Annotated in this window: 43 protein-coding genes and 1 pseudogene (1 of these 44 running past the window's edge); 20 read left to right on the top strand and 24 right to left on the bottom strand. The window is 42.5% G+C overall.

Annotated elements, in window-relative coordinates:
* The 3 genes from AC2SLM_RS08405 to AC2SLM_RS08395 all read left to right on the top strand — a co-directional run.
* Window positions 1-91, top strand: the 3' portion of a protein-coding gene (locus tag AC2SLM_RS08405; protein WP_486553194.1) for a chymotrypsin family serine protease. 1,241 nt of this gene lie to the left of the window's left edge; only the last 91 of its 1,332 coding nucleotides appear in the window; its start codon lies beyond the left edge, outside the window; its stop codon occupies window positions 89-91.
* Between the two features lie 201 nt (window positions 92-292).
* Entirely contained in the window at window positions 293-778 is a 486-nt protein-coding gene (locus AC2SLM_RS08400; RefSeq protein WP_486553192.1) for a hypothetical protein, read from the top strand.
* A gap of 155 nt (window positions 779-933) precedes the next feature.
* Window positions 934-1,302 carry a hypothetical protein gene (locus AC2SLM_RS08395; RefSeq protein ID WP_486553191.1) on the top strand — a complete coding sequence of 123 codons (369 nt, stop codon included), beginning with the start codon at window positions 934-936 and terminating at the stop codon, window positions 1,300-1,302.
* Between the two features lie 46 nt (window positions 1,303-1,348).
* On the opposite strand, the gene AC2SLM_RS08390 is transcribed toward AC2SLM_RS08395, so the two are convergent.
* Entirely contained in the window at window positions 1,349-1,972 is a 624-nt protein-coding gene (locus AC2SLM_RS08390; RefSeq protein ID WP_486553190.1) for a GmrSD restriction endonuclease domain-containing protein, read from the bottom strand.
* Here AC2SLM_RS08390 and AC2SLM_RS08385 point away from each other — a divergent pair.
* Complete coding sequence (locus AC2SLM_RS08385) at window positions 1,971-2,444, top strand: hypothetical protein (RefSeq protein ID WP_486553188.1); 474 nt, start codon at window positions 1,971-1,973, stop codon at window positions 2,442-2,444. The two genes, AC2SLM_RS08390 and AC2SLM_RS08385, sit on opposite strands and share 2 nt — an antisense overlap.
* Before the next feature lie 69 nt (window positions 2,445-2,513).
* Here the strand turns inward: AC2SLM_RS08385 and AC2SLM_RS08380 are convergent, their stop codons facing one another.
* The 4 genes from AC2SLM_RS08380 to AC2SLM_RS08365 are packed head-to-tail and all read right to left on the bottom strand — an operon-like array spanning window position 2,514 to window position 7,004.
* A complete protein-coding gene (locus tag AC2SLM_RS08380; protein ID WP_486553187.1) occupies window positions 2,514-3,539 on the bottom strand; it encodes a TniQ family protein in 1,026 nt (341 codons plus the stop codon).
* Entirely contained in the window at window positions 3,536-4,438 is a 903-nt protein-coding gene (locus tag AC2SLM_RS08375) for a TniB family NTP-binding protein (protein ID WP_486553185.1), read from the bottom strand. The genes AC2SLM_RS08380 and AC2SLM_RS08375 overlap by 4 nt, the downstream gene beginning before the upstream one ends.
* Before the next feature lie 3 nt (window positions 4,439-4,441).
* A complete protein-coding gene (locus AC2SLM_RS08370; RefSeq protein WP_486553183.1) occupies window positions 4,442-6,331 on the bottom strand; it encodes a transposase in 1,890 nt (629 codons plus the stop codon).
* A 4-nt stretch (window positions 6,332-6,335) separates the two neighbouring features.
* Window positions 6,336-7,004, bottom strand: a complete 669-nt coding sequence (locus AC2SLM_RS08365) for a TnsA endonuclease N-terminal domain-containing protein (RefSeq protein ID WP_486553181.1) — start codon at window positions 7,002-7,004, stop codon at window positions 6,336-6,338.
* A 78-nt stretch (window positions 7,005-7,082) separates the two neighbouring features.
* Between AC2SLM_RS08365 and AC2SLM_RS08360 the strand changes: the two are divergent.
* A pseudogene (locus tag AC2SLM_RS08360) lies at window positions 7,083-7,490 on the top strand (magnesium chelatase subunit ChlI family protein); the annotation flags it as partial.
* A 269-nt stretch (window positions 7,491-7,759) separates the two neighbouring features.
* Here AC2SLM_RS08360 and AC2SLM_RS08355 read toward each other — a convergent pair.
* Window positions 7,760-9,469 (bottom strand): formate--tetrahydrofolate ligase, encoded by a 1,710-nt coding sequence (locus AC2SLM_RS08355; protein ID WP_486553180.1) that lies wholly within the window; start codon window positions 9,467-9,469, stop codon window positions 7,760-7,762.
* Window positions 9,470-9,792: 323 nt separating this feature from the next.
* On the opposite strand from AC2SLM_RS08355, the gene AC2SLM_RS08350 reads away from it, so the two are divergent.
* On the top strand, window positions 9,793-10,587 hold the full coding sequence (locus AC2SLM_RS08350; RefSeq protein WP_486553178.1) for a hypothetical protein: 795 nt from the start codon (window positions 9,793-9,795) through the stop codon (window positions 10,585-10,587).
* A 138-nt stretch (window positions 10,588-10,725) separates the two neighbouring features.
* Here the strand turns inward: AC2SLM_RS08350 and AC2SLM_RS08345 are convergent, their stop codons facing one another.
* The 3 genes from AC2SLM_RS08345 to AC2SLM_RS08335 all read right to left on the bottom strand — a co-directional run bounded on the left by AC2SLM_RS08345 (window position 10,726) and on the right by AC2SLM_RS08335 (window position 16,210).
* The gene (locus AC2SLM_RS08345) at window positions 10,726-11,367 is read right to left on the bottom strand and encodes a YceI family protein (RefSeq protein WP_486553176.1); all 642 of its coding nucleotides are present in this window, start codon (window positions 11,365-11,367) and stop codon (window positions 10,726-10,728) included.
* A gap of 214 nt (window positions 11,368-11,581) precedes the next feature.
* The gene (locus AC2SLM_RS08340; RefSeq protein WP_486542635.1) at window positions 11,582-14,677 is read right to left on the bottom strand and encodes an efflux RND transporter permease subunit; all 3,096 of its coding nucleotides are present in this window, start codon (window positions 14,675-14,677) and stop codon (window positions 11,582-11,584) included.
* A 198-nt stretch (window positions 14,678-14,875) separates the two neighbouring features.
* Complete coding sequence (locus AC2SLM_RS08335) at window positions 14,876-16,210, bottom strand: efflux RND transporter periplasmic adaptor subunit (protein WP_486553175.1); 1,335 nt, start codon at window positions 16,208-16,210, stop codon at window positions 14,876-14,878.
* A gap of 505 nt (window positions 16,211-16,715) precedes the next feature.
* Here AC2SLM_RS08335 and AC2SLM_RS08330 point away from each other — a divergent pair.
* A complete protein-coding gene (locus AC2SLM_RS08330; protein WP_486553173.1) occupies window positions 16,716-17,405 on the top strand; it encodes a hypothetical protein in 690 nt (229 codons plus the stop codon).
* A gap of 125 nt (window positions 17,406-17,530) precedes the next feature.
* Here the strand turns inward: AC2SLM_RS08330 and AC2SLM_RS08325 are convergent, their stop codons facing one another.
* Window positions 17,531-18,256 (bottom strand): MOSC domain-containing protein, encoded by a 726-nt coding sequence (locus tag AC2SLM_RS08325; RefSeq protein WP_486553172.1) that lies wholly within the window; start codon window positions 18,254-18,256, stop codon window positions 17,531-17,533.
* Between the two features lie 165 nt (window positions 18,257-18,421).
* Window positions 18,422-19,570: an OmpW/AlkL family protein gene (locus tag AC2SLM_RS08320; protein ID WP_486553170.1), complete on the bottom strand. Its 1,149-nt coding sequence runs from the start codon at window positions 19,568-19,570 to the stop codon at window positions 18,422-18,424.
* A gap of 348 nt (window positions 19,571-19,918) precedes the next feature.
* On the opposite strand from AC2SLM_RS08320, the gene AC2SLM_RS08315 reads away from it, so the two are divergent.
* A complete protein-coding gene (locus tag AC2SLM_RS08315; protein ID WP_486553169.1) occupies window positions 19,919-21,367 on the top strand; it encodes an FAD-binding oxidoreductase in 1,449 nt (482 codons plus the stop codon).
* On the opposite strand, the gene AC2SLM_RS08310 is transcribed toward AC2SLM_RS08315, so the two are convergent.
* On the bottom strand, window positions 21,364-21,489 hold the full coding sequence (locus tag AC2SLM_RS08310) for a hypothetical protein (protein WP_486542623.1): 126 nt from the start codon (window positions 21,487-21,489) through the stop codon (window positions 21,364-21,366). The two genes, AC2SLM_RS08315 and AC2SLM_RS08310, sit on opposite strands and share 4 nt — an antisense overlap.
* An 80-nt stretch (window positions 21,490-21,569) precedes the next feature.
* Between AC2SLM_RS08310 and AC2SLM_RS08305 the strand changes: the two genes are divergently transcribed.
* Window positions 21,570-22,325, top strand: a complete 756-nt coding sequence (locus AC2SLM_RS08305) for a glycosyltransferase (protein WP_486553167.1) — start codon at window positions 21,570-21,572, stop codon at window positions 22,323-22,325.
* 22 nt (window positions 22,326-22,347) lie between these two features.
* On the opposite strand, the gene AC2SLM_RS08300 is transcribed toward AC2SLM_RS08305, so the two are convergent.
* The gene (locus AC2SLM_RS08300; RefSeq protein WP_486553165.1) at window positions 22,348-22,917 is read right to left on the bottom strand and encodes an O-acetyl-ADP-ribose deacetylase; all 570 of its coding nucleotides are present in this window, start codon (window positions 22,915-22,917) and stop codon (window positions 22,348-22,350) included.
* A 557-nt stretch (window positions 22,918-23,474) separates the two neighbouring features.
* On the opposite strand from AC2SLM_RS08300, the gene AC2SLM_RS08295 reads away from it, so the two are divergent.
* Window positions 23,475-24,389, top strand: coding sequence for a DJ-1/PfpI family protein (locus tag AC2SLM_RS08295; RefSeq protein WP_486553163.1), 915 nt, complete (start codon window positions 23,475-23,477; stop codon window positions 24,387-24,389).
* Window positions 24,390-24,720: 331 nt separating this feature from the next.
* On the opposite strand, the gene AC2SLM_RS08290 is transcribed toward AC2SLM_RS08295, so the two are convergent.
* Entirely contained in the window at window positions 24,721-25,740 is a 1,020-nt protein-coding gene (locus AC2SLM_RS08290; protein ID WP_486553161.1) for a hypothetical protein, read from the bottom strand.
* A gap of 291 nt (window positions 25,741-26,031) precedes the next feature.
* On the opposite strand from AC2SLM_RS08290, the gene AC2SLM_RS08285 reads away from it, so the two are divergent.
* Both AC2SLM_RS08285 and AC2SLM_RS08280 read left to right on the top strand, forming a co-directional pair.
* The gene (locus AC2SLM_RS08285; RefSeq protein ID WP_486553159.1) at window positions 26,032-26,565 is read left to right on the top strand and encodes a DUF2058 domain-containing protein; all 534 of its coding nucleotides are present in this window, start codon (window positions 26,032-26,034) and stop codon (window positions 26,563-26,565) included.
* Between the two features lie 197 nt (window positions 26,566-26,762).
* Window positions 26,763-26,921 carry a hypothetical protein gene (locus AC2SLM_RS08280; protein WP_486553157.1) on the top strand — a complete coding sequence of 53 codons (159 nt, stop codon included), beginning with the start codon at window positions 26,763-26,765 and terminating at the stop codon, window positions 26,919-26,921.
* 164 nt (window positions 26,922-27,085) lie between these two features.
* On the opposite strand, the gene AC2SLM_RS08275 is transcribed toward AC2SLM_RS08280, so the two are convergent.
* Both AC2SLM_RS08275 and recG read right to left on the bottom strand, forming a co-directional pair.
* A complete protein-coding gene (locus AC2SLM_RS08275) occupies window positions 27,086-28,462 on the bottom strand; it encodes a hypothetical protein (RefSeq protein ID WP_486553156.1) in 1,377 nt (458 codons plus the stop codon).
* Between the two features lie 472 nt (window positions 28,463-28,934).
* Entirely contained in the window at window positions 28,935-31,190 is a 2,256-nt protein-coding gene (gene recG / locus AC2SLM_RS08270) for an ATP-dependent DNA helicase RecG (protein WP_486553154.1), read from the bottom strand.
* A gap of 356 nt (window positions 31,191-31,546) precedes the next feature.
* Between recG and lnt the strand changes: the two genes are divergently transcribed.
* From lnt to AC2SLM_RS08245, 5 genes are all read left to right on the top strand, one after another.
* On the top strand, window positions 31,547-33,124 hold the full coding sequence (gene lnt, locus AC2SLM_RS08265; RefSeq protein WP_486542607.1) for an apolipoprotein N-acyltransferase: 1,578 nt from the start codon (window positions 31,547-31,549) through the stop codon (window positions 33,122-33,124).
* 286 nt (window positions 33,125-33,410) lie between these two features.
* On the top strand, window positions 33,411-33,854 hold the full coding sequence (locus AC2SLM_RS08260) for a hypothetical protein (protein WP_486553152.1): 444 nt from the start codon (window positions 33,411-33,413) through the stop codon (window positions 33,852-33,854).
* A 766-nt stretch (window positions 33,855-34,620) separates the two neighbouring features.
* Window positions 34,621-36,192: a peptide MFS transporter gene (locus AC2SLM_RS08255; protein ID WP_486553150.1), complete on the top strand. Its 1,572-nt coding sequence runs from the start codon at window positions 34,621-34,623 to the stop codon at window positions 36,190-36,192.
* 256 nt (window positions 36,193-36,448) lie between these two features.
* A complete protein-coding gene (locus AC2SLM_RS08250; protein WP_486553148.1) occupies window positions 36,449-38,272 on the top strand; it encodes an aminopeptidase P family protein in 1,824 nt (607 codons plus the stop codon).
* A 210-nt stretch (window positions 38,273-38,482) separates the two neighbouring features.
* A complete protein-coding gene (locus tag AC2SLM_RS08245; RefSeq protein WP_486553147.1) occupies window positions 38,483-39,262 on the top strand; it encodes a class I SAM-dependent methyltransferase in 780 nt (259 codons plus the stop codon).
* A gap of 108 nt (window positions 39,263-39,370) precedes the next feature.
* Here the strand turns inward: AC2SLM_RS08245 and AC2SLM_RS08240 are convergent, their stop codons facing one another.
* From AC2SLM_RS08240 to urtA, 8 genes are all read right to left on the bottom strand, one after another.
* On the bottom strand, window positions 39,371-39,952 hold the full coding sequence (locus AC2SLM_RS08240; RefSeq protein ID WP_486542590.1) for a dihydrofolate reductase: 582 nt from the start codon (window positions 39,950-39,952) through the stop codon (window positions 39,371-39,373).
* A gap of 120 nt (window positions 39,953-40,072) precedes the next feature.
* A complete protein-coding gene (locus AC2SLM_RS08235; RefSeq protein ID WP_486542587.1) occupies window positions 40,073-40,933 on the bottom strand; it encodes a thymidylate synthase in 861 nt (286 codons plus the stop codon).
* Between the two features lie 201 nt (window positions 40,934-41,134).
* A complete protein-coding gene (gene lgt / locus AC2SLM_RS08230; protein WP_486542585.1) occupies window positions 41,135-42,019 on the bottom strand; it encodes a prolipoprotein diacylglyceryl transferase in 885 nt (294 codons plus the stop codon).
* 182 nt (window positions 42,020-42,201) lie between these two features.
* Window positions 42,202-42,900 (bottom strand): urea ABC transporter ATP-binding subunit UrtE, encoded by a 699-nt coding sequence (gene urtE / locus AC2SLM_RS08225; protein WP_486542583.1) that lies wholly within the window; start codon window positions 42,898-42,900, stop codon window positions 42,202-42,204.
* A 78-nt stretch (window positions 42,901-42,978) separates the two neighbouring features.
* Entirely contained in the window at window positions 42,979-44,001 is a 1,023-nt protein-coding gene (gene urtD, locus AC2SLM_RS08220; RefSeq protein ID WP_486553145.1) for an urea ABC transporter ATP-binding protein UrtD, read from the bottom strand.
* Window positions 44,001-45,071, bottom strand: a complete 1,071-nt coding sequence (gene urtC, locus AC2SLM_RS08215) for an urea ABC transporter permease subunit UrtC (protein ID WP_486542578.1) — start codon at window positions 45,069-45,071, stop codon at window positions 44,001-44,003. Before urtC ends, urtD begins: the two co-directional genes overlap by 1 nt.
* 10 nt (window positions 45,072-45,081) lie before the next feature.
* Window positions 45,082-46,872 (bottom strand): urea ABC transporter permease subunit UrtB, encoded by a 1,791-nt coding sequence (gene urtB / locus AC2SLM_RS08210; protein ID WP_486553143.1) that lies wholly within the window; start codon window positions 46,870-46,872, stop codon window positions 45,082-45,084.
* Between the two features lie 373 nt (window positions 46,873-47,245).
* Window positions 47,246-48,595, bottom strand: coding sequence for an urea ABC transporter substrate-binding protein (gene urtA / locus AC2SLM_RS08205; protein ID WP_486553142.1), 1,350 nt, complete (start codon window positions 48,593-48,595; stop codon window positions 47,246-47,248).
* Between the two features lie 294 nt (window positions 48,596-48,889).
* Here urtA and AC2SLM_RS08200 point away from each other — a divergent pair, with 294 nt between their 5' ends.
* The 3 genes from AC2SLM_RS08200 to AC2SLM_RS08190 all read left to right on the top strand — a co-directional run.
* Complete coding sequence (locus AC2SLM_RS08200) at window positions 48,890-49,750, top strand: NRDE family protein (RefSeq protein ID WP_486553140.1); 861 nt, start codon at window positions 48,890-48,892, stop codon at window positions 49,748-49,750.
* 299 nt (window positions 49,751-50,049) lie between these two features.
* Entirely contained in the window at window positions 50,050-51,144 is a 1,095-nt protein-coding gene (locus tag AC2SLM_RS08195; protein WP_486553139.1) for an NAD(P)-dependent alcohol dehydrogenase, read from the top strand.
* Between the two features lie 291 nt (window positions 51,145-51,435).
* A partial coding sequence (locus AC2SLM_RS08190) for a tandem-95 repeat protein (protein ID WP_486553138.1) occupies window positions 51,436-57,671 on the top strand: 6,236 nt, incomplete at its 3' end.

Raw genomic sequence — 57,671 nt, 5'->3', positions numbered from 1 at the left:
GCCAAATGTAGGGCAATGTGAAAGTATAACAGTTTCATTAATTGATTATGCTGTGAGAGACTTAGGGTTTGTTCTCAAAACTGAGTTTTAACTTTTGATTAGGTCGTGTTCCCATTTTAGAGATGATGATAGAAGTGAGCTATATTTTTGTCAATCAAAGTAAGTTTTACAGAGAATACGTACATATTGTCTATAAACTTTCAAAGCGTGGTGAGAATTTGGTTACTTATAGATCAGTTAAAGGGTTTTGTTCAGATTAGGGATATACCCCAGTTTATTAAGGATTAAATACATGAATAACATTAGTAAGATAATGCTTTTAATAAGCTGTATTATATTGACTACAGCTTGTGTCTCTAAGAGCATAGGTACTGGTAATACAGTAAGTAGTAATACAGTAACGGATAAGGTAGCTATAGAAGAAACATCTCCCTATTCATACGATAAAGACTACTATTTCGCAAAAATAAAACTTGCGCCTTTTGATCCTAATGCTAGTCAATTAATATCAGAAGTTTCAGGAAAATTTTATTTTAAGAATGATTGTTTGGTATTTATTAGTGATTATGGAGACGTTACGACACCAATTTTACCTGCTGGCGTAACTGATTGGGATGAAGACAGCCAAACACTAACTATTGTAGGAAAGAGTATTAAAATGGGTCAGCAGGTGTCTACAAATGGTAGTTTCCGCGAGATTCGAGAGAAGAGAAAAGGTGTTTGTTGGCAGGATCTTGTAGCTGGAATAGGAACTATGGGGTTAGAAGTAGGCGAGTAGGATATATTAGTCACTACTTTCTGCCCTAAAGCGTTCTATAACAAAATTTGTTTAAGACAGTAAAACTAAAACTAGTTAATCCAATTTTGAATCTATCTGTTCTGGTGGTTAAAAGCACTGTGTTTAAACTTGTACTTACTTTACTCTTGTTTTACATGTCTGCTTGTACGCCTGTAGAACAAGGGTATGATGAACATTATGGTGCAGGTTTTGCCAACGTTGACGAAGCACTATGGTTGTTTGAACACGCCACGCCTTATCCTTTCACTATAGCTTACGGTGAAATCTCATGTACTTTTCATCCGCGATTTGGTCGTGAGGTATATTTTATGCCAAAAGGGTTTACTGATGAATCCTATATTGGCACCCCTCTTAATAAGTCAGCATCTGAATCTCTCAAACAAAGTGGTATGCGTCCAAACGTACCTTATAATATAAAAAAAGACGCTAATCTTGATGCTGCTATTCAAATTGGTTTACAAGTATGTGACGAGCAAATGGATTCGTTAGAGAATAACATCTAGACATAAAAGAAGAGTTTCTTTCGCCTATGCTAAACTGTCAACCTACTTAAGATAATAATTCCATGAACCAACTTGTACAAATCTTTTTTCTTTCTATAAAAAACCTATCTGTTGGGACGTTATTATTAGAGTGTTTTTCGAAACACTGTTTGGTTTGAGTTAAAATAAAATGATCCTTAAGACCTGCATCTTCGTAAATCTCAAAACTATCGATAATCGGTCTATTAGACTTTTTTCTATTGTCATACCCCGGTAAAGGCATCATGTTACCCAATCCATCTATATAGTGCTCTCTATCTGTGTGAGAAAAATACCTTTCAGGAAGGTCTTTATTGATATTTCTAGGTTCCATATGATCTAATTGCATGTTTTTAACATTTTCTTGACTTATCGTTTTTGAAATAGATGCTCTATGTAATGACCCGTCGTTATCAACTTGCATTTTTATCAACCTAGCAAATAATATTCTAATGCTTAGTGTGTTCTTAGTGTTTCGATACTTCCACTGCGTTAACCAAGATTGAAACTCCTCATCCAATAACTTATTTTCTCCTACATCTCTCTTAACAATACTAGATTGGTGGCTATCTAAGTAATTTAAGCTAATAATTTTATTAGAAAAAAATCTGGGTTGAGTTGCATCCTTTGACTTAAACGAGAATGGCTTCATGCCTATGATATCTGGTGGCGGTCAACAGAATGGACTGCGTGCCGGTACACTCCCTGTTCCGCTTATCGCAGGTTTTGCAGCGGCTGTAAAAGAGCTAAATAATAATAAAGAGATGGAGATAAATTCTTTACAGCAATTGAGAGATTGTTTACTGAATGAATTACGTAAAGAACTTACCATAACTGTTCACGGCAGTTTGCTCAATAGACATCCTGGTAATCTACATCTTGCGATCAAAGGAGTGGATAGTCTGCAACTTTTAAACAACGTACAACCTTATTTAGCTTTCTCTCTTGGTTCTGCTTGTGATGGACTTAATCGAGAGTACTCGTCACTTATGAAAGGGATCGGTGTGTCTAGAGAAGAGGCAGAGAATGCTTTTAGATTATGCGTAGGAAAAATGACGTCGAGCGAAGATATTGTAATAGCAGCTAGCATCATTACTAGAGAAGCGAAAAAAATACTGCTATAGTTATAGCTGATTATTGTATCTGTACTAAAAGTACAGCTTCGCTATCTTATTCAAGATACCTTGTTTATATTAGACTAACTCTAAATCTAGAACTTCTTTTAGCCAAAAAGGATAATTGAGATGTGAAGAGTATATAAATCGTTTAGTAATTCCAAAATCCTTGCAAATTTTAATAAAGCTTACAGGCCAGTCATTCATTACATGATATGAAAAAATCATACTGATTCTTCGCATATTAACTGGCAGATGTTCAGGCTCTGAATGTTTTTGCATTGCCATCCTATCATTAACGTATCTCTTGTCTAAGTTGTACATATTAACAATGTATTTAAATACCTCAACTCCGTTTTTGCTACAGAGTAGAAATGACACAATACGTTTGAAGCCATCATAGTAAATATGTGAGTAATTAAAGTTTACGCTACCAACCTTACCATGACCTTCAGTTAATAGTTTAAAATGCTCCTGGTTTACTTTCAGCTCATAGTGGCAAGGCCTGATTGATGGCCCATCCCTTAAATCAAAAGAACATTGACTGCATCTTAAGTAATCAAGTTGATTGAATAGCTCGTCAGATTTTTTCTCATACCGAATCAGTTCTATTGAAGCACCACATCTATGACAGTTGTCCAAAAAACAAACATTATGGATATGGCATGCTGTTAGAAATCCTAATCGCCAATAGGTTCTGAAGTATGGAACTTCGTCTTTGCATATACATATTGGACAATACTGTAAACCATTTTTCTGGCCTCTTTGATGGACTCCAATATTTAAAACCCACTTTATTTGCTTAGAGTCATTCAGGTGAGGATAGAAGTAGTCACAATTCAAAGAGATTAAGGTCTTGTCCAAATCTTTTTTTTCGATCTCAACAGTATCTAGAAGTGACTTAATACTTTCAGTAGAAAGTTGAGTATCAATGTCAGATTTCCAAGTGTCAGTATTTTGAAAAATGATGGTTGAGAGCTGAGATGGTTTCATATTGAGAAATAACGCATTACGTGTAAGCCACGATCTAAGTAATTCATCCTTACATATTGGTAGCAATTGCAATCTATATGATAGCTCTAAGCTCTGATATTTATTTTTCATCTTAATTGATTTAACAGCTTTCGTCTGCCTGAAGGAGGCGACAAGTTCAAAGATTCAAAAGTCTCTTGATTAATACAAGGTTGCTCATTTTTGATAGAAAATATAGCCAACTGTCTTAATACTTGGAACGCTTCACCAATTAGACCTTCACTTAAATAATGAATCTGATCAAGGTATGGCTTTTTATACAGGTAAGAAGCTTCCGGTAATACTAAACTTCGTTCAATAGATGCAATAAGTCGAGCAAAGTTTTTCTTATCGTCAGATGTATTTATTTTCCAGCGTTGTAGTACTGCTACTTGAAATCGATTGGCTAATTGCGGATCTACTTGTATAGCGTGAAAAGCATCTTCGATACCAGCGCCAACAATAGGAATTTGAAGCGTATTGCTCAGATCTTTTATAGCGTTAAGAAAGTTTCTTTGAGCGTTATATGAGCCTGCGATGACATGCTGAATTTCATCAACAATTAGCATTCTTGTTTTTCGCTTCTTTAGCACTCTAATAACTCTTTCTCTTTTAACGCTAGCGCTCTCATTTTTCACATATGGAGTACAAAGTTCTTGTAGTAGACGAATATAGAAGCTATTTTCATCAGGTTTTGAAGGTGCTGAAACCATCACTACAGGTTGAATATTAAGCGCGGTATCTTCGTCAATATCCACTGGATAACGCCTCAAAAAGTGCTTTAGTATTTTAGTTTTTCCATTATTAGAATCACCAATAATTAACAAATTAGGCATTCTATCAGTTTTTGGATAACACATTAGGTCTTCTAGGGATTCAAGTATTTCTTTAGCTCTCGGATAACCAATCCACCTGTCTGTATTAATGTAGAGAATTTTTTGATTATTTGGTGCATCTATTAAGCTGCGAGCTTTATCAGATAGGTGTTCCATTTCTTATTCCTCTACGTCTTCAAAAGGTTTGATGTCGAAGTCCATGTCATCGGCTTCAACAAGGCTTGTATCTCCAACATTTTTATTCACCTCAGCCATTTTCGGAATAGATTCTCTGGCTCTGATAGACTCCTTCTGCTTTAGTCGCCTTGTTTTCTTAGTCTCCTTTGCTGCGTTTTCAACTATTTTTGCCATTTTGATTCTAGCTTCAAAAATATCATCTTCATTAATTTGCTTTAATGAATCAGTGTCTGCCATCTTTCTTTTGATTTCTCTTAACTCCCACAAAGATATAGCTGGCCTACTAGAATTTCTGTAGGGTACAGTGATATAACCATTCATATCAGGATCATAGAAAAACACTGAACTTAGATCTCTTGGGTCATACTTAACGATGAATTTTTTTGAGTTTTTACGTGTTTTGTCAGGTTGTCGTATCCATTTTCTTAAAAGGTCATGGTAGTAAAGTATGCCAAAAAGTTGTATTCCATACTTCTGTACACTTCTTTCTTCATAAGGCAAGAAGTCAATTTTAAGCTGCAACTCGTTCTCTATTTTCGGAGGTAGACCTCTTCCTAAGGTAGTATCGTTACCTAATATACCTTCTTTGTACTTCTCGAAGGGTGTCATTCCAAGCTCAGAGTGAACGGTATGATGATAAACATTTACTACAAGCTCAGTGAACCAAGTCTCTAACTCAAATAAGGTTAGTACTGCTTTTTTCTCAGAATCATATTCACCTTTGTCTATAATGTTTGACTTTGTGGTTCCTGGTAGAGTATGTATACCTGCATCGTTAAAGGTTTTAAAGAGTCTTTCAATGTGACCTCCATATCTTGGCGTTCCTACTGGTCTTTTAGATAGATTGATATGGTATTTCTCACAGGCTCTTTTTAATGCTTTAGCATGAAACTCTTTGCCATTGTCAGTATGAATAGTGTCTATGAGACCATACACAGGCCATTGAGCATCTATTTTGTGATCAGCTAGCCACTTCTTCTTATCTAAGACAGAATGAGTAATACAACAGCCTGTCAGTAAGGTGTTTGGCTTCTCTAACGAAATATAAAATCCGGTTACCATCCTGCTAAAAACATCAATCGCTAGTGTAATTGTCGGCCTACCTATAGCAAGACGATTAACATCGTCTACAATCATGACATCAAGAGGGGTATGGTCGATTTGTACAATCTCCAACGGTTTTATGACTTCTGGAAATTTTCCTATGATTGGTCGATATGACTCTCTACCGTTCTTGCCAAGTCTCGTAGAGCCTATTTCAGCAGCTGTAAGCTGAGATATTCTATATCTTAAAGTATTAATATGTGGAGTAACTAATGAGGTACCGTTCAGTTTATTATACTGATAAACTTGAATTTCTAGATTTCTATAAATGTCTGAAACCTTTAATTTATCTGTTGATAGATATTGGGTTATACATGACTGTATGATCTTCTCAACTTCAGGTTCGAACCGTCCTTTATCCACCCGTTTTTTTCTTAATAAGCTTGTAGGATCACCATTGCTTGCTTTGTACTTCTGCAATTGCCTATACAAAGTGGGTTCAGATATCTCTAGTTTTTCAGCAGCCTTTTTAATCTCATCACGTCTATCCTCATAATCTGATTGAAGGATATTATTAAAAAGTCCAGCTTTATTATGTATTTCAATCCATTCATCGTCTGGAATATTCATCAATTCGATAGATGGTATTATATCTAAGCTATCTTCATCAATAGGGGTTGAAGACAGTTCAGAAATATGAAATTTATCAGTTTTACCAGTAAAGCTACTACGAACACAGACGTGTTCCATATCTAAAATAGCTGTTATTCTATAGCGAGAGTTACCGTTGAACACTTCTTCGCCTATATTTAACTTGACTGCTTTCATTTGACTACATCCATATAGGTGATTTCATTGTTAAAGGACGAGTTAAATCAGCCTTTATTATCTGATTAGACAAGGCATACCATAAAGTATTTAAGAATTCAGCACGAGTCTCTAAGTTACTAGAACAAATCCTGATAACGTCTTCGGGAGTTGTTTCACTAAATCTTGAAACGACCTTCTTGATCATTTCAAGTTGATAGTTCTCGAAACTTCTGTGTCTATAAGGGAGTAGGAATGTAGCATTCTTTAAAAGCGGTGTTCTAATCTCTTTTTCTGACCAAATCTTAAACCGTGTATTCTCTTCAGTGGCTAATTCTTTGATAGCTGCTTTAAATTTAGGTTTTAGAATATTCCAATCTTTTTTGATATCTTCTCGATACTTAACCTCAATATAAAGCTTCCTTCCATTGTCATACTCAATAAAGATATCAGGAGTATATATCCTGTCTTTTTTGTCATAGAAATAATTGAAACTTCTTGGTTGAGAGATGTATTTTACTATAGATGAATTGAATTCGATCAGTACAAGAGCGTCACGTTCTAAGCTTGATTCGAACCCTGAGTACAATCCATCATTACTACCATGAATAAAGCCTGTCAGAGTTCTATGATTTCGAGGGATAATTCTTGCGGGGGAATTATCATTTAATGTTGTAGACTTAATGGTTGTCATCAAATTATCATCTATTTTTGTTTAACTTTACATACTATCTCCTTCATATTATCAATTAAAATTGTAGTTGTCAGTCATTGTCGACCAGAGCAGATTCAGCGTTATCAAGATAAAATATCAGGCCCGCTTCTTGACCGTATTGATTTAAAGGTTAGTGTTCCTGCATTGCCCATAAGCGACTTGCAGAATACCGAACCTGGAGAGTGTTCGGTTGTGGTAAGAGAGCGAGTCACAGCAGCGTATGAGCGGCAGCGAAAAAGACAAACTAAACCCAATAGTGAGCTGACACCTAGTGAAATGGATAAGCATATTGTACTGGGTGAGAGTGAGAAGAACTTATTGGCTATGGCACAGACTAAGCTGAATTTATCAGCACGAGGTTATCATCGTTTGCTACGGGTGGCCCGTACGATTGCTGATTTAGCAGACAGTGTCGATATTCAAACGCCTCATCTTAGTGAGGCGCTCAGCTATCGGGGGAATTAAGGGTTATCTGGGTAATTAATGGTGATCGAGAGCGTTACTGATTATCGAGGGAATTAAAAGCTAATAGATTGCTAAAACCACTCTATTAAGGGCTAGGATATAGCCCCTAATCTGAGGGTTACACATTCACTATGTAAGCTACAGTCGGCGAACTTATAAAGAGTCATGGCGTTAACTTCATTAAGCCTACTGCAGTAGTACTTACACTCGGTTGCCTTGTAACCATTTTAGACTTCTTTGACTATAAGAATAGTATGAGGTAGCAAGTCTTAAAACAGCCCCGTTATATTACCCTTATCATCCACATCGATATTTTCTGCCGAAGGGCGCTTAGGTAATCCCGGCATTTTCATAATCGGTCCACATATCACCACAATAAAGCCTGCACCATTTGATACAGTGACATCTCGGACATGAATACTAAAGCCAGTAGGACGCCCCAGCAGTTTGGCATTATCACTTAAAGAATACTGAGTCTTGGCAATACAAATAGGCAATTTATCTAAGCCTAAAGCCTCGAGACGGCGAATCTTAGCGAGGGCGGTACTGCTCAAGTCAATATCATTAGCGCCATATACCCGCTGCGCTACTTGACGTATCTTATCAGTAATAGGTTTGTCTGTATCGTAAGCAAACTTAAACTGACTTGGCTCAGCATCATGGTCTTCAATTAACTCAATTAAGGTATTGGCTAACGTCTCACCGCCTGCACCGCCTTTTGCCCAAACCTGAGTCAGTGCCACCTCTACTTTTAGACGCTTGCAGGCTTTACGTACCATATCAATCTCAGCGTCAGTATCACTATCGAACTGGTTAATAGCCACTACTACAGGCAAACCAAATATTTCTTTTAAGTTTTCAATATGCTTGGTCAAGTTAGGCAGACCTTGCTCAAGGGCAGGTAAGTTCTCAGTTGTAAGGGTGTCTTTAGCGGCTCCGCCATTATATTTTAACGCGCGGATGGTAGCGACTATGACGGCTGCATCAGGGGTTAATCCCGATAGGCGACACTTAATATCACAAAACTTTTCAGCTCCAAGGTCAGCGCCAAAGCCTGCTTCGGTCAGCGTATAGTCAGCCAAATGCATAGCAGTACGGGTGGCAATAACCGAGTTACAGCCATGAGCAATATTGGCAAAAGGACCACCATGCAAGATGGCAGGCGTACCTTCAATGGTTTGCACTAAGTTGGGTTTAATTGCATCTTTTAATAGGGCAGCCATAGCGCCGTGAGCGTTAAGATCTTTGGCATAGATAGGTTGTTTGTCTTTGGTATAAGCGACGAGTATCTCACCTAGGCGACGCTTTAAGTCAGCTAAATCGGTGGCCAGACAAAAGATAGCCATCACCTCTGAGGCAACCGTAATATCAAAACCGTCTTCGCGCATTACCCCATCTGAGGTCTTGCCGATACCGCTAATAATAGTGCGTAACTGACGGTCATTCATATCCACTGCTCGTCGCCAGACCACCTGTTTTGGGTCTATATTTAGCGTATTACCTTGGTAAATATGGTTATCTACCATAGCAGCCAGCAGATTATTAGCAACCCCAATAGCGTGTAAATCGCCTGTGAAATGCAAGTTGATATCTTCCATGGGCAGAACTTGTGAATAACCACCACCGGCAGCCCCGCCTTTAATGCCGAATACGGGACCGAGTGAAGGTTCACGTAGCGCTATGATGGCTGTTTGCCCGTTGTTTTTCTGTGCAAACACTCGGTTCAGGGCATCTGCTAAGCCAATCGTCACTGTGGTTTTGCCTTCACCCGCTGGGGTCGGGTTAATTGCTGTAACCAATATAAGCTTACCGTTCTCTGATTTGGCAGGTATGGCGAACACATCGCTAGGATTAATCTTAGCCTTGTAATGTCCGTAAGGCTCAATCTTATCGACGGACAGGCCTATTTTTTCAGCAATCTCGGTAATCGGTCGTAGCGTGGCATTTTGGGCAATGGTGATATCGCTAAGTGTGGTCATGGTTAGGTCTCATTTATTCTGTCGTGTGTTGTCAATTAATGGTTGTTATATCATACGACTATTTATAGATTCAAATAGTATCCCGTTTCAATAAAACAACCTATCCTTTTCAGACTCGGGCTCGGTCAGACTCATTAAACCTACTATATTGTCGCGTTTGATTGATTGATTTTGGACGTGCCTTCCTTGATAGGTTAGTTTTCAATTTTAGTCATAAATAGTTCTTAACCTTCAGTAAGCGACGGGTTAATTAAGGTTTTATTATGAATGTTGTTAAGTTATACTCAAAATACAACCTTTAATAAACGATAAGAGAAATGATTATGAAGCTTCAGCAGTCTCAATGGGTAACCGTTTCGAGCATTGTCTTTATACTGAGCTTAGTATCAGGATGTTCGTCACAAGAAAATATGCAAGATGCGACTCGTTCGACTTCTGAAACTGAGGTTGCCCCTACGCCCGTAATATTGATTGAGCCTGCGCCAGCACAGGTCGCTGCCGAGTCAGAGCGTCTAGGTACTCAGTGGGGCGATGAGGTTGACTCAGAGGTGACTGAAGTTGATTTGCGACGTGTGGGTAGCGAACCAATTGAAAGTATTCAGGTCAGTTATGCCGATAAACATTACTCAGGTAGGGCTTTAAATAGTATGTCATTAGTCGCAGGAAAGGTTGACTTCTCAGTAGAGAGCGACAGAGGACGACTGCCTATTTATCGTGATGCTGGCAATTATTATTTACAAGGTAAAGCGGGTCACGCCTATCGTCTAACGTATCATAATAATAGTGACCATATTTATGAAATAGTGGCGAGTGTTGATGGTATTGATGTGTTAGATGGTAGCACGGCCAGTCGTTACAACAGTGGTTATGTGTTGTACCCACACGATGATTTAGTCATTGAAGGCTTTCGTAAAAGTCAAAGTGCGGTAGCGTCTTTTATTTTTAGTAAACCTGAAAGTGCTTATGCCGCCAATACGCCGTCGGGCTCCATACAAAACACCGGCATTATTGGCACGGTCGTGTACGAGCTTTACGATCCTTCTAAACCACGTCCTCAGCCCTATCAGCAGCCGCAAGCTTATCCTGCAGATAGTGGCTATGCACCGCCTCCTCAATAACTTTAACTTGAGATAAAACCAATTCGATTGAACAAGGTATGAGATATCGGATAAGTAGGGTGGCGCCCCGCTTGCGAAACCCAGCAAATCAGATTGCTGGGTCTCGTGCTTTGGCACTAATCAGCACTAACCTATCTATTACCTTTTGGCTGCCTCAATTTGAATATTGAGTACCACATCCTTTGTCATGCCCAATAACACGTATTTACTAATCCCCCATTGGGTACGGTCGATGACGGTCGTAAAATCACCGCCACACACTGATTTTTTAAGAACAGGACTGAGATAACAGTTGAACTTGGTGGCTTCAAGGCTGACTGGATGGGTTTCACCATGCAACGTCAAATTACCATCGACACGGGTAACGGCAAGAGTGTTCTGACTGGTATTTGAGGCAAATATCTTGCTAAAAAAAGACGGCTGCTCTCCGAAATGCCACTGGGTAGACTCAAACGTCGCTGTTGGAAAACGTGCCACATCAAAAAAGTCACTGCCTTTAAGGTGTTCATCAAACTCACTATTGCCAGTATTAATACTGTCTAAAGGAATGACAATAGACACTTTACCAAGCTGCTGCTTGGGGTCATATTCTATTTCGCCCGTTAAGTTATAAAAACCACCGGTATTGGTCGATGTGCCGAAGTGATCAATGGCAAAGCGAACATTGGCATGAGTAGGGTCAATGTCGTAAGTTGCGGCCTGCACCGTGCTGACTGCGCCTCCCATCAATAAGAGACACGTCAAAGGATAAAGATAAACCGATTTAGAGAGGTGCATCATAAAAGTGCCTTGTTATAAAAGTTGCGGTTATATGTCAAATTGCATGATAGAGTCACAAGACCTAAGCCAAAATATTAAAGTTAATCACCACAGCGTGTTTTTTTTGATGTCATAACATATTTACCAGATGGTACCTTTATCTTATAACACGTTTATCTTATAACACGCTTATCGCATGACATAATTATCAAGCAGTGAGGCCAATTTACAGACCCTAATCTGTGGTATTCGCCGGTCCATTCGGACGTAACCATTTCGCAAACCATCGTGAGATATCATCCATAAAGGTATAGACCATCGGGATAATAATGAGGCTTAGGAAAGTTGAGGTTACCAAACCGCCCAATACGGCTGCAGCCATCGGACGACGGAAAGTCGGATCTGCTGAACCCCAACCGAAGACAAGAGGTAACATGCCAGCACCCATGGCGACCGTGGTCATGATAATAGGCTGAGCCCGTTTATGACAGGCATCGAGTAGGGCATCAAGACGGTTTAATCCATGATCACGCTCTGCTAGGATGGCATAATCCACCAATAGAATAGAGTTTTTGGTGGCGATACCCATCAGCATAATAAAGCCAATCATCGACGGCATTGACAAGCTACTGCCAGTGATAACCAGTCCCACAAACGCACCGCCAATCGATAATGGCAATGCCATAAGAATGGTAAATGGCTGTAGCACTTTACCGAATAGTAGAATCAATACCCCAAAGATACAGATAATACCGACGGTAATGGCGATGACAAAGCCGCTGAATAATTCGGCCATGCTCTCAGCCTGACCTTGGTCAATGATGGTAATGCCAGGTGGTACCTGACCTTCTTGTAACGATGGAACTTGTTTTACTGCATCGACCAAATCACCCAGCTCGCCATCGGCAGCCTGTACGGTAATCGTAATCGCACGCTCACGGTCAAATCGGCGAATCTCAGATGGCCCTGTACCAAATGATAAATCTGCCACATCACTAACGCGTGCTGCAGAGTTGCCATTGGTCGGTACATACAAGTCGCTTAACTGACTGACGTTGCTTTTCGCCTCTTCAGGTAATCTGACCACAACAGGTACCTGACGTGTCTCTAGATTTAATTTTGACAGACGCTGCTCATAATCGCCTAAAGTCGCCACACGCAGCGTATCGGCAACACCCTGAGTGGTAGCACCTTGGTCCGCCATCGCAATGCGATCCGGTAGAATTGACAGTTCTTGACGTGGCAGGCTTCGATCACTGGTCACACTGCCCGCTTGCGGTAATGAGCGGATTTCATTCATGACTTGCTGCGCCGTCTGTTCTAGAAGCTGTGAATTGGTGCCGGTTAACGCAAAGCTATAACCACTCTCACCGCCACTGGACAAACCCACATCAAAACGCGCACTCGGTACTTGTTCTAATACATCAGTAATCTCTCGCTCAATCTCAAGCTTGCTTGGTCTATTACCACGCGGCTCTAGTACGATATCTATACTCGCTTCGTTTTCGACATTCGCTGAGCTTGAATTAGAATCGATACTGGCAGCTTGTGGGTCACCGATGACACTTAAGACACTTTTCACACCGTCGATTTGAGACACACGCTCTTCAGCCATCTTAGCGATACGAGTGGTATCCGCTAAGCTTGCATCTGGGGTAAGCTCAATACCAATACGCGATTGGTCAATATCATTTTCGGGAATAAAGGTTTTAGGTAAAAAGACCACTAAGAAACAAGACGCTGCGAATAATGATAGGGTGACAATTAGGGTTAACCAGCGGTGGCGAATGGTCCAAGCCACTGATTTTAAATACAAATGCATGGTTCGAGAGGTCTTCTCTACATAGTCTTTTTCTGGACGCAGAATGTAGGCGGCCATCATGGGTGTGATAAGACGCGCAACCAATAGCGAGGCAAAAATCGCAATCGCAGCAGTCCAACCAAACTGGCGGAAAAACTGACCAACAATACCGCTCATAAATGCGGTTGGTAGGAACACCGCAATCAAGGTGAAGGTGGTCGCCACTACCGCCAGACCAATTTCATCAGCGGCTTCCATAGCCGCTTCATAAGGCGTCTTGCCCATGCGTAAGTGGCGCATGATATTCTCAACCTCAACAATCGCGTCATCGACCAAGACCCCGACCACCAAGGATAAGGCCAATAAGCTAATAATGTTTAAGCTAAAGTCGAACAGGTACATCCCCAAAAAGGTCGGGATAACCGATAAGGGTAGGGCAACAGCGGCAACGATAGTGGCACGGATATTACGTAAGAATAAAAACACCACTACCACGGCCAAGATACCGCCCTCGATAAGCATCTTTAATGAGGCATGATAATCTTCATCGACGGGCGTGGCTCGGTCAAATACCTTGGTAATGGTATAACCAGGCATATCCGCTTGCAGTTCTGCTAACGCAGCATCGACACGCTCAACCACATCGACTTCACTGGCGCCACGTGAGCGCACCACATTAAAGGCGACCACGGTTTGACCATCTAGTTTAGCAATAGAGCTTAAGTCGGCCGTGTCATCGGTAATGGTGGCAATTTCGCCTAAGCGAATGGCATCACCGGTCGGGAGCGCCACTTGCACATCATTAAGCTGACGGGCATTCTCAACTGCGCCTAAAACACGGATGTTTTGTTTGCTATCACCAATTTTTGCTTCACCACCTGAGGTATCACGCTGAAGGCCCGCTACTTGATCAGACAGTTGCGTGATGGGCAGTTTTAAGGCATTAAGACTAATCGGATCGACAGCGACACGAATTTCACGGTCCAGACCACCAACCCGGCCAATACTACCCACACCATTAATATCGGATAATCGCTTGTTAATGGTGTCATCAACAAACCAAGACAAATCCTCCATACTTACGCCATTAGCGGTCACCGTATAGGTAACAGCGGGCAGGCCAGCGGTGGTGATTTTGGTGATAATTGGATCTTCAGCTGCGGCAGGCAAGTCGCCTTGCACCTCATTCACCGCAGAACGCACATCGTCTACGGCTTCTTGGATGTCTTTTTCGAGCACGAATTCTGTCGAGACAGTCGCGACCCCAGTTTGCAGGGTACTACGAATGTGCTTGACCCCCTCGATACTCGAGATTCGATTTTCGATTTTTTTGGCGATATCGTTTTCGAGTTGACTGGGCGCAGCGCCAGGGTAGGCAACGGTCACAACCACACCCGGTAAATCAATATCTGGAAACTGCTGAACCTTCATTTGCATAAAGCCATAAATACCACCGAGAGTCAGCAGTATAAAGAGCAGTATGGCAACCAAAGGATTTTTGATGGAATAAGCTGAGACGTTAAGGCTCATAAAGTGCATCCTGCGTAACGAGTCAAAAGGCGGTTAAAAAAGGCAAGCTTACTAAGGTACAGACCCTTCCTAAAACACTGAGTTTTAAGTAGGGCAGTCATAGCAGTAAGTGTCGTAATAAAACAAATACCACTCAATGATGATAAAGTCATTCAATGGGACAAGCGTCAGTTAGGGTAGTGAACACCCTACTGGCGTTTAGCTGCTTGGTTTGCTGCCATCTGCCTCATTTGAAGTATCAGCGATGCGAACAATATCGCCATCGCTTAAGAAGCTGCCTCCTTGTCGGACGATATTACCGTCACCTGAGAGCGGCTCAAGCAAGACAACACGGTCGCCCTGACGCTCTCCAAGACTAACCTTAACGCGGTTAATACGATAAATAGTTTTTCGGTTTTCATCTTTGACCGCTTTCACCTGCATCACGTAATCATAACCATCTTCAACTACCACAGCACTGACCGGAATGGTTACCTTATTATCCGTACCCAGTTTAAAGGTACCACGCTGATACATGCCGGCACGTGCATTCGGGTTGTTGTCTAATGAGGCATAAATCGTCACTTGGCGACTGCCTTCTTCGGCGGTCGGAGAAATACGAGTAACACGTCCTGAGACGCTTTGGTTATTCGGTAGGCTCACAGATACTGGCGTACCAATATTAATCTGACCCACTTTATTAGGATCGACCTGCGCTTGCCATTCAAGCTTACCATTTTCAACAATAGTAAATAATGGTTCCGGTCCTGGCACGCTGCCCACGTTGGCAGTTTTTTCGCTAATCGTACCGCTAACGGGTGCAATCACTTGCGCATTTTGTAAATTGAGGTTTTGATTATTCAAGCGTGCTTTTGACGCCACCACAGAGGCGGCTGCTTGATCGGCAGTTGCTTTATAACGATCGGCTTCTTGTTCACTAATGGCATCAATCTCTAACAGCGGCAATATACGGTTGGCATCGCGTCGGGCTAACTCGTAGTTGCTCTGCGCTTCCGCAAGCTCCGCCTGTGCCTGTGCACGCTGCTGCTGCATTGCATCGGTATCAAACACAGCCAATACTTGACCTTTTTTGACTCGATCGCCTTCACGCACTAAGACTCGTTCAATGGCCACGTTATTGACCTTACCGCTGACACTATAGGTATTCTCTGGGCTAATAGTGCCATCAGCGCTTAAGTCGTTATTAAGGGTCGATTGGGTCGGTTTTACCGTTTCGACGGTTAATACCGGTTTTTGATTGACCGGCTTTTCGACCTCAGTGATACCCGTTACTGTCGCAATTTGCGGCTCAACTGATTTTTCGGTCTCAACGCCCGACTCAGTGTCATTGCGTTCAGCCCACAATTTACCTATAAATAGACCAACCGTTAAGGCCACTAATACCCATATCAATGACCAAAGCCAGTTCGGCTTAGATTTGGCAGGAGAGGTAGGGTAGGGATGTTCGATAGAGCTTGAACCTGTTGCTGACACATCCTTGTCAACAGAATCAGGCGTCTTGTCTATATCTGGATTATTTGGATAATTCGTCATATTAGTCTCACAAACGCTCTCGTTTGGATAAGTAACCACGTAAATACGTAGATAAAAATATCAATAAAATAATAAAAGTGTTTTCAAATTATACGTGAATTATAGGACGGGTGTTTAGTATTGATGTTAGTAAAAACGGTTGCTTAAAGCCACATCGATCGGATGAAAAGCATGAGTCAAAACAGATAATCCTGTTGAATGAACGTAAGTGTTGGTTACACTCATCATTAATAAAGCCGCATATTTAACAGTTAAATAAACAAATCCACCATTACACTACATCTGATAAGGAAAGCTATACAAATCATGCGTGAAAATAGCAAAACAGGTTTCTATACTAGACCCATCAATAAATAAAAGCGCTCAGAATTCTAAACGATTTATCGATAACTTAGTTTAACAACTTAATTTAACTTGTAGAGTTTTGATTTATAGCGCTAGTTTAAAAAGCTATTAAAATTTTATTCATATACTTTATTAATTACAGATATTTTTGGAGGATGTTATGAAAAACAACACTTTAGTTTTATCGACGTTAGTAGCCGGTTTATTAGCAGTATCAGGCACGGCATCAGCAGCGTCTCCTGTTCATCAGAAAGCCAATCGCGGTAACATCACCCCTGCAGACTCAGCGCACCATGCTGCTGAAAACACATTAACCTCTAAGGTTAAAGACAAGCGTGGCGAATTATTAGCGACTCAGCCTGGTGCAATAGAGGTAAACACTACAAAAGGCGTTAAAGGTACCGAAAAGCTGCAAAGAGAAGTTGACCGTGTAAGAACACAAGCTAGTGATGCTGAAAATGCATTGCGCGGTGACAACGCTGACTTAGCACCGGTTACCCCAGCGCGTGAACGTGCTCGCGCAGCGCGCAATACTTTAACTCAGAAGGTTGAAGATGCCCGTGGTGAATTACGTGCAACGCAGCCTGGCCGTGTTGAAATTAACCAAAACACCACTAAAGATACTACTCGACGCGGGAACTACAATAAATTACGTTCTACCGCACCTATTAGTACTACGCCTCTTTTAAAGGGTGAAGTCAATCGTGGTGAGGTAACGCCTGCTAATGTTCGTACTAAACCTGCGCCTATTACGCTACAACAGAAGATTAAAGATAAGCGTGGAGAATTGGTAGCCACTCAACCTGGTGAAGTCGAGCTTCAAGAGAGCCGCCGTGTTAGAGTAAAATAATTGTTATATGTAATGACTTAAGCAACAATGATTTAAGCCACATTAAAAGCTTAAAGTGAGTACCCTACTTATAGTAAAAAAGAGAGCCATCGGCTCTCTTTTTTTTATGGGTTAGATGAATGATGTTAACGTACTTTTTTGGCCAATACCTTTTTCCAACTGTCCTCTAAACAGTCAATAGTAAGCCAAGGTTCGATAACATCGGCATCGATAGGCAACTTTTGATTGGCCAGTTGCCATAGGGTTTGCAAGTTAGCAAAAGGATAAGGACGCTCAATCAAGTAAACAGGCACTCCATTATCGATCAGCCCATCTTTTACTACTTGGAAGTACCATCCTGAGATACCTTGACGGGTTATCCATGATGCAATATTTCTGTCACTTGTGGTCGGTCCAATTTGATCGTTGATTTTATAACAGGGACGTCTAGGCTGTACGATACGCAGCTGCACACAATCCTCGCCCTCGCCATACTGGAACACATCACCGATACATACCGTCTGCTCTGTCAAATCCGGCATACCAGATACAGGCTCAGTGATTAAATTCTCTCCAAGCAAACCAGGTGTCAGTTTTAGTGCAAACTCTACATTAAGCTTGCCATAAGTCGCCGTCGGCATCTGATGTACGGCCTTTAAATGGCCGCCGTGATGACGTCTGTCCGCCTGTTCATCGGTAACAATTCCCATATAATTCACTATAACCGGTTCTTTAATCGGTACTTTGTTGATAGCACTCAACTGCTCACGAGTAAAAGGCATCGCTTTGCCCGCGCGTACTTCACGTAACGTCGCAATATGGAGAGGTAATGATTGGTCATTAAAAGTATCAGAGTTGGTAGAGTGGTGCATGGCTGAGTTACTCATCATAGTTGGTTTACAAAAGTACGCTCTATTAACTATATATTAAGCGGCTTGTACTAAGCAATAAAAAACGCACCCCTTAGATAGAGGTGCGTTTTTTATTCAAAAGTATGGTCTATTAATAGTCGTTAAACCTTAATCGTTAAGCGTCGACTAGAAACGATAACCCACACCTAGGTAAGTAATGTATGGGTCAATATCAATATTCGATTTGGCTTTAATTAAGCGCTCGCCTGCGTCGTTTTTAACGGTGATGGTGGTATCACTGTCAAGCTTAGCATAGGTTAATGAACCGACCGCAAACCAATCTTCATTGAAGTCATAAGTTGCACCAACGGTAACAATAGGAGCCCAAGCGCTGTCTGCTTCTACATCGATATGCATACCGCTGTTAGATGGAGTAGTTCTACCGTCAACACCGTCATACTGTAGAGACTGACCAGCTTGACCATCTTTAATATTTTGAATCATGTGACCTGCATCTGCTAAGTCACGACGAATACCAGAATTTAGCTCTAGATCATTGAAGTAAGCAAACATCACACCCGCACCTACATAAGGACGGAATTTATTAACGCCAGACTTACCAAATTGGTAGTGAACTTCAGCGGCAGGTAACCAAGCGCGTGCAGTAGAGGCTGCACTGCCTTGAGTCATATCGGTAATAACGATATCGTCTTTAATTTCAAAGTTACCGATAAGTTGTTCTGCAGCACCTGAAGGAGAAACTGTACCAGAGAAAGGCGCAATAACGGTGCCCTTACCTAAGATATCAACTTTTGGCGGGATACCACCTTTAACTTCGAAAGACCAGTTGTCATTGATAAAGTAGTTAAATAACAGACCAACTGTATCAACATCGTCAGACTCTAGGCCAGTCCCTGCGGTAGCAAAGTTTTGAAGACCATTAATAGCGGTTGAGCCTGATAAGTTACCTAAAGTAGTGTTTGATAAATCAGTACTATCAGGGCCTGGAACGCCCAACAGCTCAGTAATCTTATCAACACGTGCTTGGTTTTCAGCTTCAGTAGCAAAGCCTTGATCAGGATTAATTACTCTTTTTACGGTACCTGAACGCACACTACCATTCTGATGGCTTGTACCATTTTGAATAGCGGTGGTATTCTCGATAGGCGTAGCATCTCCAGTAGGATTGGCATGTAACCAACCTGCCGATACTGAGAAGCGCTTGAAGCTACCATCAGTATCAATATATTTTTTGTAGTCAAATTCTGCGAAAGCAGAGGTGCTAAAAATGACGGGAACGGCAACAGCGCAGGCAAAAGATAGAGTTTTGTTCATGATACATCCTTGTATAATATGAAGTATAGCAGAGCTTAAATACACCAAATGGCTTATTTATCATCCTGCATAAAATTGAGCGTAGACTCACAAGTAACGGCGGCCAGATAATTCTCAATCGGTTTTAATTAATCTAACGTCCTTGTAGAGAGTTTGCACTCTTTGAAACATATGTTATAAAAGTGTGTCGACTTATTAACAAATGTTTCAATAATTACTTCATTCTAGAAAACTTAATCACCATAGTCAATCGCTATTACTAAAATTAATTGTAAAATTATGAATAAAACAAGCGGTTTATACGGCTCATGAGCAAAACTGCACAATAGTCATTATAGGAGTGTCACCATGCCTGCCAATAAATTAACTGCCACCTTACAACCGGCTCAAGACTGTACAGCAGATACTGAGCGAGACAAGCGCTATCAAGACGCCATTGCAGAACTAAAAACACAGTTTGGCGATCAGCTCATTGTCAATCTGACGACCCGCCAGCAGCATGCTCATACCATGACTTGGCTTAAAAATCAGCCGGCAGATGCTGTTCTTGTAGCAGGTGATAAACAGGACGTTGCTAAAGCTGTCGCTATTTGTAATGAGTACCAGATGCCAGTGATTGCCTTTGGTATTGGTTCATCGCTAGAGGGTCAGTTAAATGCCCCTTATGGTGGCCTGTGCATTGACATGAGCGAGATGAACGAGATTATTCAGGTAAACAGTGAAGACTTAACAGTGACGGTACAGCCGGGGGTTACTCGTGAGCAGCTCAATCACTATCTGCGCGATACCGGTTTATTTTTCCCAATAGATCCGGGTGCGAATGCCACTATTGGAGGGATGGTTGCAACCCGTGCGTCAGGCACCAATGCGGTGCGTTATGGCACAATGAAAGATGTGGTACTAGCCCTAGAAGTAGTTACCGCTGATGGTAAGATTATTAAGACAGGTAGCCGTGCCAAAAAGTCAGCGGCCGGCTATGATTTAACCCGTTTGATTATCGGTTCGGAGGGCACCCTTGGCGTGGTCACTGAAATCACCTTAAAGCTATTTGGTATTAGCGAATGCATTGGCAGTGGTATCTGTCATTTTCCAACTGTAGAAGCAGCGTGCGAAGCCACAATGATGACCATCCAAATGTGTCTGCCAATTGCGCGTATTGAGCTGTTAGATACCTTGCAAGTCAAAGCGTGTAATCAATATTCCAATTTGAACCTTAAAGAGATGCCGACCTTATTTGTCGAGTTCCATGGTAGTACCGCCGGCGTGCAAGAGCAGGCGCAAATCTTTAGTGAGATTGTTGAAGACTGCGGGGGTTCAGACTTTGCATGGGATACCAATGAGGCCGAGCGGAAGAAATTATGGCATGCGCGTCACAACGCTTATCCGGCCAGCTGTGCACTGCGCCCTGAAGCCAGTGCCTTATCGACCGATGCCTGTGTGCCTATTTCGAGATTGGCGGAATGCGTCAGTGAGACCGCCAAAGACATCGAAGCTTCTGGCATGGTCGGGCCTATTGTGGGGCATGTCGGCGATGGTAATTTCCATGTGTTACTCCTTGTGGATACCAGCAACCCTGAAGAAATAGAAACTGCAGAAGCATTAATCGGACGCTTGGCAAAACGTGCGATTGATATGGATGGCACCTGTACTGGTGAACATGGCATCGGTCAGGGCAAGCGTAAATATATGGCGTATGAGCATGGTGATGCGGTTGGAGTGATGCAGGCAATTAAACAGGCGCTTGACCCGAAAAATATCTTAAATCCAGGTAAGATTTGGCCGCAAGACGTGGCTTAACTGAAAGGCGCTTCGTTAAACAAGCCGCCACTTAAGGTTTTATAAGCTCTCGAAGGTACAAAGTCATCCTTACCATCATAATTGGCTTGCATAATCATATTGACATAATTAAGTCGTAGCATGGGTAAGGTCAATCGAGAATAGGCATGCGCCTAACTGATTGACCTTACTCAACTTATCTATGTACCTATATGTCTGATGTATGGGCGCAGCAATAGAGGATGGCCGCGTGTCTTCACTCAGTATCGTCATTATTACCTTAAATGAAGCCGAGCGAATAGGCAATTTGCTCGAGGACTTGGCGCAGCAAACGTATAAAGACTTCGAAGTCATTCTTGTGGATTCAAACAGCGAAGATGACACCTGCGCCATCGCTGAGGGTTATGTGGCACGTTTACCGCAGCTTCATATTGAGCAGATGACCACAAGAGGCGTGTGTTTGGGGCGCAATACAGGCGCAAGTTTGGCTAATAATGAGCGTTTGCTTTTTCTGGATGCAGATGTGCGCCTCACCCCCAACTTTTTGCAAAAAGCGATGCAGCAGCTTAAGGCACAGCAGCTACAGGTGGCAGGAGTGTATCTGTCGCCAAAAGGATTGCCCAAATGTTATAGTCTTGGCTATAAGCTGTTTAATATTGGCATTGGGGTGACTCAATTTGTGTTTCCAACAGCCATCGGCGCGTGCTTATTTTCGACCAAAACCTTGCATGATGCTATCAAAGGTTTCGATACCACGATTAGCCTGTGCGAGGACTGCGATTATGTCAATCGAGCCAGCCGCATCACTAAGTTTCGTATGCTGCGTTTGAGCTTCACTTTTGATCCAAGGCGCTTAAAACAAGATGGCGTTTTAAGCACCAGTCGTAAATATCTACATGCCAACTTTCACCGATTGTTCATCGGTGAAATACGCGATCAGAAAATCCGCTATGATTTTGGGCACTATAAATCTAAGTAGGGTTCAATCGTGCTCATAAGATTCAAATCGCCTCAAGCTTTTGCTGATAGACGCTTGCATCCGCAGCAGAAAAACAGCAGAAAATGACTTCTTTAATGGCACTTTCTGAACTTCCTGATAGAGTTGCCTGTTTTAAGCTGTCTATCACGTTCTCGATTGCAATTTGTGTCGCACTCTCGATAGGATAGCCATAGACACCGGTGCTAATGGCGGGGAAAGCGATGCTGGCGAGCTCATTTTCCTCAGCCAATCGTATGCAGTTTCGATAGCAGCTGGCGAGTAATTCAGGCTCACCTTGACTGCCGTCGTGCCAGACCGGACCGACAGTATGAATCACATACTTGGCCGGTAGTTTAAATCCTGGGCTGATTTTAGCCTCCCCCGTTTGGCATCCGTTTAAAGTACGGCAATACTTAAGTAGCTCGGGGCCTGCGGCTCTATGAATGGCACCATCCACGCCGCCGCCCCCCAGTAAACTAGAATTGGCTGCATTGACGATGGCATCGACCTTAAGCGTGGTGATATCAGCTTGTATAACAGACAGAGTAACCTGATGTTCAGTGCGGTGAAAGTCACCTATTTGTACTTGCATATGTTGTTCCTGCTTATTGTATAAAGCCTTAGCTTGACTATTTGTACTCTACGAATTTAAAGCTCATGTACTCATTTACAGCCCCTAAAGTACTTTCTAATTTAAAGCCTCTATAAAATAATATTCGCTAGCGAATGAAAAACTATAGTGCTAATAAATTTTATGTCACTAGCGACTCAAACATATAATACTGGTCACTTAAAATAATACCCTAAACTACGCTTAACCTACAAAGCTTACGAAATACTAAAACTAATGCCTATTTAATAACTCAGTGATTTGTTAAATTAAATGGGTATAAACTAGTGAATTGGATATTTCAATATTTGACATAATAATAAGAGTCACAACATAAGACATGGCAAAATAATGAAATACGACAAATAGAAAAATAGTGTCTCAAGTAGGTATGGCTTGTTGTTGATAGGTCACATAATTTCTAATCTGATAGATAAACTTATCTTTTATAGATATAAAGACAGATAACACTGCCTACTTTAGTTCAATGACTCACACAACTCTAACGTAACGAATTAAACAAATCAGGACAAATTATTATGAATATAAAAGATACTTTAAATAAGTTAAAGGATACATTAGGACTTGAACCACAGGAGATTGAAGAGGGCGTTTATATTCCCGCGGAATCTGCACTGAAACTGGCAGCACCAAATAAAAGTGATTATGACAATACTGAGTTTGACACCCCTTATACTGGTGATAAAAAAATACTCATGGTTTGTACTGAACAACAATACATGACAATGGCGGATGGTAAAAAGTTCGCAACAGGCAATCAGCCTATTGAAATGATGGTACCGATGCTGCATTTCAAAAAAGCGGGCTTTGATGTAGACGTATTTACCCCAACAGGAAAGCCTGTACAGATTGAAACCTGGGCTATGCCTGAAGAGGATGATAATGTTAAAGATATCTATGCTGAATACCAGTCAAAATTTGAACAACCAAACAGCATAGCTGATTTTGTTGAAAATAATATGGTAGATAGCGATGACTATGCCGCCATCTTTATACCGGGCGGGCATGGGGCTATGTTAGGATTGCCTGAGGACAAGAACCTAGGTGAACTGCTGCGCTGGGGTCATAATAATGACTTATTCACTTTAGCAATCTGCCACGGACCGGCAGCTTTACTGTCTGCGGACTTGGACAGCCCTGATGCGCCTAGTAATCCAAATAAATCGGATAGAGATTTTATCTTTAAAGGCTATGAAATGGTCGCATTTCCCGATGTAATGGATAAACAGATGCCAAAATTAGGTTATCTACCGAGTGAGATGTCATGGTACTTTGGTGAGAAACTAGAAGCCTTAGGGGTAACTATTACTAATAAATTGGCTATTGGACATACTCATCAAGATAGAAAACTAATTTCTGGTGATGGTCCCCTTGCTGCTAATGAGTTCGGTAAGTTAAGTGTTACTGAGTTACTAAAAGTAGTCAATAAATAGTCGAAGGTTTCAGTTTATTGAATTGTAGGTCTTTCAACAATGTATAGGTCTTATACGTGTAACTCGTATAGTATAAATATTTGACCATAGATATATTTAAAAGCTTTACAAAAAGCTGCGCTTGTAAACGCAGCTTTTTTTGTTTAAAAAACCTTTGTCTCGAATCCTTTATATCTAAAAGCTATTATTTCTATTAACCGTTTTCTCTGTTAACCATTTTGAAAACTATTTCAGTAAAACCATTGTCAACACTGAGTTACTTTAACGCCTAATTGCTTGGAACGCCTATGTTCTTAGAACGACTATGTGTTTGAGTAGCGACTTATAGCTACTAAAACAATATTTCCCACCAACTTCCTAAAAATTCGGTTACCTTTTGCGGTGTAATCTCAAAGACACTCACCAACGATAAAGTACCGATACCTACACCCATCCAGCCGAGACGTTGGCTGATTTTTAGCTCAGTTTGACGCTCTAAAGCTTCTTCTTGTTCCACTAGCAGACGATGAATGGACTGTACCTGTTGTACAATTTCATTATTAATATCATCGATTGGCATTGTTTTTCGGATATCTTGCCACAAGGTGTAGGCATCATATCGATTAACTTTAACAGGGCAGACAAAATAGCTTTTGGCATTAAAAGTAACGGCTTGCTGATATAACTGGCGTAGTGGCGTAAAGTCTTCACAACATTCCCCAAGCTCGCTGACAATAGCAGACGTTGCCAGTAGGTAAGCCTTTGCCAGTGCCAGCAGAATTACTTGCATGTAAAAAGTATGAACATGTTCACAGTTCGGCGTTAGCAATACCGAACCTCGACCATCAACATGAACAAAACGGTCAGAGTGCTGAGTTAGAGTGTCAAATACCAATGAGGAAGTGTTACGAACGAGATATGAGGCATTATGAATGACAGCATTGGTGGGCTCGTATTGGTGAGTCTCAATAAAAGTAGCCTTCACCAGTTTTTGTGGTTCAGTAATAAACTCAGTGATATGCTTATCACATTGCTCGGGCAGATAACTTAAGATATCGGGGTGGTCTGCGGTACAGCTGGCAAAGCTAACATATAAAATCTGCTCATAAGGACCCTCTATAAAATAGCGCAGTTGCCACACCTGCTCGCTTAATACCTTAAACTCGCATTGTTTGTCGATAATATCCAATAAAAAATCAACGGGTGCATTGTCTATCAATACTTGAGGTTTATCGGTGTCATCTATAGGGGGCCGATGAGGGCGAGGGTAGGTATGAGAAGAGTCTAGGGGGCATTTTTGTGAACCAATATGACTTATAGGGTTAATATAATCAGGTTGCTTATAAATTGTGGCAAGCGTTAAGTGTTTCATAGAAGACAATGCTGGCAGTTATGTAAATTTATTATGCCACTAACGACGTCGTTATGCGAAACATTTGGTTTGTGGTATTGGTTTATGGCACTGCAATAAACCTCTCAAAGTGAAGTTAGGCTATGTCATACAAGACAGTCACATACTTAATAGAAGACAATAGGCTTCATAGAAAACGATACTAATCTTCGCAAAAGACAATTCCATAGTTAATGACATACGCCGTTAAAACTTGCTACCATATGGTTATACTATTTTTGATTCAATATTTATTATTTAGGTAATGTGATTATGGCTAAAAATGCCCTTCAAGCTCAACTGTTAAAAGCGGGATTGGTAGACAGCAAAAAAGCCAAAAAATTAAGTAAGCAGACTCAGCATGCCAAACGCACGGGCAATGCGCCAGATGCTGAAGTCAAAAAAGCGGTGGCTGAAGCGCAAGCGAAAAAGCTTGAAAAAGACCAAAAGCTAAATCAAGAAAGACAGCAAGCATTAGAGGAGAAAACGCTTCGCGCCAATATTATTCAAATGATTAATCAGCATCAAATACCCGAAACGGGTGGTGAGGTTGAATATCGTTTTGTTGATGACTCTAAAATCAAGAAGCTACATATTACCCAAAAGCTATTTGACCAAATCGTCGCCGGTCACGTATCTATTGCTCGATTGGAGGACGGTTACGCTTTATTACCACGGCCTTTAGCGGATCGGATTAATGAGAAGTTAGAAGGCTTTATCGTTGAGTCTAATGATAAAGCGGCAGACACACCAGTCGAAGATGATCCATACGCCGCTTACGTCATCCCAGATGATTTAATGTGGTAGAAGTAATGTAAAGCTGGCTCAAAGCCAATACAGACCTTACCTAATATTACAGAGCTCATACAGTAAGGACTTGAGTTAAGTTGGGGGTTTGCTACTATCAAGATATGGTTCTTGTCATCAAGGATGAATTGTTTCACGTGAAACAGGTGACAAGAGGTAAGGTTTTAGAGTTCCATTCATTAACCAAGGAGTTTGATATGGCTAAGAAGTCAGATATTAAAGAGCTGAAAAAAGACATCAAAAGGGTTAAGAAAGAAGCCAAAAAAGAAATTCAGCAAAAGAAAAAAGAGCTTAAGAAAGTCAAAAAACAGCTCAAGAAGGATAAGAAGCAATCTAAAAAACAGAAGAAGAAATAATCTACCTGTTTGATTGCAGCAAAAAGAGGACAGCTTGGCTGTCCTCTTTTTTATGGTCTAAATAATCTATCAATAGTATTTTTCATAATAGCCAGTAGCCCCAGTAGCGTGGGTCTAGAAAACTAAACCCACACATGAAACGCCTAAAACCTATCTGTTTAGAACTAACAGTAACCAATATAACAAGAATTCTTAATGGTATCAGCGGTATAGTTTACCGGTATATCGCTTAATACACTTTTTGCTGTCGGCGTAATGACAAAAGACGCTCCAAGGTTTAAGAAAGGCGCAATATTATAGTGCAAGGGTACACTGCCCTCATAACTATAAGTAATCTCTTTATCAATTTTTCCATCTAAGCTCACATCTTCAGTAACTTTAGTTAAGAAGCCCGAGCTATTGTACTCTGCTCGATTAGAGACATCTTGCACATTGCTACTATCAAAATTATTAAAGGTGATAACAGAACCCGTCGCTAAATTACCGTTATAGGTCACCTTAGTGTCCATAACAGGAGTATCTGACCCATAACGGCTTAGCATTTCTCTAACAATGTGCTTCTGAGCATCATAACGATAAGTGGTTGTATCCATATCACCTTCATAATCTGCACGTCCAGATGTGACTTTTAATACGTTACCTTGGTCATCGTAAGTATAGGTAGAGACCTGATAGGGGGTTTGAGTATTGTTATCACCATCAACCGTATATCTTATAGTTTTAGTCAAATAGTTGTTAGCATCAAATGTTACCTCGTAAGCTTCGTCTATACTACCGTCATTATTTTTATCTGTTTTGACTTGCTTAAGTTGATTTTGGCTATTATAAATAAACTCTTTGGTTTTATTGTGCCAACTAGAAGAGTCTTCTGTATCAGTTTCTACTATCTTAGTGATCTCACCATTTGAATTATATTGATAAGTAGTCAACTGATCGAAAATACTGTCGCCATTTGAATTAACTTTATACTCTATCAGTTGATTTTTTTGATTATAAACCCACACCTCTATCCTATCTATACCTTTATCAGTACCTTTAGCTACCTCAAGACGAATTAAACGACCTTTATCATCATAGGTAAACCGTTTAGAGTGATTGGCTGTATCAGGATGGATAGAGGACACGTAATCCTCTCTTACCAGTTCTTTTTTAGCATTAAAGTAAGCCGTTGAATTTGCATCGATATTTCCCCAGCCATACCCTTTATAGACACGTTTACTTATACCTGCAATTGTGGCATCTTTAGGTTTAGCATCTTTGGCATTTACTACCCCATCACCATCGATATCGGTGTCGCAGTCATCAACTATGCCATCTTTATCCAAATCAGGTTTATCTGAACTATTGGCATTAGCGCTATTGCATGTATCAGTAGGTGTCGACCCAGTATTGGGCTTAGTGTCTGTATTGGGAGTAGTCCCATTACTGCTTGAGCTATCTGAACCACCTCCGCCTCCGCCACCACAAGCCGTTAAAGCTGTTGTGCAAAGAATGATAGCAATAGCAGAGCTTAGGTTTTTAACAGTAGAAGTAATGTTCATAGAGGTACTCACCTTATAAGGATCTTTAATATGTTAATTCAGTATATAAACTAAAATTATCCTTAATATATTATAGAGTTATCATTTTTTTTACTATAGTTACTATAAAAATTATTCAGGGATATTTAAAAAATAATGACTAAGACAATACTTAACAAGCTAAAACTAAAAATGCTTAACAAGCTAAAGCTAGAGTAACCCTTTTATTTCATAAACGTCATACACAAAATATAAATAACCAAGGTTTAAAACTATTAAGAGTCTGTATTGATAAGCTACAATTAGAATGTATTTTAAATAAAATGAGTCAATACGAGACATCATCAATTTGAAAGCTTTGGTTAAATAGTCATTCTTAATCCTAGTTTTAGAAAAGTAGGGGGTTATTTTAGGTGGGAATACTCGATTTTAGGATGTGAATACCAAAAAGGTTGTAAATATCGGTTCTAAGATAGGAAGAACTCAATGGTCTTTAAACATTAGTATACCGACTCGCCTCAGGCATCCAGCGGTGAATCAGATGCGTCACATCGGCTTTACGCGCGTCGTCATTGATCAGGCGTTTGGCAAGGTGACTGGCGATCATCAGTAAGTTTTCATCACGGCTAAGATCAGACACATAATAGCCAATATTGCCCGTTTGGCGTTTACCCAATAACTCACCTGGGCCACGCAGTTGTAAGTCTTTTTGGGCAATTACAAAGCCGTCGTTGCTATCACGCAAGACGTTAAGACGTTCGATGCCTGTTTCGGATAATGGGGTTTGGTATAACAGCACACAGAAGCTTTTGGTCGAGCCACGACCCACACGACCACGTAGCTGATGCAGCTGTGATAAGCCTAGACGCTCAGCATTTTCAATCACCATCAATGAGGCATTGGGTACATCAACCCCAACCTCAATCACAGTCGTGGCTACCAATAAATCAAGCTCGGCGTTTTTAAATGCCGCCATAATTTCCTGCTTTTCTTTAGACTTCATTTTGCCATGCACCATGCCAATACGAATATCCAAGCGGGCGCTTAAATCGGCGAAGGTGGCTTCTGCCGCTTGCGCATTTAGAGTGCTAGAGTCCTCAACCAAAGGGCAGACCCAGTACGCTTGTTTCCCCTCTTTACAGTTGGCGGCAATACGTTCAATGACTTCGTCACGGCGCGCACGGTCAATCGTCACCGTTGTAATCGGCGTACGACCCGGCGGCAACTCATCAATAATCGAGGTGTCCATATCGCCGTAAGCACTCATCGCAAGCGTTCGCGGAATAGGGGTGGCGGTCATAATCAGCTGATGCGGCGTACTATCCGCCACGCCTTTATTGGTCAGCGCCATACGCTGCTCAACCCCAAAGCGGTGCTGCTCATCGATAATGGCAAGACCCAATTTGGCAAATATCACCGCCTCTTGAAATAGCGCATGCGTACCGACGACTATTTGCACCTCATTTTCTGCGACATCGGCTAAGGCCTCACGGCGCTGTTTAGCGGTTTGTTTACCCGCCAGCCAACCAACCCCAATACCTAATGGTTCAAACCAAGACTTAAAATTAATCAAATGCTGCTCGGCTAAAATTTCAGTAGGTGCCATCACTGCAACCTGCCAACCACTGTCCAGTGCATAACAAGCAGCAAGGGCTGCAACTAAGGTCTTACCAGCACCGACATCGCCTTGCACTAAGCGCAGCATAGGAATAGAGGTCGCCATATCGCTGGTAATTTCTTTAATGACACGATTTTGAGCACCTGTTAATGCAAAGGGCAGGTTTGCCAGTAGCTTGGTGGCAAGTGGACTTTTATTGTCGCATTTAGGTGCTTTATGCTGATGCAATTGCTTGCGGCGATACAGCATACTTAGTTGATGCGCGGTCAGCTCTTCGACAATTAAGCGCTGGCAAGCAGGGTGGGTACGCTCTTTTAATTGTTCAAGCTGCGCCGATTGAAGGGTGATATCAGTATGCATCGGCGGCGTATGAATTAAAGTTAACGCCTCAAACAGACTAAGATGCTGCCAACTTGGTGTCATAGAGGGTGTATCCGCTACGGCAGTATTTGGCGTAGAGGGGCTAATCGGCAAACCATAACTGTTGGTCGGCAGAGGGGCAGGTAAGTGATTGACCGCTTCCCAGTCGCTATGATTGAACACACTAATTGGCATGCCTTGCTGATTAATGGTGTGCAATGCTAATTTTAATAAGGTGCGCAGTTTGTTTTGATGCAACCCTTTCACGGTCGGATAAATCGGCTGCAATCCAGTATTGACTACAGGCGCACCGGGAGAGACTACGCTGTATTCAGGATGTGCAATTTGCATCCCGTAACGGCTAATTTTTACCTCGCCAAACAGGCGCAATCGAGTGCCTAGTACCATGGCTTGTGCCAGTCCGGAATACACTTTAAAAAAGCGCAGCTGAATCGCACCGGTGGCATCTTCTACTACCACAGTCATACCGCTGCGTTTGTTATCGACATAGGTGACTTCACCCTCAATTAAGGCGGATTGCCCATCCTGTAAGTCGCTGATATCGACAAGGCGGCTGCGGTCTTCATAATCACGCGGTAGGTGTAACAATAAGTCGAACAAGCGAGACACGCCCAACTGCTCAAGTTGACCTTCAATCTTGCTACCCACACCGGCTAAGACATGAACCGGTAAATCGACCGCACTGACAGCACGATTATTGTTTACCATAGTTTGGTTTGGCGTAGGCGTAGGATTTGATGGCATGGGCATAATGAGCCTCTTGATTGCTATTGATGAATACTGCGGCGGCTGATTCACATTGGTGATGATAGGCAACCGAGCATTTGTTGATTATAGAGTATATTGCACGTGGGCAGCAGTGCTGTTTACATAACCTATATCTGGGTAAGATTTTTTGGTTTTAGGCTGTTATGATACGCAGTATTGTTTTTGGCTGAATTATGACAAAAAATCCCCATATAGAGCAGGTTAACTCCTTGTTTTAGGGCAATGTTTATTTGTTTTAGCACCATATTATAATTGTATGGCGTGTTTACCCATGCCACTGCATCGACTGCGCAAGCTATGCGTATCTCATCTTTAGCATATCATTTACTGGAGCCGTTATGCGTGCCTCGACCCAACATGTCCAAAATCGCCTCAATGAATCCACGCAATTACAACAAGATGCGCAATTACCAATTGGCATTGCGGTGATTGTGGCATGGCTAGCAGGGGCGATGTTTATGCTGTCTCTGGCGCCTTATGGCTACTGGATTATTGCGCTAATCTCTCCAGCTTTGCTCTATGCTTTACTGCTGTCGCCGATGAGCAATAAGCGTGCGTTTTTAATTGGTGAAGCATACGGTATGGGGCTGTGGTGTGTCGGTGCGTTTTGGTTATACACCTCGATTCATGATTATGGCGAGGTGCCAATGCCGTTGGCGCTATTGGCAATTGCCATTATGGGTCTGGGTATGGGCTTATTCCATGCGGTATTGGCGTTGATTTTTAACCGCTTTGTGGGCAAGCAGCCACTGGCCTTTGCCGCGCTTTGGGTTGTGCAGGAGTGGTTAAAGACCTGGCTGTTTACCGGATTTCCTTGGTTATTCGTCGGCTATGCCTTTACTGAGCAATATTGGATATCGTCATTAGCGCCAGTGGCTGGCGTGTTTGCGGTGTCGTTTGTGGCGATTTTATTGTCCGCAAGTTTGGTCGATGCGTTCCGCAAACGTGCCGGTTATCTGGTGGCGACTGTTGTATTATTGGCCGTCAGTATCGGGCTTTGGTTATTTAATCCTGCTTGGACGCAGCCTAAGGCCAACACCCCTAATTTAAAAGTGTCTTTGGTTCAGGGTAATATTCCGCAAGATTTAAAGTGGCTCACTGAGTACCGCTACCGCACTTTAGAGATTTACGCAGAATTGAGTAGTACCGAGTGGGGTAGTGACATGGTGGTGTGGCCGGAGTCGTCTATCCCTATGTTCCAGACGGAGGCATGGCCGTTTATTACTGAGGTGGTTAAGGTTGCAAAAGAGACCGACACCACTTGGGTTACTGGTATTCCTTACAAAGACGATGCTGCTTATGACCCAGAAACAGACGATTATGCACCGTTTTATAACAGTGTGATTGCTCTGGGTGCTCAGGCAGATGGACTATATAAAAAGCAGCGTTTGGTGCCTTTTGGTGAATATATTCCATTTGAAGGGGCGCTGGATTTATTCCCAAATCTTGCCGGAAGTCAGGATATCTTAAGCTACAGCAGCGGCTCGGCGGATCAGTCACCCCTTAAGGTCAGAGGTCATAATCTTGGCGCTGCGGTATGTTATGAAGTGGCGTATCCTGATACCACAAGGCGTAATGCACAAAATACCGACTTTTTATTGACCATCTCTAACGATGCCTGGTTTGGTACTTCAGCTGGTCCGCTACAGCATTTACAGATGGTGCAGATGCGCTCGCTTGAGACCGGACGCTGGTTTATGCGTGCCACCAATACAGGGGTGACTGCGATTATTGATCACAAAGGTCGTATCGTTGAGCAGGCGCCACAATTTGAGCGCACGGTACTGCGCGGTGAAGTACAATCGCGCACAGGTATGACGCCTTATGTGCGCTTTGGTAACTATCCGATTTTAATTTTTATTGGTCTATTATTGGCACTTAGTATACTGGGCAGACGTGGCAAGTCTAGCCGCTAGGCCTTTTATTTAAAGGCTATCGGTTTATAGAAATTTAAAGCGGATTGATATAAATCGACAGTGCAGCACTAAAATGGACTGTTAATCCACAAATAGGATAGGGCATTTTCACAAAAAGTAGCAAATTGCGATATAATAGCAAGATATGTGAACGGTTCCGATTATGCTATAGTGCTAAACAGCTGCCACTGCGGAGATTGTACTCGGCTGCTAACTATTAAAAGTGCTATATGATAGCGGAACATACTCTCTTAAACCTTTATCAAATTATACAGATAGGTGACCTATGGCAGATGCAAGCCAAAATAAACCAAAGAAAGAACTGCTCTTTGCTCTAGTCGGCATCGTTGCTTTCTTGGGTATTGTACTTCTTATTGGTATTTCAGCCTTTTTACGCCCTGCAGGCAACCATGTTGCACCTGAGGCTGCTGTAGAAGAAACCACCACTGAAGAAGCAAGCACAGATACCGATGCAGCTGCAGTAGCGACTGAAACCACTGCTGAAGATACGCAAGCTACTGATGACACTGCAGAAGAGGCAGCTGCTGATGATGTAGCAGAAGCTGACGCATCTGAAGCGGATGCGCAAGAATCAGACGCAGAAAATGTTGAATTAGATGAAACCGTAGACTTAGTCAAAGTGGACGAAGCGCCAACTGCAGAGAATGCAGGAGCCGTTGAATCACAGACTGTTGGTGAAGATACGGTAGAAGTAGAAGCTCCTCAATAAGCCCACCGGTTTAAGAGAGTAGCCCTCACTGTTTAGGTGATTATTTGTGAACATGGAGAGCGCCTTTATTTATGCAGCGGCCCTTTAGCTGCTGAAGGTTGATTGTTTTTAGACCTTACTTTCTGTGTGTCAGAAGCTAAGTTTTAGTCATAAGTTGAAAGGGGTTGTTGATAGTGATTGCTTATCAATAACCCCTGATGACTTTAAATAAATAACTATTGGCTTGAGACATCTCAACTATTGAGCTTTATTATTGGTCTTTTGGTTGCCTTTTGGCTCCGTTTAAACGAGGCGAATTAAGGCTGTAATAATCAACTTGAGACACAGAAACATTTGGTGCATGTCTCTCCAACGTCTCATGTAAAACCCGCCTAATCCTTGAGATTGGGCGGGTTTTTTTATATCTTTTTGTCAGTGGCGTCTTTACGCATTTATTTTTGCGTGAAACAATGACGCAGTTCATATCAGCAAGACAAAGACTGATACGTAACGCCTTATAATCGGCAATACTGCCCTTCACATTCCTCAGTATTGTCATACCAAGACCCAAATTTAGTACGTTTTCTACAAAGCTCGGTCTGATTGTTATCAATAGTCCTTGGGCCTACTAACACGAGCTCCGATGTTGTGTGGGCTGCGTATTTTGAGATTGGTATCGTTATGATGGCATAAATAGGTAGTGTGCCTAGGATGCTGTTGACCCCGTTAACGGTGACATTGTTCAAGGTTGGACTGCTATGGATAACCCAATTAAGGAATTTAAATTATGAGTGTAGAGTCAAAGTCAGCAGGGTCATCCCCTGAGCTAGAATCTTTAGACAACGGGTTTATGGGACACCCTCAGCCCTTGAAGTCATTGTTCTTTACTGAAATGTGGGAGCGTTTTTCTTACTATAGTATTCGCCCCTTATTGATATTATTTATGGTCGCTGCCATGAGTGATGGTGGTTTGGGATTTGATGATTCCTCCGCATCTGCTATTTATGGTATTTTTGCCGGTACGTTATATCTTGCAGCCGTTCCTGGTGGGTGGCTTGCCGATAACTGGCTGGGTCAAGAGCGTGCCTTATGGTGGGGCAGTATTATTATTGCCTTGGGGCACTTATGTATTGCACTGTCAGCTGTGTTTGGAGTGACGTTATTCTTCGTCGGTCTAATCTGTATCGTACTTGGTGTGGGTTTATTTAAAACCTGTATTTCGGTGATGGTCGGTGCATTATATCCTGAAGGCGACAGCCGACGTGATGGCGGCTTTACCTTGTTCTATATGGGTATCAACATCGGTGCCTTAGTCGCTGCACTAATCGTCGGTATCTTCCAAGAGCGTCAAATGTGGCACGTTGGCTTCGGCGTAGGTGGTATCGGTATGTTGGTGTCATTATTGACCTACCGCTTTGCTGCCAGAAAGAATTTAGATCGCTTCTTTCACGCCAAAGGCAAAGTTGCTGAATGGGACCGCCCAAAAAGCAATCACAAAAACATCGGTCTTTGGGTCGGGGTATTCTTAGCGGCATTAGCGGCACTGGTTGTGGTCATTGCGACAGGTATCCTGCCGTTTAACCCGAGTATAGTGGCCGAGTATATGACCTATATCATCGCCGGTATGGTTGTCTTGTATTTTGCTTATATGTTCCTCTCACCGAAGCTTGATAAAACTGATAAGTTACGTCTGTTAATTTGTTTCTTGCTAATCATCGGTTCGACTTTATTCTGGTCAAGCTTTGAGCAGCAGCCAACCTCGTTTAACTTATTTGCAGACCGTTATACTGACTTGAATGTGATGGGCTTTACCATTCCAAGTATCTGGTTCCAATCATTAAACCCTATCTTTATTTTGCTACTTGCCCCGATTGTCAGCATCATTTGGGTGAAACTAGGCAGCCGTGGTATTGAGCCAAACAGTATGGCAAAATTCGCCTTAGGTATGTCATTGGCTGCGGCAGGCTTTGCGGTGATGACCTTTGCTGCCAAAGCGGTAGTAGCAAACCCAGGCACTTTGGTATCGCCATTATGGTTAACAGGTAGCTTGTTATTATTAACCTTAGGTGAATTGGCACTGAGCCCTGTGGGTCTATCATCGATGACCAAACTTGCGCCAAAAGGCATGCAAGGTCAGATGATGGGTCTGTTCTTCACCTCTTATGCGATGGGTAACTTAGTGGCCGCATTCTTCGGCGGTCATGTATCAGCCGATACTATTGATGGCTTACCAGACTTATTCACCACTATGGTTATCTTCTTGGTAGTGACAGCCTTGGTATTATTGGCCATCTCTAAACCGGTTAGAGCTATGCTTGATCGCAGTGAAGCCGAAGACAAGCGCCGAGAAACCGTTTAATAGCTCATTGCATTGTTTTATAAATAAGTTTTAAGCTGTTTTTTAAGCAAAATACTAAGCTGCTTACTAACTGAAAACGGTTATATAAATCAAACGTGTTACCATAATCGGTAGCACGTTTTTTAATGTTTAAAATCAGTGCAAACAACACAATCTAGAGCAGACACGCTCCTTTTATAACAACAAACCGCATATCTTAATTATTCAAATCTTATTACTTAAGCCCATCTAAGAGGCGCTTTATCAGAGGAATATTATGAGTAAATCTATTATCCAACAGCGTATTAGCAAACTACGTGACGTTCTCAAAAACAACGACATTACCGCTATTATTGTCCCTTCTGCCGATCCGCATTTATCAGAATATCTGCCTGAATATTGGCAAGGTCGCCAGTGGTTATCAGGCTTTACTGGTTCTGTCGGGACTTTGGTAGTGACACAAGACTTTGCAGGGTTGTGGACCGATAGCCGTTACTGGGTACAAGCAGCGGATCAATTGGCAGATACTGGTATCAGCTTACAAAAACTGCAAAAAGGTCAGCCCAATCATGCCGACTGGTTGGCTGCGACCCTAAAAGCAGGCGATAGCGTGGCCATTGATGGCAACGTCTTGTCATTGGCTGAGCAAGATCGATTATTAGATGCCTTTGAAGAAGCGGCTGAGGGTGAAGAAGACGGTATTCGTCTCATCACTGAGCAAGATTTATTAAACGAATTATGGGATGATCGTCCGGCACTACCAAGTGCCAAATTATACGCTCATGATGAACAGTTTTTATCACAATCTGCTAAAGACAAACTGGCTGACGTGCGCGCACGAATACAAGAGATTGGTGCCAGTCATCATCTGATTTCAAGCTTAGATGACATCGCTTGGTTGACCAACTTACGGGGTAATGACGTTGACTATAATCCGATTTTCTTAGCGCATATGCTTATCGATGCCGACAAAGCCACACTATATGTGGACACCCAAAAGGTAGATGCTAATATTGCCAAGCTGCTTGAGCAGGCGGGTATTGAGGTCGCTGAATACGACCAAATTCAGACTGCGCTAAGTACTCTGACTCCAGAAGACTTATTATTATTAGATCCAAACAAAGTCGCTGTGGGTACGTTAAATGATCTAGGCGATGACATTGCCATGGTCGAGCACATGGCGCCAAGCACCTTATTAAAATCAGTCAAGTCTGATGCCGATGTTGAGCATGTGCGTGAAGCGATGCGTCAAGATGGTGCCGCATTGTGTGAATTCTTCTCAGAATTTGAAACACGTTTAAATAAAGGTGAGCGTCTCAGCGAGCTAGATGTCGATACGATGTTAATCGATGTACGTAGCAAGCAACCACACTATGTATCACCAAGCTTCCCAACCATTGCAGGCTATAATGAAAACGGCGCATTGCCGCATTATCGTGCCACTGGAGACAAGTTCAGCTACCTTGATGGTGATGGTTTATTGTTGATCGACTCAGGTGCCCAATATCAAAACGGCACCACTGATATCACCCGTGTGGTCGGTATCGGTAATGTCACAGATGCGCAAAAACGCGACTTTAGTATTGTGTTAAAAGCACATATTGCCTTGGCAAAAGCCTGCTTCCCAGATGGGATTGCTTCTCCGTTAATTGATGCCATTTGCCGTGCGCCATTATGGCAAGCACAGATGGATTATGGTCATGGTACCGGTCATGGCGTGGGTTACTTCTTAAACGTGCATGAAGGTCCGCAAGTTATCGCTTACAGTGCAACCACGCCAAAAGAGCGTGCGATGAAAGTGGGTATGATTACCAGTAATGAGCCAGGCTTATATCGTGAAGGTCGTTGGGGTATTCGTATTGAAAACCTGGTTGTCAATCAGCCTGTGCCTAATCCTGCAGAGACTGAATTCGGTGATTATCTACACTTTGAAACCATTACTTTATGCCCAATAGATACCCGCCTAGTCGATAAAAGCGTTTTAAACCAAGAAGAAATTAATTGGTTGAATGACTATCATAGCCATGTTTTCAACGAGCTAAAAGGCCGTGTTGAAGGTGAGGCGCTTAACTGGTTAACTGAGCGCACGAAAGCGATTTAAGACCTTTTAATTTAGACCCCTTTAAGCGTATATTGAGTATGAGCAAACCCCTCTTTTAGCGATCTAAAAGAGGGGTTTTATTTAATAATATAATTTATATATTCCAATAAGTTTTATGTAAGTATTTAATTAGTCGGTATTTATTATGAGTCAAATTATTTATTGTAAGAATAACTCTTAAAAGGCAGGCTAAATTCTCGGAGAATTCATATGACTCACTCAAGTAATAAAGACCTAACTCACAACCAAGTGGTGGACAGACAATTTGGCTCACAAGCAGAAGCGTATTTAAACAGCAGCGTACATGCGCAAGGGCAAGAGTTTGGCTTAGTCGAAGAGGTCGTACGCCAATATGACAATGCCAAGGTATTGGATTTAGGCAGCGGCGCCGGACATATCAGCTTTTATGCTGCACCGCATGCCCAAAGCGTCATCGCCTATGACTTATCGGAAGATATGCTCAAAGTAGTGGCAGATTCTGCACAGCAAAAGGCTTTTAATAACATCACTACCCAAAAAGGCGTGGCAGAATCTCTACCGTTTGATGATAATAGCTTCGATGTGGTAGTGAGCCGTTTTTCTGCGCACCATTGGCAGGATGTGCCGCAAGCGCTGCGAGAGATGCGCCGCGTGTGTCAGCCTAATGGCACGGTAATAATGATTGATGTAATGGCGCCGCCAAGTCCGATTTGTGATACCTTTTTACAAACCATTGAGATACTGCGTGACAACAGTCATGTGCGTGATTATTCGGTGGCTGAATGGCAAACGATGTTTAGTCAGGCTGGGCTTAAGGTAAATCGTATGCAGACCCATAAGCTACTGTTAGAGTTTGATAGTTGGATAACACGTATGCGCACCCCTGAGCATTATGTGACGGCAATTCAGGCTCTACAGCACAGCATTGGTCAAGAAGCGAAAGACTATTTTAATGTGCAGCCGGATGGCTCGTTTACCACGGATGTAGTCACATTAATCGCAGTAGTTTAGTTAAATTACCCTAAGTTAATATGTTGTAAATAAAAAAGCGGTGTCTGTTTAACAGATACCGCTTTTTATCGCTTATTTACTTTAGACTTCTCTTACTATACGAGATGATTAGCCTTTTTTAGCCACATAGGTCACAAACTTATAGCTTAAACCATTTTCTTCATCCGTGAATGACTCAGACTCATCAACCTTTTCAAAGTCAGCGGGAATTTCAGGGTAAAAAGCATCACCATCTTCAATCTCAGTATCGACGATAGTCAACTCAAGACGATCGGTAAACATCATCGCATTTTTAAATACTTTCTCACCGCCAATAACCCAAATGGTCTCAAACTTTAGACCATGTGCCACATTAGCCGCATGAGTCAAAGCGTCGTCTAAGTTATGTACTACGTGCACATCCTTTAGACCTTCTAAGCCTTTTTTACTAGCGTAATCCATCTGGGTGCTGATAATAAAGTTGACACGTTTTGGCAATGGCTTGCTACCCATAGACTCAAACGTCTTACGCCCCATAATGACAATGCCTTTTAAGCCGCTGTCTACATAGGCATCGGTTTCTGCCGTTGTCATGGCCTTAAAGTGCTTTAAGTCTTCGGAGATATGCCAAGGTAACTCGTTGTTCTTACCGATACAGCGGTTATTACTGATGGCAGCGATTTGGGCAACCTGGGTGTGGGCGTAGCTCATGAGAATGTCCTTTAACTAATGAGAATATTAGGTCGAATAACAAAAGGTGTATGTCTTAGTTTAATAGTACTGTCTTGCTTGATATTGATATTGATATTGATATTGATATAAGCCTATGGATTACACAGCGACCGGTGCTTTAATCGCTGGATGTGACTGATAGCCTTCAATACGAATATCATCAAATTTAAAGTCAAAAATGTCTTTTACTTCTGGATTTAACCACAGTTTTGGCAGCTCATAAGGAGTGCGCGATAGTTGCTCGTTAACCTGTTCGATGTGGTTTTGATACAGGTGACAATCACCGCCACTCCAAATAAATTCGCCCACTTCTAAATCGCAAACCTGCGCAATCATATGGGTTAGTAGCGAGTAGCTAGCGATGTTGAACGGTACGCCTAAGAATAAGTCTGCTGAGCGTTGATACAACTGGCAAGACAATTTGCCATCAGCCACAAAGAATTGAAATAGGGTATGACAAGGGGGTAGGGCAACTTGGTTTGCTTCAGCAGGATTCCAGCCTGAAACAATCAAACGACGTGAGTTTGGATTATTCTTGATTTGCTCAATCACCTCACTAATCTGGTCAACACCGTCTTGATTATAGCTACCATCGCTATTTTTACTGGCACCATAATTACGCCACTGATGGCCATATACCGGACCCAATTCACCTTCAGGACGACCAAAACGTGCGGTCTGCTCTGCGGTTGACCATTCATTCCAAATACGTACGCCATTATCTTGTAAGTATTTGACATGAGTATCGCCATTTAAAAACCAAAACAGCTCATGAGTAATTGACTTCATGTGTACTTTTTTGGTAGTTAATAAGGGAAATCCATCGCTTAAATCAAAGCGCATTTGAGCGCCAAAATGACTGCGTGTTCCAGTACCAGTGCGGTCGCCCTTTTCGGTACCATGATCACGCACATAGCGAATTAAATCTAGATAAGCGGCTTCGTTTTTGGTCATTATCATAGTCATGTATCAAATAGTTATGAGGTGAGAGAGTCGATTACAATTTAGACTGCTGCCATTTATTGGGCTAGTTGATGCCAGTTAAATGGCTGTTTAGATATCAGTTGGGCTGAGCGATGACTCAGCCAAAACGGTCAAGCTAAACAATAGAATTATGGGGATGGTTTTTTGGTTTACGAGTAAATAATATCAGTAACTGGCTTATGAGGGAGTCGCATATTTGCCCCAATCATAAACTTGGTTACGATATGCCAGCACCATTAATACTAGGCCAATCAATATCATAGGTAGTGTGTATAACTGACCTTTACTCATCCAGCCCATAAATAGCTCATATCCTGGGTCGGGCTGACGGAAGAACTCAATAACAAAGCGGCTAATGCCATAACACAGCATGAACAAAGCAGTCACTGCCATACGTGGACGTGGTTTCGATGAGAACCACCAGACCAAGATAAAGGTTAATAAGCCCTCAGCAAATGCCTCATAAAGCTGTGAGGGGTGACGCGGCAGTAGGTAATTACCATTTACCTGCGTCATTAATGTTTGCATGGTGGGATTGGTGGTAATCAAGGCAGAATCAAATTGTGCTGCTTGCGGAAAATAAGTTAACCAACTATAGCCGCCGTCAGATACACGCCCCCAAAGCTCGCCATTGATATAGTTACCTATACGGCCAAATAATAGGCCTGTCGGTACACAAGGCACAATAAAATCAAGCACGTTAAAGATGGGCTTTTTGTACTTTCTAGCGAAATACAACATGGCCAGTGCCACACCAACAAAGCCGCCATGGAAAGACATGCCGCCTTCCCACACCTTAAACAGATAGGTAGGGTTATTTAATAATTCGCTAAACTGATACAGCAGGACGTAGCCAATACGGCCACCCAAGATGACACCGAGTGCGCCAAAGAACACCAAGTCTGAAACCATCTCAGTGGTCCAGCCTTCACGTTTGCTACTGCGATACCACGCTAATCCATAAGCGGCAGCGAAGGCCAGTAAATACATAAAACCGTACCAATGAACTTGGATCGGGCCCAGTGATAAAGCAACAGGATCAAATTGAGGATGAATCATCATGAGTGAAGTCTACATAGTTATTTGATGTGGCTCATAATAGCAAAAATTAGTCACAAGCACATTACCAATCAATTGTATTTAGATACGGTAATACAGCGCCATTACGAATTAGGCACAATAAAGCCGAGCGTTTAAAGGCTCGGCTTATGACACTATAAATAAAGTTTGGTGTTAAATTAAATTTAGATAGCCACCAACTCTTGAATGTTATTTTCTGCCATCATAGCACCTCTACCACTGGCAACCACTTGTCCACGCGATAAGACGGTGTAGTTATCGGCAAGCTCTTCGGCAAACTCATAGAACTGCTCGACTAATACAATAGCCATATTGCCCTTACGCCCCAAGTCTTGAATAACCCGCCCAATGTCTTTGATGATAGAGGGCTGAATGCCTTCAGTCGGCTCATCTAAAATTAGTACTCTTGGCTCGGAGGCGAGGGCACGAGCAATGGCAAGCTGCTGCTGTTGGCCGCCCGATAAATCCCCCCCACGGCGGTGTTTCATTTCATCAAGCACAGGAAAAATATCATACAAATGAGTCGGGACTTTGCTGGCTTTGCGATGACCAAATTTTGCCATACCGATTAAGATATTCTCCTCAACAGTTAAGGTAGAAAAAATATCACGCCCTTGTGGGACATAAGCGAGACCTGAACGAACACGCTGCTCAGGAGACAGTTTGCTGATGTCTTTGCCGTCTAATAAGATTTGTCCGGATTTAATCGGTAAGATTCCCATTAAGCATTTAAGTAGCGTGGTTTTGCCGACACCATTGCGCCCAAGCACCACGCTACACTCACCAATGGGCGCGGTTAATGTCACATCACGTAAGATGTGACTGCCGCCGTAATATTGATTTATGGCCTTAACTTCTAACATATTCATATCCTGCTCTAAATGTGACGGGCTGCTATTGAGTCAATGTTTATTCTTATTAACCTAATTAGACCAACTAACCTAACGACCTAGGTAAGTTTCAATAACCGCTTCATTGGCTTGCACCTCGGCAAGTGTACCTTCTGCTAAAATAGCGCCGTTGGCCAATACCGTAACCTTCTCGCTAATAGCATCGATAAAGGTCATATCGTGCTCAACCACGACTAAGGTATGGTTCTTCTTAAGGCGTAGACACAGCTCAGCGGTGTGTTCGGTTTCGGCATCAGTCATGCCGGCGACAGGCTCATCAAGTAAGATAAGCTTTGGGCTTTGCATGAGTAACATCCCAATCTCTAGCCACTGCTTTTGACCATGAGATAACAGCCCAGCTGGCTTATGAAGCATGTCTTTTAAACGGATTTGTTCAAGTGTTGAATCAAGGGTATTCTGTGTATCGGCATCAACTTTAGTAAACCAGCTTTTTGAAACCCGTTTGTCTTTAGGCGCTGCAAGCATCAAGTTATCAAGTACCGTAAAGTTTTCAAACACCGTTGGTTTTTGAAACTTACGACCGATACCCGCTTCGGCGATCTCTTCAGTAGACAGCTTCGATAAATCATGAACCTGACCAAAAAATGCAGTGCCTTCAGTGGGACGAGTTTTCCCTGTAATGACATCCATTAAGGTGGTTTTACCCGCGCCATTAGGGCCAATGATGCAGCGTAACTCGCCTTCTTCAATATATAAAGATAAGTTGTTAAGGGCTTGAAACGAGTCAAACCACACGCTAACTTCTTCCAAATACAGTGCAATCCCATGGCTCATATCTGGCCCTGACTTAGGTTTAGGATGCGCTAAGCCATCGCTATCGCCGTAGTCTTCTGCCAACGTTGTCACTGGGTTGTTATGAGTCGCTGATGGGTGAGTATCTACTGTCACATTATTCGCTACAGGAGTAGAGTCTATGCTATGCGTAGATGTCGTTGCAGTTGTAGCACCTTCTTGATTTGAAGACGCATTCTTAGGTGATTTTAATAAAAGGTCTGTTTTAGTTGGCTGTGCCACAGTCGTATCCGTCGTTGAATCAATAGATTGTTTTGGCATTATTCTTTTTCCTTCTTAAAGCGGTCAAGTAGGCCAATAATGCCATTCGGCATAAATAAGGTAACGACAACAAATAACCCACCTAAGATAAGTAACCAAAATTCGGGATAGGCAACCGTAAAGTAGGTTTTAATGGCATTGACCGCGCCAGCACCAACAATGGCACCGATCAAGGTTCCACGGCCACCAGCAGCTACCCATACCGCCATCTCAATGGAGTTAACAGGGTTCATCTCGCCTGGATTAATGATGCCGACTTGGGGCACATATAAGGCCCCAGCGATACCGGCGATCACCGCAGACAATACCCAAGCAGATAGCTTGTACCAAAGCGTACGATAACCCAAATATTGCAAGCGATTTTCACTATCACGAATGGCACCAAGCACACGGCCATAAGGCTGATTCATTAAATATCGCAGACCGACATAAGACAGCAGTAAGGCAAGTGCGGTAGTAAAGCACAGCATGGCACGGGTTGATGACGCAGTGATGTCGTAGCCCAAAAGCGTGGTAAATCCGGTAAATCCATTGTTGCCACCAAAGCCCGTTTCGTTACGGAAGAACAGCAGCGCCGCGGCGTAGGTCATGGCTTGGGTGATAATGGAGAAATAAACACCTTTAATTTTTGAGCGAAAGGCAAAGAAACCAAAGATAAAGGCAATCAGCCCAGGTACAAGTACCACCAGTGCTATTGACCACCAGAAGTTTTGCGTTCCGGCCCAGTACCATGGCATTTCTGTCCAACTTAAAAACCGCATAAAGTCAGGCAATCCCGCGCCAGCAGTTTCCCTTGTTAAGTACATGCCAAAGGCATAGCCGCCAAGCGCAAAGTATAGGCCGTGACCAAGACTTAAAATACCGGCATAGCCCCAAACCAAGTCTAGCGCCAAAGCCACCATGGCCAGTGCCATGATTTTGCCAATTAAAGTAATCCAGTAAGCTGATAAATGCAGGCTTGAGCTTTCAGGCATTAAATGCAGCCAAGGTAGTATCAGCAGTACTAAGAAACACAGCCCAATAAGAATAGAGTTACGCGGTGAATCAGATAATAGTTGAGTAATACGCATGAGGTTCTCCTTAATCCACAAAGCGGCCTTTGAGGGCGAATAAACCTTGTGGACGTTTCTGAATAAACAGAATCACAAGAACCAGTAACACAATCTTAGCCATCACAGCACCAATGCCAATTTCAAGCACCGTACCACTCACGCCAAGACCTAAAGCTGCCAATACAGCGCCCCATACTTGTCCAACACCACCAACGACAACGACTAAGAAGGCATCAATAATATAAGTCTGACCTAAGTCAGGACCGACGTTACCCACTTGAGCCAATGCGCAACCAGCAAGTCCTGCTAGCCCTGAACCAAGTCCAAAAGCGAGCATATCGATGCGGGCAGAAGGGATGCCTACGGCACGCGCCATTTGGCGGTTTTGAGTCACTGCGCGCACAAATAAACCAAAGCGGGTTTTGTTCAGTAAATACACCAGTAGCGCCAATACAATCACGGTAAAACCGATAATAGCGATACGGTTATATGGCAGTGATAAGCTTGAGGACACCTGATAAGCACCGCTTAACCAGTCAACGTTACTCACTTCAACGTTTTGTGCGCCAAAGATCATACGCACTAATTGCATCAGAATGAGACTGACACCGAAGGTCGCCAGCAAGGTCTCAAGCTCACGACCATACAGAGGACGAATCACGATACGCTCGATAATCATGCCAATAATGGCACTGACTAAAAAGGCAACAGGGATGGCTGCGACTAAATACCAGCCTGCCATACCCGGTAGATACGCTTGAAATAAATTTTGCACCACATAAGTGGCGTAAGCGCCAATCATAATAAGCTCACCATGCGCCATATTAATGACACCTAGTAAGCCAAAGGTGATGGCAAGACCAAGAGCGGCTAAAAGCAAGATACTGGCGGTACTCATACCGGTAAATAAATGACCCGTCCAAGTGCTTACTTTAATGCGATTGGCAACACTGCTCTCAGCTGCCACTAAGGCACTTTTTAACGCAGGATCTAAATTGTCAGCAGTGAGGGCAGATTGAATATCGACTAGGACTTGCGGGCTGTCGCTATCAGCCAGCTCATTAACGGCCGCAATTTTAGTGGCGAGATTGCCATCTCTAAAATTGATACGAGCTTGCAGGTCGGCAAGCGCCTCTTGCACCTTGCCATTATCTTCTTTAGCAGCGGCGGCTGTAATCGTCGCAGGGTCGACTTGATCTATATTGTCAGATAAAATCTCTACTGCTTGTAAACGCTGAGCGGTATTGTCAGATGCAAGCTTGACCTTAGCTTGACCAAAGGTCAATGCTGAACGCAATGCATTGGTCAGTGTAATTTGTGATAAATCGCTAGGCCATTCGCTAGTTTCTTGTTTATCAGGATAAGTGAATAATTGATCGTCACTATTGAGTAGATAAGTCTGACCGCCATTACCTTGATACAGCTCATCTTTACTAATCAGCTCAACTAACGTATCTAAGCTTTCAGCTGTTCCAGGCCAGTTATTTAACATCGCTTGACGTTGAGCAAAATCAGCGGCGACAAACTGCACAATGGCATCACCTGAGCTCGCAATCGGGTTATCCAAGGCTGCTGGCGTGGTTAGAGAGTGCTCATTTTGATCCTGCAAGGAGTCACCATCAGTATTTACGATTTGTGAGGTGGCAGTCACCGTATCCGCTACTGCGGATGTCTGCTCAGCGTGCGCAGGCACCAATAAGGTAAGGTAAGTGACAAAAAACAAAGGCAGCCACGCTAAAAAGCGGAAAAACCGTGTTATCAGCAACGGCTGCCTCTTATACGAGGGCTCTGCTATTGAGCGTGAGATATGGCGCGGCATATGCGGCTCCTTAATGAGAATAGTATGATGTTCGACAAACCCTTGATGTCTAACCTTCTTTGATATAGAGGGGTCTAATCATAAAGAGATGACGTATACAGCAAGGGTTTATGGAAAATAGCCAAGTAATAAAATTGTCGGTTATTAATAGTTTGTTATAAATCGTATTGACATAAGACGCTACTATGAAAGGTTACTATGAAACGCTAAAACGAAGCGTTAAAACAAAAAGCTGAGATAAAAGGTGGCGGTGAAAAGAGGAAGTAAACTTCCTCTTTTATTGTCCTCTATTGACCTTAGTCTTTTACAAGTTACCACTCATATCAATTTTGCGTCATTTATACGGGTGACCAATTTGAGTTACTAATATGAGTTATTTAGGAATGTACTGACTCCAAGGCTCGGCACGGATTACCTCAGGCGTTTTACTAATCACATCAAACTGACCATCAGCACGTATTTGACCAATCATGACCGGCTTCCATAAGTGATGGTTTTCTTCATCCATTTTCAAAGTATAACCAGAAGGGGCATCGAACGTTTGACCGCCCATGCTGATACGTACTTTATCCACATCAGTTGTACCTGCTTTCTCAACTGCTTGTTTCCACATATTGATACCCACATAAGTGGCTTCCATAGGATCGTTGGTTACTACTTTGTCAGCATTAGGGAGCTTATGATCCAAGGCGTACTTTTTATATTTTTTGGTAAAGTCGCTATTAACTGGGTTTTTCACCGACATAAAGTAGTTCCACGCTGCCAAATGCCCTTGTAACAAGCTGGTATCGATACCGCGTAGTTCTTCTTCCCCTACTGAGAATGCCATTACTGGGATATCAGACGCTTTGATACCTTGGTTGGTAAGCTCACGGTAAAATGGTACGTTTGAGTCACCATTAATGGTAGAGATGACCGCTGTCTTTTTACCCGTAGAGAAGTTCTTAATGTTACCGACGATAGTCTGATAGTTGCTAAAGCCAAATGGGGTATACTCTTCCATGATGTCTTCATCTGCGACGCCTTTAGACTTCAAGAAGGCGCGTAAAATCTGATTGGTGGTACGCGGATACACATAATCGGTACCCAAAAGCACGAAACGCTCAGCACTACCGCCCTCAGGGCTCATTAAGTACTCAACAGCAGGGATGGCCTGCTGGTTAGGCGCTGCACCGGTATAGAAGATGTTTTCTGATTGTTCTTGACCTTCGTACTGTACAGGGTAGAACATTAAGCCGTTTAATTCTTCAACAACCGGTAGTACTGATTTACGTGATACTGAAGTCCAGCCGCCAAAGATAACGTCTACTTTATCTTGAGTTAATAGCTGGCGGGCTTTTTCCGCAAATAATGGCCAGTCTGACGCAGGGTCAACTACAACTGCTTCTAGCTGTTTGCCTAAAACGCCACCATTGGCATTGATTTCGTCAATGGTCATTAGCGCCGTGTCTTTTAAAGAGGTTTCTGAGATGGCCATGGTGCCAGATAAGGAGTGCAAAATACCTACTTTAATAGTATCGCCATTGGCTGCAGGGGTAGGAGTTGTCTCGGTGCTGGTTTCTGTTTCAACAGGGGCGGTCTCCGCAGTGGTTTCTGCAGGTTTTTGGCAGCCAATCAGGCTTAAGCTTCCGACTATCGCAACGGCTAAAACAGATAAACGTGATGACACACCAGTTTTAGTAGTGCGAGGCACTAGGGCAGGTACAGTGGCTAATAAAGACATAAATTTCTCCAAGAGTAAAATAACAGCTGTGTAAGCTGAGGTAATATAAAGTTACTAACTGTTATTAATGTTTCAATAATTGTGCCAACCTTAATTGATTAAATTTGCACCAATTTTGTTCTTATTGACATAAATAGGTTTATTTTTGCCCTAAAATAGACTATTTATTTTACCTACACGATAAGATTATGTTTTTTATGTATTAAAAATGAGCATAAATAGAACCATTTGATTTAAAACTTAAACCAAAGACCGATTTGTTATTAATAATTTTCATTAAAAAAAGGAAATCTAATGTGTATAGCGGCTATTGCGTGGCAATTATTCGATGAGATGCCATTAGTGCTGTTGTCTAACCGCGATGAATTTTTGGCACGACCAACCACAGCAGCCCATCAGTGGGCAGATGAACCAATCTATGCCGGTCGTGATAATAAAAGTGGCGGAACCTGGCTTGGCGTGCACCAACAAAGCACAAAGGGAGAAATAGTCAATCAGAACGGGCGATGGGCAGCGGTGTTAAATTTTCGAGATGGCGTACAAGCGAGCGAAAACCAACGCTCTCGAGGCGAGCTGGTAACTAATTTTTTAACCAGTGATTTATCGCCACTTGCGTTTGCCCGTCAGCTTGATCTACAAGCCTACGCAGGATTTAATCTTATTGTTGGTGATACCCAGCAAGCAGTGATCGTCAATAACCGAGGCTATCCACCGACGCCGTTACACAGTGGTCTTCATATTATCTCAAACGGTCAGCCAGACAGTGAGTGGTTTAAATCTGAGCGTTTGCGCGGGCGAGTACGCCAAGAAGTGCTGCCTTTAATCAGTGAAAGTATTGAGTTTAAGGACGGTGACAAACACTATTGGCAAGCTGCTGCATGGCAGGTATTGTCAGATACCTTGCAAGCTCCCAGCGATCAGATGCCTAATACGGGACTGCCAAAGTCGCTAGAGCAGGCGTTGTCCTCTATCTGTATTGATACGCCAGAGATGCCCAATTATGGCACCCGTACCCAAAGTATATTGACGATGAGTCTAGCCCCACATCTAGCGGCCCCTCATGTGGCTCATTTAGCGCAGTCCAATCCAGCCACACAGACCGCATCCGCCAAGCCAGTGTTAGCGTTAGAGAGTCGTGAGTATCCCTATAGTTAGCGAACTACTAAACGGTTACGGCGTTAACCTCGTAAAGCCTACTCCCGTATTACTTGCTACTTGCACTCGGTTGCCTTGTAACCATTTTAGAGTTCTTTGACTATATAAGGGCTAAAAGGCTATGAATAGAATATGTTAAGTTACAAAACCCATAAAAATAATGTGGTTTTAAACTTTCTTGTCATATATGAAAGGTATATTCTATTTATAGGATCGAGAGTAAAGGGAAAAAACAGTTACCTCTGACACCAAAGACCACTGTTTTGTTGATAAAAGCCAACTCACAAGGAAGATATGCCATGAGCATGATGAAGTCGCTAATATTCGTTGAACCAGGTAAAATTGAGCTGACAGAAAAGAAAATCCCTGACGTGGGCCCTAATGATGCGTTAATAAAAATAACCACGACTACCATTTGCGGTACCGATATTCATATCTATAAAGGAGAATATCCGGTTGTTCAAGGGCTGACCATTGGTCATGAACCTGTTGGGGTAATCGAGAAGCTTGGTAGTGCGGTTATGGGCTATGAAGAGGGGCAACGCGTCATTGCGGGTGCTATTTGCCCAAGCTTCACCTCATACGCCAGCCAAGATGGCTTTCCTTCACAAGATGGCGGTTATATTCAGCCAGATGGTACCTGCGCTTGTCATGGCTATAAAGCGACCGGTGGTTGGCGCTTTGGTAATATCATCGATGGTACGCAAGCAGAATACGTCTTAGTGCCAGATGCACAGGCTAACTTAGCCCCTGTGCCTGACGGGCTAACCGATGAGCAGGTGCTCATGTGCCCTGATATCATGTCAACCGGCTTTAAAGGTGCTGAAAATGCCAATATCCAAATCGGTGATATTGTGGCTGTTTTTGCCCAAGGGCCTATCGGACTATGTGCGACAGCAGGTGCTAAGCTAAAAGGCGCATCAACTATTATTGCTATTGATGGTAATAATGATCGCTTGGCAATGGCCAAAAAAATGGGCGCTGACGTCACTCTTAACTTTAAAGAAGTCGATGTGGTCGACGAGATTATGAAATTAACAGGCGGACGCGGTGTCGATAGCAGTATTGAAGCATTGGGGTTACAGTCGACCTTTGAGCAGGGACTCAAGATACTTAAGCCGGGTGGCACGTTCTCAAGCTTGGGCGTTTATTCAGAAGACTTAACCATTCCGATGGCACATTTTGCCGCTGGTCTTGGCGACCATACCATTCGTACCGCACTGTGCCCCGGTGGTAAAGAGCGTATGCGTCGTCTGATTAACGTCATTGAATCTGGTCGTATTGATTTATCAGAAATGGTAACTCACACCTATAAGTTAGATGATATCGTTGATGCTTACGACTTATTTATGCATCAACGTGATGGTGTGTTAAAAGTGGCGATTAAGCCTTAGGGTAATGCCCAATAATATAGTTTAAGATTTTTATCCTATTGTTTGTTCATTAATAAGCTTTTTTTAACTTATTTCAGATTGGGACAATAATAGCAAAAGAGGCTAATCAATTTTTGATTAGCCTCTTTTTTTATTGATAGGAATAGTAGTAATATTGATAAATATTACAGTTAAGTTATGTTGCTATGAGTAACTATATATAGTAAATTCATTAATTATAATTACATCAATGAGCTAACTGAAAATCACATAATATGAATACCTATTAAATAAACTCTAAGGGAACTGACCATGGCTCAACATACCCAACTAATTATAAAAAAAAGTGGCATAGAATTTAATTCAGTTGTGCTAAATCACGAACAGATTTCAAAGTTTATAGCCACAGAAGATATGCAGATATCTCTAATTAATGCTGAGACAGGACAACCTGAGACAAAATTGCAAGCCAAAAAGTCAGGAAATGATTTAATTGTTGCCAATGATACTGGCGAAGATTTCTTAATTATTGAAGATTTTTATACAGTAGTAAATATTGAGCTTGGCACAGTAACAGATACTGGGGCGGGATTTGTTGAATTTAGTCCCATTGAAGAAGGTGTAGTAGAAACGGCTGGTCTGACCTCAGAATCATCATATACACCGTTAGTAACGCAAATGTTAGATAGTGTGGCAGCAGTTGAGCCTACAGTTGTAGATGGAATTAGCAATATAACCTTATTAGGTGGACTAGGTGCTTTAGCGTTGGGGGCGGTGGTAATAGACAATAATAGTTCATCTTCTTCAAGCGGACCAAGTAATGATTTACCAGTTTCAACAGACACTGCTATTGATGCAGTCGAGGACACCGTAGCGACAGGTAGTTTATCTGATGCGACAGACGCTGATGGTGACAGCCTAACCTATGCCCTAGCAGATGCCCCAAGTAAGGGTGGCGTCGTGATTGAGGCGGATGGTAGCTACACGTATACCCCGAATGCCGATTTTAATGGCACTGATAGCTTTACCTACACCATTGATGATGGTCAAGGCGGCGTGATAACCCAAACCGCGACTGTGAGTGTTAGCGGTGTCAACGATGCGCCAGTATCAGCAGACAGCAGTATTGAAGCGGTGGAAGATACCGTCGCGACAGGTCAATTAGTAACAGCCACAGATGTTGATGGCGATGAGCTGACCTTTGCTTTAGCAGATGGAACTAGCAATGGCACAGTGGTTGTTAATGCGGATGGTAGTTATCAGTACACACCAAATGCTAACTTTAATGGCACCGATAGCTTTACCTATACCATCACCGATGGTACAGAAACTATTACTCAAACAGCAGCTATCATGGTTGCCTCAGTCAATGATTTACCAGTCTCAACTGACACTGCTATTGATGCAATCGAGGACACCGTAGCAACAGGTAGTTTGTCTGATGCGACAGACGCTGATGGTGACAGCCTAATCTATGCACTAGCAGATGCCCCAAGCAAAGGTAGCGTCGTTATTGAGGCAGATGGTAGCTACACTTATACCCCGAATGCCGATTTTAATGGCACTGATAGTTTTACCTACACCATTGATGACGGTCAAGGCGGCGTAATAACCCAAACCGCAACTGTGAGTGTAGAGGGTGTCAACGATGCGCCAGTATCAGCAGACAGCAGTATTGAAGCGGTGGAAGATACCGTTGCGACAGGTCAATTAGCAACAGCCACAGATGTTGATGGCGATGAGCTGACCTTCGCTTTAGCAGATGGAACCAGCAATGGCACAGTGGTTGTCAATGCGGATGGTAGTTATCAGTACACACCAAATGAGAACTTTAACGGTAGTGACAGCTTTACCTATACCATCACGGATGGCACAGAAACCATTACTCAGACAGCGACTATCACGGTTGCCCCAGTCAATGATTTACCCGTCTCAACTGACACGGCTATTGATGCAGTCGAGGACACCGTAGCGACAGGTCGTTTGTCTGATGCGACAGACGCTGATGGTGACAGCTTAACCTATGCTCTAGCAGATGAGCCAAGCAAAGGTAGCGTCGTTATTGAGGCAGATGGTAGCTACACTTATACCCCGAATGATGACTTCTTTGGTGAGGATAGCTTTACCTACACCATTGATGACGGTCAAGGCGGGGTGATAACCCAAACCGCAACTGTGAGTGTAGAGGGTGTCAACGATGCGCCAGTATCAGTAGACAGCAGTATTGAAGCGGTGGAAGATACCGTTGCGACAGGTCAATTAGCAGCAGCCACAGATGTTGATGGCGATGAGCTGACCTTTGCTTTAGCGGATGGAACCAGCAATGGCACAGTGGTTGTTAATGCGGATGGTAGTTATCAGTACACACCAAATGCTAACTTTAATGGCACCGATAGCTTTACCTATACCATCACGGATGGCACAGAAACCATTACTCAGACAGCGACTATCACGGTTGCCTCAGTCAATGATTTACCAGTCTCAACTGACACGGCTATTGCTGCAGTTGAAGACACCATAGCGACAGGTCGTTTGTCTGATGCGACAGACGTTGATGGTGACAGCCTAACCTATGCACTAGCAGATGCTCCAAGCAAGGGTAGCGTCGTAATTGAGGCAGATGGTAGCTACACTTATACCCCAAATGCCGATTTTAATGGCACTGATAGCTTTACTTACACTATTGATGATGGTCAAGGCGGCGTAATAACCCAAACCGCAACTGTGAGTGTCGAGGGTGTGAATGATGCGCCAGTATCAGCAGACAGCAGTATTGAAGCGGTGGAAGATACCGTTACGACAGGTCAATTAGCAGCAGCCACAGATGTTGATGGCGATGAGCTGACCTTTGCTTTAGCGGATGGAACCAGCAATGGCACAGTGGTGGTGAATGCTGATGGTAGCTACAAATACACGCCAAACGAAAACTTTAATGGCACTGATAGCTTTACCTATACCATCACGGATGGCACAGAAACCATTACTCAGACTGCTAACGTTGCGGTTGCCCCAGTCAATGATTTACCCGTCTCAACTGACACGGCTATTGATGCAGTCGAGGACACCGTAGCGACAGGTCGTTTATCTGATGCGACAGACGCTGATGGTAACAGTCTAACTTATGCATTAGCAAATGAGCCAAGCAAGGGTAGCGTCGTGATTGAGGCAGATGGTAGCTATACGTATACCCCGAATGCCGATTTTAATGGCACTGATAGCTTTGCCTACACCATTGATGATGGTCAAGGCGGGGTGATAACCCAAACCGCAACTGTGAGTGTTAGCGGTGTCAACGATGCACCAGTATCAGCAGACAGCAGTATTGAAGCGGTGGAAGATACTGTCGCTACCGGTCAACTAGCAGAAGCCACAGATGTTGATGGCGATGAGCTGACCTTTGCTTTAGCAGATGGAACCAGCAATGGCACAGTGGTTGTCAATGCGGATGGAAGTTATCAGTACACACCAAATGCTAACTTTAATGGCAGCGATAGCTTTACCTATACCATCACGGATGGCACAGAAACCATTACTCAAACAGCAGCTATCACGGTTGCCTCAGTCAATGATTTACCAGTCTCAACCGATAGCGCTATTAGTGCTACCGAGGACACCGTAGCAACAGGTAGTTTATCTAATGCGACAGACGCTGATGGTGACAGCCTAATCTATGCACTAGCAGATGCCCCAAGCAAAGGTAGCGTCGTGATTGAGGCAGATGGTAGCTATACTTATACCCCGAATGCCGATTTTAATGGCACTGATAGCTTTACCTACACCATTGATGATGGTCAAGGCGGCGTGATAACCCAAACCGCGACTGTGAGTGTTAGCGGTGTCAACGATGCGCCAGTATCAGCAGACAGCAGTATTGAAGCGGTGGAAGATACCGTCGCGACAGGTCAATTAGTAACAGCCACAGATGTTGATGGCGATGAGCTGACCTTTGCTTTAGCGGATGGAACCAGCAATGGCACAGTGGTTGTCAATGCGGATGGAAGTTATCAGTACACACCAAATGCTAACTTTAATGGCAGCGATAGCTTTACCTATACCATCACGGATGGCACAGAAACCATTACTCAAACAGCAGCTATCACGGTCTTTGGTATCAATGAAACATACGATTATGAATTACAGGAAGTATTTGAAACCAGTGTCATTTCAGAGGAGCAAACTCTAGTCAGTCGACAAACTTCTGATTCATTGTATGACACGATGTACTTTGAAGTAACTGGAGAAAATGCCAGTGCAACGCTAAGCTTCTACGACCCCTCAGCAAGTCTAGATTTAAGCGGCAGTTACAGTCTACAAGGTCCTGCTTCAAGTGCTTCAGGCTCTTTAAGTGTTCTATCTGCAGGCTCTTCTTCATATAGCAAAGTACTAGGTAGTGATTTAGCGCCTGGCACATACACTTTATATGTAGATGCTAGTGAGTATGGTTCGACAATTAAGCTTGATGTTGTTCAGTATCAAGATGTTGAGCGTACAGAGTTTACAGGTTATGAGAAAGTTTCAGGTAATGTCTTCACTGATGCTGGTATTGCGGTACCTGAAGAATATGCATTACTGGTAGGTGGTGAGTCATTAGAAAGCTCTGCGACAGATCCAGTTGTCATCGAGACTGATAAAGGTAATTTTGAATTATCATCTGATGGGAGTTATAACTATGTATCAAAAGGTTCTGAGCTTGGCTTAAATCCAGAAAAGCTATCTGAGAGTTTCGATATCATCGTTTCGGATGCACAAGGCAAGTATCTTGGTGTATACCGTGTTGAAGTTGAACCAGATACCACACCGCCAGAGCCAGGTGAGCTAGTATTCAATAACTTTGAGGATACAGGTATATCTCAAGATGATGGTATTACTCAAGACAATGCGTTTGATTTAGCAGTACAAGGCAATGAAGCGGGTAGTACTGTAGAGTTTGAGTACTCGTCTGATAATGGTAAGACATGGCAATCAGTTAATAATGGTTCAGTAGCCAATCTGCCAGACGGTGAGTATAGCTTTAGAGCCAGAGTCACAGATGAAGCATTAAATGAAAGTGTCACAGACGTTAAAACGATTACCATTGACGCGACTTCGCCAGTATTGGGGCAAATTCTAAACTTTAATACAGAGACTAATACACTTGAATTTGATGCCAATATTGATGAAGCAACAGTTAAAGCATATGAATTAGCGAATGGCTCTCAAACCGAGCTTGACTCGGTTACTAATATTCCTTTTAAAGAAGGTAGTTATAGAATTGAAGCGTCAGATTTAGCGGGTAATACAACTGGTATAGACTTTATTATGTCGACGGCGTCTGAGTATTTCAAATCGACCGATAATGTTGATATTGTCAAAGGGTCTAGTGCTAGCGATAACATTTATGGAGGTAATGGGGCTGATATTTTAATTGCTCAAGGAGGAGATGATAATCTATATGGTGAAGCAGGTGATGATGTATTAACCTCATCTTATGGTAATGGTGATTATCTTTCAGGTGGTAATGGCAATGACACTTTAATATTTAAACAAGTGGTCACAAATTCTACTCCAATTAATCAAGCAAACGGAGGCACTGGTGATGATACTTATATAATCAATGGTGCTAGTTTAGCGTTAGCCCCTAATAGAACTTCCATTTATCATAATATCAACATAACTGATGATAGTGGGTCGAATGATTTATATTTGGAAGGGCTAGATGCTTCTGAAATCACTCTGAATAGAAGTAACCAAACTTTAATCGTTCAAACAGAGGGTGGCAGCATTAAAATAGACAGTCAGTTTACTGGGTCAGGTGTCGATAACATCTACTTCGATAATGGTGATGTTTGGGACAGAGAGAGTATTGTCTCTTTAACTGGACAGAAATGGGAAGGAACAGCTGCCAGTGATGTTTTTATATCTACAGAGGAGTACTCTGTTCTTTATGGTTTAGATGGAGATGATGAGTTAACAGGTGGCATTAATAGCGATTACATTTACGGCGGTAATGGGGCTGATATTTTAATTGCTCAAGGAGGAGATGATAATCTATATGGTGAAGCAGGTGATGATGTATTAACCTCATCTTATGGTAATGGTGATTATCTTTCAGGTGGTAATGGCAATGACACTTTAATATTTAAACAAGTGGTCACAAATTCTACTCCAATTAATCAAGCAAACGGAGGCACTGGTGATGATACTTATATAATCAATGGTGCTAGTTTAGCGTTAGCCCCTAATAGAACTTCCATTTATCATAATATCAACATAACTGATGATAGTGGGTCGAATGATTTATATTTGGAAGGGCTAGATGCTTCTGAAATCACTCTGAATAGAAGTAACCAAACTTTAATCGTTCAAACAGAGGGTGGCAGCATTAAAATAGACAGTCAGTTTACTGGGTCAGGTGTCGATAACATCTACTTCGATAATGGTGATGTTTGGGACAGAGAGAGTATTGTCTCTTTAACTGGACAGAAATGGGAAGGAACAGCTGCCAGTGATGTTTTTATATCTACAGAGGAGTACTCTGTTCTTTATGGTTTAGATGGAGATGATGAGTT

Source organism: Psychrobacter sp. CX16, assembly GCF_057396245.1.
This window is presented reverse-complemented; position numbering and strand designations above follow the sequence as displayed.

Coding starts and splice junctions, on each gene's coding strand:
- AC2SLM_RS08400 (WP_486553192.1), top strand. CDS start 293: ATGAATAACATTAGTAAGATAATGCTTTTAATAAGCTGTATTATATTG.
- AC2SLM_RS08395 (WP_486553191.1), top strand. CDS start 934: ATGTCTGCTTGTACGCCTGTAGAACAAGGGTATGATGAACATTATGGT.
- AC2SLM_RS08385 (WP_486553188.1), top strand. CDS start 1,971: ATGCCTATGATATCTGGTGGCGGTCAACAGAATGGACTGCGTGCCGGT.
- AC2SLM_RS08390 (WP_486553190.1), bottom strand. CDS start 1,972: ATGAAGCCATTCTCGTTTAAGTCAAAGGATGCAACTCAACCCAGATTT.
- AC2SLM_RS08380 (WP_486553187.1), bottom strand. CDS start 3,539: ATGAAAAATAAATATCAGAGCTTAGAGCTATCATATAGATTGCAATTG.
- AC2SLM_RS08375 (WP_486553185.1), bottom strand. CDS start 4,438: ATGGAACACCTATCTGATAAAGCTCGCAGCTTAATAGATGCACCAAAT.
- AC2SLM_RS08370 (WP_486553183.1), bottom strand. CDS start 6,331: ATGAAAGCAGTCAAGTTAAATATAGGCGAAGAAGTGTTCAACGGTAAC.
- AC2SLM_RS08365 (WP_486553181.1), bottom strand. CDS start 7,004: ATGACAACCATTAAGTCTACAACATTAAATGATAATTCCCCCGCAAGA.
- AC2SLM_RS08355 (WP_486553180.1), bottom strand. CDS start 9,469: ATGACCACACTTAGCGATATCACCATTGCCCAAAATGCCACGCTACGA.
- AC2SLM_RS08350 (WP_486553178.1), top strand. CDS start 9,793: ATGAAGCTTCAGCAGTCTCAATGGGTAACCGTTTCGAGCATTGTCTTT.
- AC2SLM_RS08345 (WP_486553176.1), bottom strand. CDS start 11,367: ATGATGCACCTCTCTAAATCGGTTTATCTTTATCCTTTGACGTGTCTC.
- AC2SLM_RS08340 (WP_486542635.1), bottom strand. CDS start 14,677: ATGAGCCTTAACGTCTCAGCTTATTCCATCAAAAATCCTTTGGTTGCC.
- AC2SLM_RS08335 (WP_486553175.1), bottom strand. CDS start 16,210: ATGACGAATTATCCAAATAATCCAGATATAGACAAGACGCCTGATTCT.
- AC2SLM_RS08330 (WP_486553173.1), top strand. CDS start 16,716: ATGAAAAACAACACTTTAGTTTTATCGACGTTAGTAGCCGGTTTATTA.
- AC2SLM_RS08325 (WP_486553172.1), bottom strand. CDS start 18,256: ATGCACCACTCTACCAACTCTGATACTTTTAATGACCAATCATTACCT.
- AC2SLM_RS08320 (WP_486553170.1), bottom strand. CDS start 19,570: ATGAACAAAACTCTATCTTTTGCCTGCGCTGTTGCCGTTCCCGTCATT.
- AC2SLM_RS08315 (WP_486553169.1), top strand. CDS start 19,919: ATGCCTGCCAATAAATTAACTGCCACCTTACAACCGGCTCAAGACTGT.
- AC2SLM_RS08310 (WP_486542623.1), bottom strand. CDS start 21,489: ATGCTACGACTTAATTATGTCAATATGATTATGCAAGCCAATTATGAT.
- AC2SLM_RS08305 (WP_486553167.1), top strand. CDS start 21,570: ATGGGCGCAGCAATAGAGGATGGCCGCGTGTCTTCACTCAGTATCGTC.
- AC2SLM_RS08300 (WP_486553165.1), bottom strand. CDS start 22,917: ATGCAAGTACAAATAGGTGACTTTCACCGCACTGAACATCAGGTTACT.
- AC2SLM_RS08295 (WP_486553163.1), top strand. CDS start 23,475: ATGAATATAAAAGATACTTTAAATAAGTTAAAGGATACATTAGGACTT.
- AC2SLM_RS08290 (WP_486553161.1), bottom strand. CDS start 25,740: ATGAAACACTTAACGCTTGCCACAATTTATAAGCAACCTGATTATATT.
- AC2SLM_RS08285 (WP_486553159.1), top strand. CDS start 26,032: ATGGCTAAAAATGCCCTTCAAGCTCAACTGTTAAAAGCGGGATTGGTA.
- AC2SLM_RS08280 (WP_486553157.1), top strand. CDS start 26,763: ATGGCTAAGAAGTCAGATATTAAAGAGCTGAAAAAAGACATCAAAAGG.
- AC2SLM_RS08275 (WP_486553156.1), bottom strand. CDS start 28,462: ATGAACATTACTTCTACTGTTAAAAACCTAAGCTCTGCTATTGCTATC.
- recG (WP_486553154.1), bottom strand. CDS start 31,190: ATGCCCATGCCATCAAATCCTACGCCTACGCCAAACCAAACTATGGTA.
- lnt (WP_486542607.1), top strand. CDS start 31,547: ATGCGTGCCTCGACCCAACATGTCCAAAATCGCCTCAATGAATCCACG.
- AC2SLM_RS08260 (WP_486553152.1), top strand. CDS start 33,411: ATGGCAGATGCAAGCCAAAATAAACCAAAGAAAGAACTGCTCTTTGCT.
- AC2SLM_RS08255 (WP_486553150.1), top strand. CDS start 34,621: ATGAGTGTAGAGTCAAAGTCAGCAGGGTCATCCCCTGAGCTAGAATCT.
- AC2SLM_RS08250 (WP_486553148.1), top strand. CDS start 36,449: ATGAGTAAATCTATTATCCAACAGCGTATTAGCAAACTACGTGACGTT.
- AC2SLM_RS08245 (WP_486553147.1), top strand. CDS start 38,483: ATGACTCACTCAAGTAATAAAGACCTAACTCACAACCAAGTGGTGGAC.
- AC2SLM_RS08240 (WP_486542590.1), bottom strand. CDS start 39,952: ATGAGCTACGCCCACACCCAGGTTGCCCAAATCGCTGCCATCAGTAAT.
- AC2SLM_RS08235 (WP_486542587.1), bottom strand. CDS start 40,933: ATGATAATGACCAAAAACGAAGCCGCTTATCTAGATTTAATTCGCTAT.
- lgt (WP_486542585.1), bottom strand. CDS start 42,019: ATGATGATTCATCCTCAATTTGATCCTGTTGCTTTATCACTGGGCCCG.
- urtE (WP_486542583.1), bottom strand. CDS start 42,900: ATGTTAGAAGTTAAGGCCATAAATCAATATTACGGCGGCAGTCACATC.
- urtD (WP_486553145.1), bottom strand. CDS start 44,001: ATGCCAAAACAATCTATTGATTCAACGACGGATACGACTGTGGCACAG.
- urtC (WP_486542578.1), bottom strand. CDS start 45,071: ATGCGTATTACTCAACTATTATCTGATTCACCGCGTAACTCTATTCTT.
- urtB (WP_486553143.1), bottom strand. CDS start 46,872: ATGCCGCGCCATATCTCACGCTCAATAGCAGAGCCCTCGTATAAGAGG.
- urtA (WP_486553142.1), bottom strand. CDS start 48,595: ATGTCTTTATTAGCCACTGTACCTGCCCTAGTGCCTCGCACTACTAAA.
- AC2SLM_RS08200 (WP_486553140.1), top strand. CDS start 48,890: ATGTGTATAGCGGCTATTGCGTGGCAATTATTCGATGAGATGCCATTA.
- AC2SLM_RS08195 (WP_486553139.1), top strand. CDS start 50,050: ATGAGCATGATGAAGTCGCTAATATTCGTTGAACCAGGTAAAATTGAG.